The 46,325-nt window shown below is 65.9% G+C and carries 44 protein-coding genes (1 of these 44 cut by a window edge); 18 read left to right on the top strand and 26 right to left on the bottom strand.

Annotated features, from left to right (window positions below):
- Positions 1-344: hypothetical protein (locus ABIB42_RS21150; protein WP_429248952.1), on the top strand; the 344-nt coding region annotated here is incomplete at its 5' end.
- 182 nt (positions 345-526) lie between these two features.
- Here the strand turns inward: ABIB42_RS21150 and ABIB42_RS21145 are convergent.
- Positions 527-2,485, bottom strand: coding sequence for an AAA family ATPase (locus ABIB42_RS21145; RefSeq protein ID WP_312486428.1), 1,959 nt, complete (start codon positions 2,483-2,485; stop codon positions 527-529).
- Positions 2,486-3,058: 573 nt separating this feature from the next.
- Between ABIB42_RS21145 and ABIB42_RS21140 the strand changes: the two genes are divergently transcribed.
- Entirely contained in the window at positions 3,059-3,331 is a 273-nt protein-coding gene (locus tag ABIB42_RS21140; RefSeq protein WP_005665352.1) for a hypothetical protein, read from the top strand.
- A 37-nt stretch (positions 3,332-3,368) separates the two neighbouring features.
- Here the strand turns inward: ABIB42_RS21140 and ABIB42_RS21135 are convergent, their stop codons facing one another.
- Complete coding sequence (locus ABIB42_RS21135; RefSeq protein ID WP_184236965.1) at positions 3,369-3,920, bottom strand: DUF1697 domain-containing protein; 552 nt, start codon at positions 3,918-3,920, stop codon at positions 3,369-3,371.
- Between the two features lie 141 nt (positions 3,921-4,061).
- On the opposite strand from ABIB42_RS21135, the gene ABIB42_RS21130 reads away from it, so the two are divergent.
- Positions 4,062-4,391: a hypothetical protein gene (locus tag ABIB42_RS21130; protein ID WP_429248951.1), complete on the top strand. Its 330-nt coding sequence runs from the start codon at positions 4,062-4,064 to the stop codon at positions 4,389-4,391.
- Entirely contained in the window at positions 4,388-5,239 is an 852-nt protein-coding gene (locus ABIB42_RS21125) for an HDOD domain-containing protein (protein ID WP_005665348.1), read from the top strand. Before ABIB42_RS21130 ends, ABIB42_RS21125 begins: the two co-directional genes overlap by 4 nt.
- 126 nt (positions 5,240-5,365) lie before the next feature.
- Here the strand turns inward: ABIB42_RS21125 and ABIB42_RS21120 are convergent, their stop codons facing one another.
- Positions 5,366-5,776 carry a hypothetical protein gene (locus tag ABIB42_RS21120; protein ID WP_005665347.1) on the bottom strand — a complete coding sequence of 137 codons (411 nt, stop codon included), beginning with the start codon at positions 5,774-5,776 and terminating at the stop codon, positions 5,366-5,368.
- 607 nt (positions 5,777-6,383) lie between these two features.
- Here ABIB42_RS21120 and miaB point away from each other — a divergent pair.
- The 10 genes from miaB (at position 6,384) to ABIB42_RS21070 (ending at position 17,321) form a co-directional block, all read left to right on the top strand.
- A complete protein-coding gene (miaB, locus tag ABIB42_RS21115; protein WP_184236959.1) occupies positions 6,384-7,745 on the top strand; it encodes a tRNA (N6-isopentenyl adenosine(37)-C2)-methylthiotransferase MiaB in 1,362 nt (453 codons plus the stop codon).
- Positions 7,742-8,836, top strand: a complete 1,095-nt coding sequence (locus tag ABIB42_RS21110) for a PhoH family protein (protein WP_429248950.1) — start codon at positions 7,742-7,744, stop codon at positions 8,834-8,836. Before miaB ends, ABIB42_RS21110 begins: the two co-directional genes overlap by 4 nt.
- Entirely contained in the window at positions 8,811-9,278 is a 468-nt protein-coding gene (ybeY, locus tag ABIB42_RS21105; RefSeq protein ID WP_005665343.1) for an rRNA maturation RNase YbeY, read from the top strand. Before ABIB42_RS21110 ends, ybeY begins: the two co-directional genes overlap by 26 nt.
- Before the next feature lie 93 nt (positions 9,279-9,371).
- Entirely contained in the window at positions 9,372-10,250 is an 879-nt protein-coding gene (locus ABIB42_RS21100) for an HlyC/CorC family transporter (RefSeq protein ID WP_005665342.1), read from the top strand.
- Entirely contained in the window at positions 10,250-11,827 is a 1,578-nt protein-coding gene (gene lnt, locus ABIB42_RS21095) for an apolipoprotein N-acyltransferase (protein ID WP_429248949.1), read from the top strand. Before ABIB42_RS21100 ends, lnt begins: the two co-directional genes overlap by 1 nt.
- Positions 11,828-11,924: 97 nt before the next feature.
- Positions 11,925-12,839 carry a glycine--tRNA ligase subunit alpha gene (glyQ, locus tag ABIB42_RS21090; protein WP_429248948.1) on the top strand — a complete coding sequence of 305 codons (915 nt, stop codon included), beginning with the start codon at positions 11,925-11,927 and terminating at the stop codon, positions 12,837-12,839.
- 17 nt (positions 12,840-12,856) lie between these two features.
- A complete protein-coding gene (glyS, locus tag ABIB42_RS21085; protein ID WP_429248947.1) occupies positions 12,857-14,965 on the top strand; it encodes a glycine--tRNA ligase subunit beta in 2,109 nt (702 codons plus the stop codon).
- 34 nt (positions 14,966-14,999) lie between these two features.
- Complete coding sequence (gmhB, locus tag ABIB42_RS21080) at positions 15,000-15,584, top strand: D-glycero-beta-D-manno-heptose 1,7-bisphosphate 7-phosphatase (protein ID WP_040775833.1); 585 nt, start codon at positions 15,000-15,002, stop codon at positions 15,582-15,584.
- Between the two features lie 55 nt (positions 15,585-15,639).
- Positions 15,640-16,380 (top strand): lysophospholipid acyltransferase family protein, encoded by a 741-nt coding sequence (locus tag ABIB42_RS21075; protein WP_005665337.1) that lies wholly within the window; start codon positions 15,640-15,642, stop codon positions 16,378-16,380.
- Between the two features lie 41 nt (positions 16,381-16,421).
- Positions 16,422-17,321: a M48 family metallopeptidase gene (locus ABIB42_RS21070; protein WP_429248946.1), complete on the top strand. Its 900-nt coding sequence runs from the start codon at positions 16,422-16,424 to the stop codon at positions 17,319-17,321.
- Positions 17,322-17,375: 54 nt separating this feature from the next.
- On the opposite strand, the gene ABIB42_RS21065 is transcribed toward ABIB42_RS21070, so the two are convergent.
- The 6 genes from ABIB42_RS21065 to ABIB42_RS21040 all read right to left on the bottom strand — a co-directional run bounded on the left by ABIB42_RS21065 (position 17,376) and on the right by ABIB42_RS21040 (position 23,387).
- Complete coding sequence (locus ABIB42_RS21065; protein ID WP_273035521.1) at positions 17,376-17,891, bottom strand: YcxB family protein; 516 nt, start codon at positions 17,889-17,891, stop codon at positions 17,376-17,378.
- Positions 17,892-17,992: 101 nt separating this feature from the next.
- Positions 17,993-19,279 (bottom strand): lipid IV(A) 3-deoxy-D-manno-octulosonic acid transferase, encoded by a 1,287-nt coding sequence (gene waaA / locus ABIB42_RS21060; protein WP_429248945.1) that lies wholly within the window; start codon positions 19,277-19,279, stop codon positions 17,993-17,995.
- On the bottom strand, positions 19,276-20,256 hold the full coding sequence (gene waaC, locus ABIB42_RS21055) for a lipopolysaccharide heptosyltransferase I (RefSeq protein WP_429248944.1): 981 nt from the start codon (positions 20,254-20,256) through the stop codon (positions 19,276-19,278). Before waaC ends, waaA begins: the two co-directional genes overlap by 4 nt.
- Positions 20,257-20,265: 9 nt before the next feature.
- The gene (locus ABIB42_RS21050; RefSeq protein WP_429248943.1) at positions 20,266-21,648 is read right to left on the bottom strand and encodes a phosphomannomutase/phosphoglucomutase; all 1,383 of its coding nucleotides are present in this window, start codon (positions 21,646-21,648) and stop codon (positions 20,266-20,268) included.
- Positions 21,649-21,879: 231 nt separating this feature from the next.
- The gene (locus tag ABIB42_RS21045) at positions 21,880-22,191 is read right to left on the bottom strand and encodes an H-NS family nucleoid-associated regulatory protein (protein WP_005665331.1); all 312 of its coding nucleotides are present in this window, start codon (positions 22,189-22,191) and stop codon (positions 21,880-21,882) included.
- Positions 22,192-22,292: 101 nt separating this feature from the next.
- The gene (locus ABIB42_RS21040; RefSeq protein ID WP_005665330.1) at positions 22,293-23,387 is read right to left on the bottom strand and encodes an MraY family glycosyltransferase; all 1,095 of its coding nucleotides are present in this window, start codon (positions 23,385-23,387) and stop codon (positions 22,293-22,295) included.
- Between the two features lie 313 nt (positions 23,388-23,700).
- Here ABIB42_RS21040 and ABIB42_RS21035 point away from each other — a divergent pair, with 313 nt between their 5' ends.
- Complete coding sequence (locus ABIB42_RS21035; protein ID WP_273161902.1) at positions 23,701-24,549, top strand: symmetrical bis(5'-nucleosyl)-tetraphosphatase; 849 nt, start codon at positions 23,701-23,703, stop codon at positions 24,547-24,549.
- Here ABIB42_RS21035 and ABIB42_RS21030 read toward each other — a convergent pair.
- From ABIB42_RS21030 to ABIB42_RS21005, 6 genes are read right to left on the bottom strand one after another with little or no spacing between them, the layout of a single operon-like run.
- Positions 24,546-25,277, bottom strand: a complete 732-nt coding sequence (locus tag ABIB42_RS21030) for a lysophospholipid acyltransferase family protein (protein ID WP_273161903.1) — start codon at positions 25,275-25,277, stop codon at positions 24,546-24,548. The two genes, ABIB42_RS21035 and ABIB42_RS21030, sit on opposite strands and share 4 nt — an antisense overlap.
- A 55-nt stretch (positions 25,278-25,332) precedes the next feature.
- Positions 25,333-26,625: a dihydroorotase gene (locus ABIB42_RS21025; protein ID WP_273161904.1), complete on the bottom strand. Its 1,293-nt coding sequence runs from the start codon at positions 26,623-26,625 to the stop codon at positions 25,333-25,335.
- Entirely contained in the window at positions 26,622-27,596 is a 975-nt protein-coding gene (locus ABIB42_RS21020) for an aspartate carbamoyltransferase catalytic subunit (RefSeq protein ID WP_005665326.1), read from the bottom strand. Before ABIB42_RS21020 ends, ABIB42_RS21025 begins: the two co-directional genes overlap by 4 nt.
- Complete coding sequence (pyrR, locus tag ABIB42_RS21015; RefSeq protein WP_005665324.1) at positions 27,577-28,107, bottom strand: bifunctional pyr operon transcriptional regulator/uracil phosphoribosyltransferase PyrR; 531 nt, start codon at positions 28,105-28,107, stop codon at positions 27,577-27,579. The genes ABIB42_RS21020 and pyrR overlap by 20 nt, the downstream gene beginning before the upstream one ends.
- Before the next feature lie 17 nt (positions 28,108-28,124).
- Positions 28,125-28,514, bottom strand: coding sequence for a Holliday junction resolvase RuvX (gene ruvX, locus ABIB42_RS21010; protein WP_005665321.1), 390 nt, complete (start codon positions 28,512-28,514; stop codon positions 28,125-28,127).
- A 24-nt stretch (positions 28,515-28,538) separates the two neighbouring features.
- A complete protein-coding gene (locus ABIB42_RS21005) occupies positions 28,539-29,153 on the bottom strand; it encodes a YqgE/AlgH family protein (protein ID WP_085986709.1) in 615 nt (204 codons plus the stop codon).
- A 231-nt stretch (positions 29,154-29,384) separates the two neighbouring features.
- Here ABIB42_RS21005 and ABIB42_RS21000 point away from each other — a divergent pair, with 231 nt between their 5' ends.
- The gene (locus ABIB42_RS21000; RefSeq protein ID WP_273161907.1) at positions 29,385-30,839 is read left to right on the top strand and encodes a cryptochrome/photolyase family protein; all 1,455 of its coding nucleotides are present in this window, start codon (positions 29,385-29,387) and stop codon (positions 30,837-30,839) included.
- Here ABIB42_RS21000 and ABIB42_RS20995 read toward each other — a convergent pair.
- The 6 genes from ABIB42_RS20995 to ABIB42_RS20970 form a co-directional block, all read right to left on the bottom strand.
- On the bottom strand, positions 30,829-36,099 hold the full coding sequence (locus tag ABIB42_RS20995) for an Hpt domain-containing protein (protein WP_429248942.1): 5,271 nt from the start codon (positions 36,097-36,099) through the stop codon (positions 30,829-30,831). The two genes, ABIB42_RS21000 and ABIB42_RS20995, sit on opposite strands and share 11 nt — an antisense overlap.
- Before the next feature lie 7 nt (positions 36,100-36,106).
- Entirely contained in the window at positions 36,107-38,380 is a 2,274-nt protein-coding gene (locus ABIB42_RS20990) for a methyl-accepting chemotaxis protein (RefSeq protein ID WP_429248941.1), read from the bottom strand.
- Between the two features lie 60 nt (positions 38,381-38,440).
- Complete coding sequence (locus ABIB42_RS20985; protein WP_273161912.1) at positions 38,441-38,986, bottom strand: chemotaxis protein CheW; 546 nt, start codon at positions 38,984-38,986, stop codon at positions 38,441-38,443.
- Entirely contained in the window at positions 38,983-39,369 is a 387-nt protein-coding gene (locus ABIB42_RS20980; RefSeq protein WP_273027882.1) for a response regulator, read from the bottom strand. Before ABIB42_RS20980 ends, ABIB42_RS20985 begins: the two co-directional genes overlap by 4 nt.
- A 24-nt stretch (positions 39,370-39,393) precedes the next feature.
- Positions 39,394-39,789: a response regulator gene (locus ABIB42_RS20975; RefSeq protein ID WP_005665305.1), complete on the bottom strand. Its 396-nt coding sequence runs from the start codon at positions 39,787-39,789 to the stop codon at positions 39,394-39,396.
- Between the two features lie 163 nt (positions 39,790-39,952).
- A complete protein-coding gene (locus ABIB42_RS20970) occupies positions 39,953-40,105 on the bottom strand; it encodes a rubredoxin (RefSeq protein WP_040775196.1) in 153 nt (50 codons plus the stop codon).
- Positions 40,106-40,203: 98 nt separating this feature from the next.
- Between ABIB42_RS20970 and thiD the strand changes: the two genes are divergently transcribed.
- Positions 40,204-41,013, top strand: coding sequence for a bifunctional hydroxymethylpyrimidine kinase/phosphomethylpyrimidine kinase (gene thiD / locus ABIB42_RS20965; RefSeq protein ID WP_219861325.1), 810 nt, complete (start codon positions 40,204-40,206; stop codon positions 41,011-41,013).
- Positions 41,014-41,057: 44 nt separating this feature from the next.
- Positions 41,058-42,356 carry a glutamate-1-semialdehyde 2,1-aminomutase gene (gene hemL, locus ABIB42_RS20960; RefSeq protein ID WP_005665299.1) on the top strand — a complete coding sequence of 433 codons (1,299 nt, stop codon included), beginning with the start codon at positions 41,058-41,060 and terminating at the stop codon, positions 42,354-42,356.
- 57 nt (positions 42,357-42,413) lie between these two features.
- Here the strand turns inward: hemL and corA are convergent, their stop codons facing one another.
- From corA to ABIB42_RS20935, 5 genes are all read right to left on the bottom strand, one after another.
- Positions 42,414-43,379, bottom strand: a complete 966-nt coding sequence (gene corA / locus ABIB42_RS20955; protein WP_005665296.1) for a magnesium/cobalt transporter CorA — start codon at positions 43,377-43,379, stop codon at positions 42,414-42,416.
- A gap of 102 nt (positions 43,380-43,481) precedes the next feature.
- The gene (mtgA, locus tag ABIB42_RS20950; RefSeq protein WP_005665294.1) at positions 43,482-44,198 is read right to left on the bottom strand and encodes a monofunctional biosynthetic peptidoglycan transglycosylase; all 717 of its coding nucleotides are present in this window, start codon (positions 44,196-44,198) and stop codon (positions 43,482-43,484) included.
- A gap of 2 nt (positions 44,199-44,200) precedes the next feature.
- Positions 44,201-45,028: a shikimate dehydrogenase gene (gene aroE, locus ABIB42_RS20945; RefSeq protein ID WP_184236912.1), complete on the bottom strand. Its 828-nt coding sequence runs from the start codon at positions 45,026-45,028 to the stop codon at positions 44,201-44,203.
- Complete coding sequence (locus ABIB42_RS20940) at positions 45,025-45,882, bottom strand: TonB C-terminal domain-containing protein (RefSeq protein WP_071361387.1); 858 nt, start codon at positions 45,880-45,882, stop codon at positions 45,025-45,027. Before ABIB42_RS20940 ends, aroE begins: the two co-directional genes overlap by 4 nt.
- 202 nt (positions 45,883-46,084) lie before the next feature.
- Positions 46,085-46,325: the final stretch of a ribonuclease catalytic domain-containing protein gene (locus ABIB42_RS20935; RefSeq protein ID WP_429248940.1), read on the bottom strand. It continues 1,802 nt past the right edge of the window; 241 of the gene's 2,043 nt are visible here — the last part of the coding sequence; the start codon falls outside the window, past its right edge; the stop codon is at positions 46,085-46,087.

The raw sequence follows: 46,325 nt of genomic DNA, 5'->3' as shown, positions 1-46,325 counted from the left end.
TTTTGGGCTTCTTGGTGGTCATCACTTCGGTCATGGAACAGTCCTTTCGGGATTATTTCATGACCCCGTTCCACACAGAAATTCTGACAGGCTCCTGCGAACGCAAGCTGCGTGACACTATCAACTGGCAGCATCCGCCCAACGATACGTCAAAACTGTCGCGCATTCTGTCCGCGGCCGAGAAGAACATCGTATTTCTGACTCCCACTCTGGCGTTCGGCCTTTATCCGGACGATCGTGGACGTACTTGGATACTGCCACTTGCACGCTATGTAATGCCCCCCAAGGTTAGCGCCCAGGGGAAAACGGCCGCTGCTACCGCACCCATATTTCGCGGTGTATGAACGCATGCCACTATTACCAATGGGATCAGGCGGTCCGACGGTCGCTTGCACGGTAGCGGATCAGAGTATCCTCAGCTACTTACTGCCGCTCGTGGTTGAGAATGAACCAACCAAACGGTCACTTTTAAGATAAGAACCCGTTCAGCCTTCGCGAAACGGGTTCTGTAAGATGTTATTGTCACCTATGCCGCGACTTCTTCCTCACACAAAGTCAGCTTGGCTGTCCGATGCCCATGCAACTGCGGCATCAAGAGTTCACTCCGCTCTTCCAGCAGCGCAAACACCTCGTCCTTCGACAACACATACTGTTCCAGCAACGTATCCTTGAGCGACTCCATCACCAGCTTGTAATCGCGGATCGAGTCGAGGGTGTAGCTGTACAGCGCATCCGCCTTTTCTTCCACCAGGCGCACGGTGTGCTCGCCGCTGGCTTCCTGCCCCAGCTGGCTGTAATCGATCTTCGAGCGCGAATACATCGACAGGCGGCTCACCATCAGGTTCAGCATCTTGGTGATCTTCTCGATGTCGTTCTGGCTGCCGACCGAAATGCCGCGCGCGCCATAGAACATCTCTTCGGCCGCCACGCCGCCATACAGGCCGACCACGTCACGCTCCAGCTCTTCCAGCGTGCGCAGCGACATGTCTTCGCCCGACTGCAGCACGTAACCCAGCGCGCCGATCTTCGACACCGCCTCGGTGCTGATCTTGAGCAGGTGCGACTTTTCCTTCACTTCGGCCAGGCTGAGGCCGGCACGCAGGTAGGGATCGATCTGCATGAAGAAGTGCCCCAGCTCGTGCAGGGCGATGCGCTCGCGCTGCTTGTGCTTCTCGGCCGTCGTCGCGCGGTCGGTCAGGCCGATGGTGGCGCGCTCGTAGGCACGGAACATCAGGTTGGTGTTGATGATGGTCTTTTCCTGGATCGACAGCATGCTGGCGCGCTCGACCACGGTTTCCAGCAGCGCCGGGCTCAGGTTCTGGGTGATCTCGGCCACCTGGTCCAGGTTCAGGTCTTCCCAATCGACCAGGCCATCTTTTTTACGCGCCAGGAAGCTGCGCAGCAGTTCGCGGCGCTCGGCCTTGTTCGGCAGGCGGAAGTTGATCTTCACCGAGAAGCGGCGCAGCATCGCTTCGTCCATCTCGGTCGTGTTGTCGTCGAAGTTCGAGGCGACGATCCAGATCACGCCCTGGCCCTTGTCGCTCTTCACGCCGTCCAGCAGGCCCAGCATGGTGTTGGCGGTATCGTCTTCCCACTTCTTTTCGCTGCGGCCGCGCGGCATGAACAGGCTTTGCGCTTCATCCAGGAAGATGATGCACTTGCCCTTGGCGCAAGCCTTGCGATACAAGGCGTTCAGGGCCTTCGAGCCGCCGCCGACGTAGCCCGACTCCAGCGCCGAACCCGAGGCCGAGATCATCGGCATGTCGAGGCGCTTGGCCAGGTAGCCCACCAGCTTGGTCTTGCCGGTACCGGCGGGCCCGGTCAGCATCACGTTGAACGGCTTGTCGATATTGTGCGACTGGTATTCCGCGCGGTTGCGGATCATGTCTTCCAGGTGCAGCACTTCCTGCTTGATGTCGTCCATGCCGATCAGGTCGTCCAGGCTGCCTTTCAGCTTGTCCGGGGTGATCATCGACGCGCTCGTGCCCATGCCCGGGATGCCGAATTTCATCACGTACAGGATCATCAGCACCAGGATGATCGGGAATGCATTGCGCTTGAGGAAGTCGCCGGCCTGGTCGAGCATGCTCACGCCCTCGTCCATCACCGCCTTGTGGCTGGCCAGGAAATCATCCTTGGCGATCGAATACGGGATGGCGTTCTTGAGCAGCACCTCGCGCTCGAGCGACAGGTGGGAGGTGCTCGGCACCTTCACCACGTGCAGGTTCGCCGCATCCTTGAATTTGTAGATGTAGCGCGGCGCCTCCGACAGCGGGTTGGCGATCAGGAGGTAATCCAGGCGCGCCTTCTGACCGGCCAGCGACGTGATCTCGGCGATGTTCTGCGAGTGGATCACCGGGCTCGGATCTTGCGGCACATCGGACTTGAAGATCGCCAGCGCCACCAGCATGCCCAGCAGGATGGCGGACAGGATACGGACGTAGACGTTCTTGAAGGCAATCTGAAGTCGGGCGAAGTTGGGCATCTGGTTACTCGTCGAAAGGTGCGTCGTGCAAAAAGTGGGACTGCTGGTGCCGTGTCGCAAAGGCGGCGAGCGCGGCGTCGGCCAGGGCCGAGGGTTTCAGACGTGTTGGTTGGGACGTTGCTGTGATGCCCGAAGGCAAGGGGATAAGGAGACTATACCTTCAAAAAAAACCGCGGTGAATACCCTGCGAACAAAAAAATGCGGAATTTGATGATGATGAAAAAGCTGCTAACGTTTTTGATTATCCAAGTGACAGCAATCATGATGAATATGCCAATCAAACAGCGATTTCTTGCGAAATTCGCATTATCAAACCACCCAATCCAGGCATTATATTGACACCTGAGTTACTGCTGAGCGCAGCTTATTTACCACAGTCAACTTTTGCATTGAGTGAACGCAACATGTTTGCATCTTTCAGCAAAAACATGACTTCTTTCTACAACTCATCGGCTCAATTGCGCGCAGTGAGGCCAGCGGATTTGCTATCCTGATTTGGCAAGATGGCGACCGCGGATGAAGTTTCAACCCATCCAAAGCTTGGTGGCATTTAGCTTGTAAAGAGGAATGGCTATGAAAAGATATGCTTTGACGGCGGCGCTTGCGGTCTTCCTCGGCAATGTAGCCCAAGCCGCCGTGATCGATCTTGTTCCTGGCAATGGCATTCAAGCCATTCCAGCGCCACAACCGGTGCACGACCTGGCAGTCACGGGCCATACGCACATCGTCACCCCACCGTCGCACCTGCCCGAACTGCCCGAGCCGGAGGTGTTCGCGATGATGCTGGTCGGTCTGATCCTGATCGGCTACCGCGCCGGCCGCGACAGCAGCGACAAGTTCAAGTAGGCGGCCAGCAGCGCCGCCGGCGCCGCGCCACTGCCGGTCAGCACCCGGCCGGATGGCTGCACAAGCCGTGCAGCTTGGTGATCGTGCGCCAGTTGCGCGAGGTCGTGCCGTCGCCCAGCCCCTTGCCGAGGGCCGCCGCGGCGGCGCTGTCGAGCACGCCTTCCGGGCACCAGACATAGGCGGCGCGGCGACCGATCGCCAGCGCCTCGGGCTGCCAGTCCTGGCCGCACAGGCAGGCCGCCATCTCGCGCTGCGGCTCGCCGGTCAGCAGGAAGGCGAACAGGCGCGCATGGTCGTCGGCCAGGTCCAGCAGCGGATTGTCGTCGATGATGTCGGCCAGCTCCTGGCGCTCGAGCACGAACACGCGCGCCGCGACGCCAAGGCGCAGCACCATCGCTTCCTCGATCGCCTCCGCCGCCTGGGCGGAGGCCACGTCGGCGTCGAAGATCACATTGCCGCTATTGAGCAGGCTGCGCACGCCGGTATAGCCGAGGCTTTCGACCAGCTTGCGCAGGTCGGCCATGGCAATCCGTTTGGCGCGGCCGACATTTACGCCGCGCAACAAGGCAATGTAACGTTGGCTGGTCATGGGGGCATGGTAACGTGGCGCGGGCAATCGGTGCGCGCGTCTTGACGCATATCGCGGCCGGGACAGAGAAACAATTGCCAATGCTTACAGATATTCATCCGCGCCGGTGATAACATCGGCGCAGAATTGAATGGAGGGAATATGAGCGATGACCACACGATGGTCCCCGTGACCCAGGTAACGCCGGGCATGGTGCTCTCGGACGAGCTGCTGGACAATCAAGGCCTGGTATTGCTGGCCAAGGGCGTCGTCCTCGGCGAGGCGACCATCGCTTCGCTGCAGCGTCACCATATCGAGGCGGTGCCAGTGGCGCGCGTCGAGGCGCACCGCGCGCCGGACGAGGGGGCGGTCGTTGCCCGGCTCGACCACCTGTTTCGCAAGCACGATCTCGAGGGCGATGACGACTGGGCCGGCAAGCTGCTGCGCCGTTACGTCGAGGATTACCGCCTGGAACGGCAGGTGGCGCCATGACGGCCACCCCGGCAATCACCTCTGAACAGCTGGTCCAGGGCCTGGAAGACCTGCCCTCGTTGCCCGCCGTCGTGATGGAACTGCTCGGCAGCATCGACCAGGAGGATGTCGACATCTCGGTGCTGGCCAGGAAAGTGTCGGCCGACCAGGCGCTGACGGCGAAGACGCTGCGCCTGGCCAACTCGTCGGCCTTCGGCTTGCAGGTCAAGGCCACCACGATCCAGCAAGCCATGACGTATCTGGGCTTCCAGGCCACGCGCAACCTGATCATGGCGGCGGCGATGACCGGATGTTTCCCGAGCGGACGCTGCCCCAGCTTCGACGACAAGGCCTTCTGGCGCCTGTCGATCGCCACCGCCGCCTGCGCGCGGGTGCTGGCGCGCCATATGCGCTTCAACCAGGACGTGGCGTTCACGGCCGGCCTGCTGCACGGCATCGGGCGGCTGGTGCTGGTGACGCGCTATCCCGAGCAGTACGACGCCGTCCTGCGCGAACGCAAGCGCCGCGATGGCGACCTGCTCGACACCGAACGGGCCATGCTGGGGGTCGACCATTTGCTGGCCGGCGCGGCGCTGGCCGAGCACTGGCAGTTCTCGGGCACGATGCAGCAGGCGATCGCCTTTTATCATGCGCCCGAGACGCCGGGGGCCGGCTTCCTGGCCACCATCGTCCATGTGGCCCATGCGGTGGCCCATGCGCTCGACCTGGCCGGCGACGCGGACGAGCTGGTGCCCGCCGTGTCCAGCGTGGCCTGGACGGCGCTCGGTCTGCCTGAGGAAACGTGGCTGCACGTGTTCCGCGAGACGGAACTGCAGTTCGAGGAAATGACAGCCATCCTGATGGCCTAGGCCGCAGGACGGTGCACGATGAATCAATAGGAGCTAGTGCGGCGCCGCTGCTGCAAGATCAGCGTGGCGGCGCCGCAGCCCGCCAATACCGAAGGCATGACAGATGCGGCTGTCATGCCCACGGCATCAGTGCGCATAATTGCCGGAGGTCTTGTTCGACGCTTCGTTGGTTTGCGCGCCCTGGCCTTGTGCCGGCTGGGCCTGTTGCTGGGCGGCAGCGGCCGCGGCTTGTGCAGCTTTCTCTTCTGGCTTCGGGCGGCCCTGGGCATCCGACAGGCGGTATTTGGTGCGGCGGTCGCCCATCAGGTCGCGCAGGTCGCGGATGCTCATGCCGGTCACTTCGTGCATGCGGATCAGCAGCGAGGCGCCGACCGGCAGGCGGTGGTGGCGGATCTTGCTGATGACGGGCGGCGCCACTTCCAGCATGCGCGACAGGGCGGCGTCGTTTTTCAGCTGCATCTTACCGAGCAGGATGTCCAACAAGTGGTTCGGGTTGTAACTTTCCTGCGAAGATAGAGCGTGATGTTGTTGTGCCATGATAATTACCTCACGAGTTTGGTTAAAATAGTTCCCTTACGAACTTTTGTTAAAGACTACCTTTCGTCAACATAAGTTCCCGGAACTTGTTCAGGGATTAAACAGCGCTAATCTGAACATTCCCTTAAGAATTCCGGCCCACAGTGCTCCATGTTTCTTTCCACATACGCACTTGTCTTTCAAACAAATTATCTGTCGCGTACGCCAGTGCGATGACGAACCTGCGCATGTGACTCCTTGTCGGAAATCAAGCTATCGTGTGGAAAGCTTGTCACGTTTGCATTTCAGCACATGGGGCTCAATTGTGGCGCACGCAAGAGATTTCTTGGATAAATTTTGTGAATCGGAATCCACTCAGAAGTCGTTGATTTACATAGGGAAACACTTCATAACATCTAAGCTATGTATCATGAATAACAAAGTATGTTCGCTAGCAGACATTTAACAATCTGAGCATAAATACAATTACTTTAGGTAAAGAAATTAACCATTCCGAGCAGCATTAAAACAGCCGCACTGGTGGCCGACGGGGTCCATGCCGAATTACGGTAAACTGGCTCCCGTCCACGCCTTGTCGATGCCGCGCTCGCCCCCAACTAGCAATTCCATGCAAAAAAAAGTATTTATCAAAACCTTCGGCTGCCAGATGAACGAGTACGACTCGGACAAGATGGTCGACGTCCTTGGCGCCTCCGACGGACTGGTGCGCACCGACACGCCGGAAGACGCGGATGTGATCCTGTTTAATACCTGCTCGATCCGCGAAAAATCGCAAGAAAAAGTGTTCTCCGACTTGGGCCGTATCAAGGAACTCAAGCGCAAGAATCCCGAGCTGGTCATCGGCGTGGGCGGTTGCGTCGCGTCGCAAGAAGGCGACGCCATCGTCAAGCGCGCCCCCTATGTCGATGTGGTGTTCGGCCCGCAGACCTTGCACCGCCTGCCCCAGCTGATCCAGGACCGGCGCCAGTCGGGCAAGTCCCAGGTCGACATCAGCTTCCCCGAGATCGAGAAGTTCGACTTCTTGCCACCAGCCAAGGTCGAAGGTCCGGTCGCTTATGTCTCGATCATGGAAGGCTGCAGCAAGTATTGCAGCTACTGCGTCGTGCCTTACACCCGCGGCGAGGAAGTCTCGCGCCGCTTCGAGGACGTGCTGACCGAAGTCGCCGGCCTCGCGGCCCAGGGTGTGAAGGAAATCATGCTGCTGGGCCAGAACGTGAACGCCTTCCGCGGCGCCATGGAAAGTGGCGACACCGCCGACTTCGCCCTGCTGCTGGAATACATCGCCGAGATTCCCGGCATCGAGCGCCTGCGCTTCGTCACCAGCCACCCGAAGGAATTCAGCCAGCGCCTGATCGACGCCTATGCCAGGATCCCGCAACTGGTGAGCCACCTGTACCTGCCGGTGCAGCATGGCTCCGACCGCGTGCTCAATGCCATGAAGCGCGGCTATACCGGCCTCGAATACAAGTCGATCATCCGCCGCCTGCGCGCGGTGCGCCCGAACATGACGTTCTCGTCCGACTTCATCGTCGGTTTCCCGGGCGAGACCGAGGCCGACTTCGAGGCCATGATGAAGCTGGTCGAAGACGTGAATTTCGACAATAGCTTCAGCTTTATCTTCAGCAAGCGTCCCGGCACGCCGGCCGCCAACCTCGAAGACGACACCCCGCACGAGGTCAAGCTGGCGCGCCTGCAGCGCCTGCAAGCCCTGATCGACCTGAACACCCGCAAGCACAGCGCCGCCATGGTCGGCACCGTGCAGCGGGTGCTGGTCGAAGGCGTCGCCAAGAAGGACGCCACCCAATTGCAGGGCCGCGCCGAGAACAACCGCGTGGTCCTGTTCCCGCTGGACGAGACGAATGCCTCGCTGATCGGCCAGTTGGCCGACGTGCGCATCGTCGCCAGCCACGATTACTATTTGCGCGGCGAACTCGTCGCCAACCTCGATACGATAGCCAAAGCCAGTTGAAAACACAGCCAACCCTGCCCTCGTACTTCACTCCCGAGCCGCTCGACAATACGCGGCTCGCCCACCTGTGCGGCCCGCTCGACGAGAACCTGCGCCAGATCTCGGCCGCGCTCGACGTCACGATCTTCCGCCGCGGCGAGAAATTCATCGTCAGCGGCGCCAATGCCGAGCGCGCCGTCGAATTGCTGGAACGCTTCTATTCGGTCGCCAACAAGGTCGTGCCGATCGAAGAGGTGCAACTGGCCCTGGTCGAGCAGCGCGCCGGCCTGAAGCCGCGCGCCACCGATCCCGATGCCGCCCCGGCCGCCAGGGCCGACGCCCCTGAAGAAACCGACGTCGACGCCGAAGCGGCGCCGGAAAGCCTCGAAAGCCCGCTCCTCAAGACCCGCCGCAGCGACCTGCGCGGCCGTACGCCGCACCAGATCCAGTACCTGAACGCGGTGCTGAACCACGACATCAGTTTCGGCATCGGTCCGGCCGGCACCGGCAAGACCTACCTGGCCGTGGCCTGCGCCGTCGACGCCCTCGAGCGCGACGCCGTCAAGCGCATCATCCTGACCCGTCCCGCCGTCGAGGCCGGCGAGCGCCTGGGCTTCCTGCCGGGCGACCTGGCGCAGAAGGTCGATCCCTACCTGCGCCCGCTGTACGACGCGCTGTACGACCTGCTGGGCTTCGACCGCACCCAGAAGCTGTTCGAGAAACAGGTGATCGAGATCGCGCCGCTGGCCTATATGCGCGGGCGCACCCTGAACCACGCGTTCGTGATCCTGGACGAAGCCCAGAACACGACCGTCGAGCAGATGAAGATGTTCCTGACCCGGATCGGCTTCGGCAGCAAGGCCGTCGTCACCGGCGACGTGACGCAGGTCGACCTGCACAAGACCCAGCGCAGCGGCCTGGTGGACGCCATGCACGTGCTGAAGGATGTGCGCGGCATCGCCTTCACCCAGTTCTCGAGCGCCGACGTGGTGCGCCACCCGCTGGTGGCGCGCATTATCGATGCATATGAGAAAGATACTTCGGTCCAGGAACTGGCCGCCCTCCCCAAACCGACCCCGGCGAAAAATGCAAGAAAAAAAACATCCACTTGAACTGGAAGTCCAGTTCGCCGATACCCGCCTCGAAGGCGAGATCACCGAAGCCAAGCTGCAGCGCTGGGTCGAGGCGGCCCTGCTCGGCCCGGCCGAGCTGACGATCCGCTTCGTCGATGCCGAGGAGGGGCAGGCGCTGAACAAGGCCTATCGCGGCAAGGACTACGCCACCAACGTCCTCACCTTCGCCTACAACGAAGAAGAGGAGCTGGGCGAAGACGACCCGACCCAGGCCGACATCGTGCTGTGCACCGACGTGCTGCAACGCGAGGCCGAGGAGCAAAAGAAAACGGTCGAGGAACACGCGGCCCACCTGGTCGTGCACGGCGTGCTGCACGCCCAGGGCTGGGACCACGAAAACGACGATGACGCCGAAGAAATGGAGCAGTTCGAGCGCGACATCATGGAGGTGCTGGGCTTCCCGGATCCCTACGCTGATTGAGGCAAGCCGTCGGGTGCGCACTCGTGTAAATACTGGGCGCACCCCTATTTGGTGTATCCTACACCCCATTGCAACAACGGCTTCCCGCCAACTATGCCCGAGTATCCCAGTGACGTCCGACCGGACGCCAAACCCCACAGGTCACTGCTGGAGCGGCTGACCGCCTTCATCTCCCCCGAGCCCGAAAATCGCGCAGAGCTCCTCGAAGTGCTGCACGATGCCCACGAACGCAACCTCCTCGACGCCGATGCGCTGTCGATGATCGAGGGCGTGTTCCAGGTGTCCGACCTGTCGGCGCGCGACATCATGGTTCCCCGTTCCCAGATGGACGTGATCGACATCACGAAACCGATCGAGGAATGGATGCCTTACGTGCTCGAAACCGCCCACTCGCGCTTCCCCGCCATCGAAGGCGAGCGCGACAAGGTGGTCGGCATCCTGCTGGCCAAGGATTTGCTGCGTTATTACGCTGAAGAATCTTTCGACGTGCGCACCAAATTGCGCCCGGCAGTCTTCATTCCCGAATCGAAGCGCCTGAACGTGCTGCTGCGCGATTTCCGCGCCAACCACAACCACATGGCGATCGTGGTCGACGAGTATTCCGGTGTGGCCGGCCTGATCACGATCGAGGATGTGCTCGAGCAGATCGTCGGCGACATCGAGGACGAATACGACTTCGACGAAGAAGAAGACAACATCATCTCGATCCGCGAAGGCCAGCACGGCCCGCGCTGGCGCATCAAGGCGCTGACCGAGATCGAGCAATTCAACGAGGAGCTCGGCACCGAGCTGCCGGACGACGAGGTCGACACCATCGGCGGCCTGATCGCCAGCCACCTGGGCCACATGCCGCACAAGGGCGAAGTGGTCGACCTGCACGGCCTGCGCTTCGAGGTGCTGCGCGCCGACGCACGCCAGATCCACGTCCTGCTGGTCGAACGGTTGCCATCGCTGGAAGACGAACGCGACTGATGCTGCGCCGCCGGACCCAGCCTTTGACCGCGGCGGAACTGGCCGAACGCGCGGCGCTGCGCGGCAGCAAGCCTTCGCTTCTGCTGCTACTCGCCGCCGCGCTGGCCGGCGGTTCATCCATCCTGTCTTTCCAGCCCTTCGGTTGGTGGCCGCTGCAATTCCTGTCGCTGGCCTGGCTGTTCTACCAGGTCGGCATGGGCAATTCGGTCAAGCGCGCGACCCTGATCGGCTGGGCCTTCGGCTTCGGCTGGTCGGTCGCCGGCATGCACTGGCTGTCCGTCCTCATGACCCGCTTCGCCCACCTGCCGGTGCTGCTGGCGGTGGTGGCCATCGTCCTGCTCGGCCTGTACATGGGCCTGTTCGCCGCCTTCACCGCCGGCGTGGCGAGCTGGCTGCGCAAGCGCTGGTCGCTGCCGGTGGCCGCCTTCCTGCTGCTGGTGCTGCCGACCTTGTGGGGCGTGTCCGAATGGCTGCGCGGCTGGGTGTTCACGGGTTTCCCCTGGGCCTCGTCGGGCTATGCCCACGACCTGGCGCCGCTGGCGGGCTTCGCGCCGCTGATCGGCGTGTACGGCCTCGGCATCCTGGTCGGCGTCGGCGCCGGCTGCATCGCGATGCTGACCCAGCGCGCGCGCTGGCCGGCAATCGGCCTGCTGGCCGGCCTGCTGCTGGCCGGCGCCGGCCTGCGCACGGTCGAATGGACGCAGGAGACCGGCCAGCCGATCAGCGTGCGCCTGCTGCAAGGCAATATCCCGCAAGACAGGAAATTCGATATGGAATTCCTGACCAGCATCGTGACGCGCTACCAGGCGATGATCACGGCGGCCCCGGCCGACCTGATCGCGACGCCAGAAACCGCCCTGCCCGTGTTCCCGCACAACTTGCCGGACGGCTACCTGGACGGCCTGCAGCGCTATGCCACGAGCACCGGCAGCACGCTGGCGATCGGCATGCCCTTGTTCGACGGCCCGGAAAAATACGGCAACAGCCTGATCGCGATGAGCCCCGAGCCACGGCCCTATCGCTACGACAAGGCGCACCTGGTGCCGTTCGGCGAATTCATCCCGCCGGGCTTCCGCTGGTTCACCGACATCCTGAACATCCCGCTGAGCGACGCCACCCGCGGCGCCGCGCTGCAGGCCCCGTTCCAGGTCAAGGACCAGTGGGTGCTGCCGAATATCTGCTATGAAGACGTGTTCGGCGAAGAGATCGCCTACCAGCTGCGCAACGCGCAGCACCCGGCGACCCTGCTGCTCAACGTGTCGAACCTGTCGTGGTACGGCCAGTCGGTGGCCATCCCGCAGCACCTGCAGATCTCGCGCATGCGCACCCTGGAAACGGGCCGTCCGATGCTGCGCTCGACCAACGACGGCGCCACCGCCGTGATCGACCACCGCGGCAACATCACGCAAGTGCTGCCCTTCTATACCGACGGCGTCCTGAGCGCGACCGTGCGCGGCGCGAGCGGCATGACGCCGTTCATCCGCTTCGGCAATGCGGCCTTCCTGACGCTGGGCGGCTTGATGCTGCTCGGCGCGTGGTTCGCGGGCCGCCGCTACCGTCTTAAATCGAATAGCTGAGTTGAAATCGCCCCCCAGAGGGGCGCAAAAATTCAGTAGAATTAGTCATTTGGCAAACATACCGTGTTCGCGGCCCATTAGCCCCGTCCCATTCGAGATGCTCACATTCCAACAAATCATCCTCACCCTGCAGTCCTACTGGGACAAGCAGGGCTGCGCACTGCTCCAGCCCTACGACATGGAAGTCGGCGCGGGCACCTTCCACACCGGCACTTTCTTGCGTGCGATCGGCCCGGAGCCGTGGCGCGCCGCCTATGTGCAGCCGTCGCGCCGCCCGAAGGATGGCCGCTATGGCGAGAATCCGAACCGCCTGCAGCATTACTACCAGTACCAGGTGGCCCTGAAGCCGGCGCCCGAGAATATCCTCGACCTGTACCTCGGTTCGCTCGAGGCGCTGGGCCTGGACCTGAAGAAGAATGACGTGCGCTTCGTCGAGGACGACTGGGAAAGCCCGACCCTGGGCGCCTGGGGCCTCGGCTGGGAAGTCTGGCTGAACGGCATGGAAGTCACCCAGTTCACCTATTTCCAGCAGGTCGGCGGCCTCGATTGCAAGCCGGTGCTGGGCGAGATCACCTATGGCATCGAGCGCCTGGCCATGTACCTGCAGGGCGTCGAGAACGTGTACGACCTGGTGTGGACCGAGTGGGAAGAAAACGGCGTCAAGAAGACCCTGAGCTACGGCGACGTGTTCCACCAGAACGAGGTCGAACAATCGACCTACAACTTCGAGCATTCGAACACCGAGATCCTGTTCCAGGCTTTCAATAACCACGAATCCGAAGCCAAGCGCCTGGTCGAGCTGCAACTGACCCTGCCGGCCTACGAGCAGATCATGAAGGCCTCGCACAGCTTCAACCTGCTGGACGCGCGCGGCGCGATCTCGGTGACCGAGCGCGCCGCCTACATCGGCCGCGTGCGCACCTTGTCGCGCCTGGTGGCGCAAGCCTATTACGATTCGCGCGAGAAGCTGGGCTTCCCGATGGCGCCTAAAAGCGAACAAGCCGCAGCCTGAAAAGAACAGAACAGACCATGAACCAAACACTCCTCGTCGAACTGCAGACCGAAGAACTGCCGCCGAAGGCGCTCGTCAAGCTGGGCGCGGCCTTTGCGACCGGCATCGCCAATGGCTTGAAGGCGCGCGACTTCCTGGAAGCCGACAGCACCATCACCACCCACGCCACTCCGCGCCGCCTGGCCGTGTCCATCACCAATGTGCGCGGCACCTCGCCCGACAAATCGATCCGCGAGAAGGTGCTGCCTGTCTCCGTGGCCCTCGACAAGGAAGGCAATCCAAGCGCGCCCCTTGGCAAGAAACTGGCCGCGCTGGGCTTCCCCGACCTCACCGTCGACCAGCTCGAACGCGCCCAGGACGGCAAGGCCGAGAGCTTCTTCTACACCTATACCGCCGCCGGCAGTGCCCTCGCGGGCGCCGTGCAGGACGTGCTGGCCGAGACGGTGGCCAAGCTGCCGATCCCGAAGGTCATGAGCTACCAGCGCCCAAGCGGCGACACCGTGCAGTTCGTGCGTCCGGTGCACCTCCTGACCGCGCTGCATGGCGACCAGGTGCTGCCGATCTCCCTGCTGGGCCTCGCCGCCGGCCGCACCACGATGGGCCACCGCTTCCTGTCGCACGGCGACCCGATCGCGATCGACCATGCCGACAACTACGCCCGAGTGCTGGAAGCCGAAGGCAAGGTGCTCTCGTCCGCCGAAGCGCGCAAGGAAAGCATCCGCGCCCAGCTGCTCGAGAAAGCCGGCGCCGACCAGGTCCTGATGCCCGAGTCGCTGCTGGACGAAGTGGCGGCCCTGGTCGAATGGCCGGTGGTCTATGAATGCCGCTTCGAGGAAGAATTCCTGGCCGTGCCGCAGGAATGCCTGATCCTCACCATGCAGACCAACCAGAAATACTTCGCGCTGACCGACGCCGAAGGCAAGCTGCGTTCGCGCTTCCTGATCGTGTCGAACATCGCGACCGACGACCCGACCGCCATCGTCGGCGGCAACGAGCGCGTGGTGCGCCCGCGCCTGTCGGACGCCAAGTTCTTCTTCGAGCAGGATAAAAAGAAGACCCTCGAGTCGCGCCTGCCGCAACTGGCCAGCGTGGTCTACCACAACAAGCTGGGCTCGCAGGCCGAGCGCAGCGAGCGCGTCACCAAGCTGGCGACCTATATCGCCACCCGCCTGGGCTTCGACGCGGCGCTGGCCGAGCGCGGCGCGCGCCTGTCCAAGGCCGACCTGCTCACCGACATGGTCGGCGAGTTCCCGGAGCTGCAGGGCATCATGGGCACGTACTACGCGCGCCACGATGGCGAGCATGACGACGTCGCGCGCGCGGCGTCCGAACACTATCAGCCGCGTTTCGCCGGCGACGCCCTGCCGGCGACCAATACCGGCCTCGCGGTGGCCCTGGCCGACAAGCTGGAAACCCTGGTCGGCATCTGGGCCATCGGCCTGCAGCCGACCGGCGAGAAGGATCCGTTCGCGCTGCGCCGCCACGCGCTGGGCATCATGCGCATGCTGGTCGAGAAGCGCCTGCCGCTGTCGATCGCCGACATGCTGGCCGACGCGATGACCACCTTCGCCGACGAGCCGGCGCGCTTCGAATCGCTGCGCGACCCGCGCGCGGAAGTCACCGTGTTCATGCTCGACCGCCTGCGCGGCATGCTGCGCGAGCGCGGCTTCTCGCCGAACGAGGTCGAGGCGGTGCTGGCCCAGGATCCGGACCGCGTCGACGACGTGGTGCAGCGCCTGGAAGCGGTGCAGGCCTTCGCGGCGCTGCCCGAGGCGGCCTCGCTGGCCGCCGCCAACAAGCGCATCACCAACATCCTCAAGAAGAACGAGGAAGCGATGCCGAAGGACGCCGCGGTCGACCCAGCCCTGCTGCAGGACCAGGCCGAGAAGGACCTGGCGGCCGCCGTCGCCCGCGTGCAGCCCGACGTCGACGCGGCCTTCGCCGCGGGCGATTTCGCCGGCACGCTCAAGACCCTGGCCCAGCTGCGCGACCAGGTCGACGCCTTCTTCAACGACGTGATGGTGATGGCCGACGACGTCAAGCTGCGCAACAACCGCCTGGCCCTGCTGGCGTCGCTGCACGGCATGATGAACCGCGTGGCCGACATCTCGAAGCTGGCGGCATAAGATGGGCAAGGAGCGCGACAAGGAAGAGCGGGCGATGAAGCTCATCATCCTCGACCGGGATGGCGTGATCAACCACGATTCGCCGGACTTCATCAAGTCGCCGGCCGAATGGATCCCGATTCCCGGCTCGCTCGAAGCGATCGCGCGCCTGAACCAGGCGGGCTACCGGGTGGTGGTCGCGACCAACCAGTCGGGCATCGCGCGCGGCCTGTTCGACATCGCGACCCTGAACGCCATCCACGCCAAGCTGCATGCGGCGGCCCAGCTGGTGGGCGCCGACATCGACGCCATCTTCTTCTGCCCGCACGCGGCGATCGACGGCTGCGACTGCCGCAAGCCCAAGTCGGGCATGTTCGAAGAGATCGGCAAGCGGTTCAAGGTCAATCTCAAGGGCGTGCCCACCGTGGGCGACTCGCTGCGCGACCTGCAGGCCGGCTTCAACCGCGGCTGCACGCCCTACCTGGTGCTGACCGGGAAGGGCGAGACGACCCAGGCCACCGGCGGCCTGCCGCCCGGCACCCAGGTGTTCCCGGACCTGGCGGCGATGGTGACCGCCTTCCTCAAGCCGGGATCTCCGTCGAGCGCCGCCTCTGGCACAACCGGCGCGCAGCCTGCATAATCAATAAAAAATTCGCAGTCCAGTCCAGAACCAGATCGATTTGTCCGGAGCCCCTTTGCGTAACTTCAGTTTGTTCCTGCGTTCCCTGCTGTTCACGATCGTCATGATCGTCGCCACCGTCATCTGGGCCTCCCTCTGCTTCCTGGCAGCGCCGCTGTCGTACAACAAGCGCTTCTGGTTCACCTCGCGCTGGAACGTCTTCATCATCTGGTGCGCGCGCGTCATCTGCGGCATCCGCTACCAATTCAAGGGCTACGAGAACCTGCCCGACGCGCCGGCCATCGTGCTCTCGAAGCACCAGTCGGCGTGGGAAACGATCTTCCTGCTGCCCAATCTCACGCGGCCGCTGGTCTACGTCTTCAAGAAGGAAATCCTGTACATCCCCTTCTTCGGCTGGGCCATGGGCTTGCTGCGCATGATCCCGATCGACCGCAAGCAGGGCAAGAATGCTTTCAGTTCGGTCGTGCGCCACGGGAAGCGCCGCCTGGCCGACGGCCAGTGGATCATCATGTTCCCCGAAGGCACCCGCATCCCGGTCGGCCAGAAGGGCAAGTACAAGAGCGGCGGCACACGCCTGGCTGTGGAAACCCAAGCGGTCGTGGTGCCGATCGCGCATAATTCGGGCGAGTGCTGGCCCAAGAATTCATTCATCAAACGGCCCGGATTGATCACGGTCTCGATCGGCAAGCCGATCTCGCCCGAAGGCCATACCCCCGACAGCCTGATGCAAGAGGTAGAAAATTGGATAGAATCCGAAATGCGCGTCATTTCGCCCCACGCCTACAAAGGTGGTTGAGCGACGTCAGCGCCCAGATTCGTGAGTCGAGGCCTCAGACCATGGCCTCGGCGAAGGTCGACGGGCATCAGCTGGAGTTGTTCGCGCAAGAATTCTTCGCGGCGCTGAAGCCTTCCGACAAGCCTGCGCCGCCCGCGCAGCCGCTGTTCAAGGCGCCGCCGGCGCCGCCCCGCATCAAGCTCCCCTCGCCGCCCGTCGGCCCGCAAGACCCTCCCCTGAAACGCATCGCCCTCGGCCACCACACCATCGAGTACGCCCTGCGCCGCTCGTCACGGCGCTCGATCGGCTTCACCATCGACGACGACGGCCTGCGCGTGACGGCGCCGCGCCGCGTGACGCTCGAAGAGATCGACAACGCGCTGCGCGCCAAGCAGCGCTGGATCGTCGCCAAGCTGCTCGAACGGGGAGAACGGCGCGACCAGCGCCAGCAGCGGCTGCCTGTCGAATGGAAGGATGGCGCGCGCCTGCCCTACCTGGGCGGCGACATCGTGCTGCGTCTCGAGGAAGCGGAGCGCAGCCACTGCCAGTTCGACGCCGTCAACAACGAGCTGTGGATCGGCGTGGTGCCGGGGCTGTCCGAATGGCAGCTCAAGGAAAGAGTGAAGATCTGGTTCCAGGCCGAGGCCAAGCGCCTGTTCCGCGAGCGCCTCGATCACTATGCGCCGCAGCTGGGCGTGAGCTACAGCAGCTTCACGCTGTCGTCGGCCGGCTCGCGCTGGGGCTCGTGCACGGTGGGCGGCAGCATTCGCCTGAACTGGCGCCTGATCCATTATCCGCCAGCGCTGATCGACTACGTGGTGGCGCACGAACTGGCCCACCTGCGCGAGATGAACCACAGCCCGGCGTTCTGGGCCACGGTGGGCGAGGTGTATCCGGATTACGACGGCGCGCGCCTGGCACTGCGCAAGCGCTCGCACGAGATGCCGGTGTTGTTCGAGTAGGGTGGACGGGTCCCCCGTCCACGCGTCCAACACTGCCCGCAGGCCGGGAAAAAATCAGCGCAAAGCCAGCTCGTGCCGCGCCGCCGCCAGCTCGCGCATGGCGGCCACCTGTCCCTCGGACAGGCAACGGAACGGAATCGGCAGGGTGCCGCGCTTGAGCACCATCATGAAGCCGCGCGAATAGGTGCGCACGGCGGCCACGTCTTCCCAGCCGATCAGGGTCACGCCGCCGCTGGTGCGTACGATGCCGTGTTCGTCGATGGTGAACTCATAGGTGCGGCGCCCGCGTCCGAGCAGGACGAAGTTCAGGGCCGCGCTGAAGGTGCTTCTCAGGCGCAGGAGCAGGCTGGCCGGCCAGCGCACGCGCCGGCGGCGGATCAGGAAGCCGCCATGCTGCCACATGAAACTGGTGTACTCGCGCAGCGAATAGCGCACGAAAAAGTGCAGCGCATCCAGCGGCGGGAGCGCAACGCCAGCGGGTGGCGATGCCGGGACTTCGGTCGGTGCTGCGGTCATGATCGCCTCCAGCGCCTCTGCCGCCTGTTCCTGGACCAGTACCGAAGTTGGCAAAACCGCGGGCTTTCCACTACCGACCGGCCTCGGGTGATTGAACGACAACATGGCGCATCCCCTTTTGTTTTGTACCGTGCAGTTTGGAATGGTAACAAAACCTACCGGATATGCCGTTGCACGAGTTCAACAGTGCGCAGGGTCGCCCCACGGTGGCGGCGCGCGAAGGCCAGCGCCTTCTCCCCCATCGCCACCCGCGCCGCGCCGTCGCGCAGCAGGCGCACGGCCGCCGTCACCAGCGCGTCGGCGTCAGGCAGCCGCAGCGCGGCGCCGTCGTCCACCGCCTCATTGGTGGCGTCGAGGAAGTTGAAGGTATGCTCGCCCACCAGCACCGGCTTGCCCAGCGCGCAGGCTTCGATCAGGTTCTGGCCGCCCAGCGGTAGCAGGCTGCCGCCGATATACGCGCAGTCGCAGGCCGCGTAATAGGCGAACATCTCGCCCATCGAATCGCCCAGCAGCACGTCGGCGCCGCCCACGCCATGGTGGAGGTCAAACTGCGAACGCCGCGCCAGCGTGAATCCGCGCGCCGAGGCCAGGGCAGCGACTTCGTCGAATCGCTGCGGATGGCGCGGCACGATCACCAGGAGCGCGCCGGCCGGCTTGTCGGGCATCCGCCGCCAGGCGTCGAGGATCAGCGCCTCTTCGCCTTCGCGCGTGCTGGCGCACAGGAACACGGGCCGCTCGGGGCCGCCGGAGCGGATGCGGCTGCGCAGCCAGTCGCCCTTTTCCAGCGCCGCCGGCGGCGGCGTCACGTCGAACTTGACGCTGCCGGTGACCTCCACGTTCGGCGCGCCGAGCGAGCGGATACGCTCGGCGTCAACCTCGGTCTGGGCCGCGACCAGGGTGAAGCCGCGCGCCGCCTCCCGCATCACGGCGCCCGCCTTGCGGCCACGCTTCAGGGATTTTTCGGACAGGCGGGCATTGGCCAACACCACCGGAATGTCCAATCGTGTGCAGGCGTGGATCAGGTTGGGCCAGACCTCGGTCTCCATCAGGATGCAGGCGCGCGGGCGATGGCGGCGCAGGAAGCGCCGCGTCATCAACCCGGTGTCGTACGGCAGGTAGCTTTGCACCACGCGCTCGCCATGGTGGGCGAACAGGGATTGTCCGGTGGCGCGGCCAGTCGGCGTCATATGGGTCAGCAGGATGCGGCAGTCGGGATAGGCCGCCAGGAGCGCGTCGACCACCGGTTCGGCGGCGCGCGTCTCGCCGACCGAGACGGCGTGCACCATGATGGTGGGACGTTCGCTCGGCGCCGGACCAATCAGGGCCAGGCGTTCGCCCCAGTGCGCGCGGTAGCCCGGCTCCTTGCGGCCACGCCACCACAGGCGGCCCAGCACGGCCGGCAGGGCCAGCCACCACAGGCTTGAATACAGCGTGCGGTTCATGCCGACGCCAGCAGGCGGCGCGCGGCCGCCACCACCTCGTCGCTTGATGGCGGCGCACCCAGCTCGCCCAGGTTGACGATGCGCTCGGACCAGTTGCCCTCGGTCTTCCACTTCGGCGAATCGCAATAGATCTCGATCGTCGGCCGCACGAAAGCGGCGGCGATATGGGTCAGGCCGGTGTCGACGCCGACCGCGAGCCGCGCATGCTGGGCCAGGGTCACGGCGTCCATCATCGACAGCCTGGGCAGCACGCGCGCGTTCGGGATGCCGGCGGCCAGCGCCTCGGCGTCCCGGCGTTCGGCCTCCGAACCCCAGGGCAGCAGCACCGGCATCGGCGCCAGCGCCTTGCCGAGCGCGATCCAGTTGGCGTCCGCCCACTTCTTGGCCGCGCGCGCCGTGCCGTGGAAGAACACGGCGTAGTCTTCGGCCGGCAGGAAGGCCGGACGCTGCGACGCATCCGGCGCCGGCAGGCCGAAATCGGGCGCCGTATCGACCGGATAGTCGAGCGCCGCGCCCGCCACCAGCCGTCCGCGCGCCACCGCGTGGGTGCGCGGGCTCAGGGGAATGCTGTCGGTATGGAAGATGCGCGAGACGCCTTCATAGCCCGAGCCTTCGCTGCCGTTGGCCAGGCCGACCTTCCTGCCGCCCTTGCGAACGCGCGCGGCGCCCATGATGATGCCGGTCTTGAGCAGGCCCTGGGTGTCGAACACATAGTCGTATTCTTCCTCGCGCAGGGTGCGCAAGAATGCGCGGATCTCGGCGCGCGTCCCGGATTTGCCCAGGCTCTTGCGCCAGCGCCGCAGCGCCCAGGGGATCACCTTGCGCACGTGCGGATTCAGGCGCACCAGGCTGACGTAGCCTTCCTCGACCACCCAGTCGATCGTGGCGCCCGGATGGCGGCGCAGCAGGTCGGCCACGATCGGCAGGTTGTGCAGCACGTCGCCCAGGGACGACACCCGCACAAGTAGAATCTTCAAGCGATCACCTCAGAACGGCAGATCGGCATCCGGCTTGGCGGCCAGGATCACGCTCTTGAACTCGGACTGGATCCGCGCCAGCGCTTCCGGATTCTCGCCCTCGAAGCGCAGCACCACGACCGGGGTCGTGTTCGACGAACGCGCCAGGCCGAAGCCGTCCGCGTACTCGACGCGCAGGCCGTCGATGTCGTTGATCTTTTCCGAGGTCGGGAACCTGGCGTCACGGCGCAGCTGGTCGATCAGGGCGAAGTTCTCGCCCTCCTGCAGGTGCAGGTGCAGTTCCGGGGTGCTGCTGGCGATCGGCAGGCCGTTGAGCAGCGCCGACGGATTCGGTCCCTTGGTCAGGATCTCGAGCATGCGCGCGCCGGCATACAGGCCGTCGTCGAAGCCGTACCAGCGGTCCTTGAAGAAGATGTGGCCGCTCATCTCGCCGCCCAGCGGGGCGCCGGTTTCCTTCAGCTTGGCCTTGACCAGCGAGTGGCCGGTCTTCCACATCAGCGGCTTGCCGCCATTCTTCTCGATGTAGGGCGCCAGGTGGCGCGTGCACTTGACGTCGTACAGGATCTCGGCGCCCGGGTTGCGCGACAGGACGTCGGCCGCGAACAGCATCATCTGGCGGTCCGGGAAGATGATCTGGCCATCCTTGGTGACCAGGCCCAGGCGGTCGCCGTCGCCGTCGAAGGCCAGGCCGATCTCGGCGTCGGTCTCTTGCAGCGCGCGAATCACGTCCTGCAGGTTTTCCGGGTGGGCCGGGTCCGGGTGGTGGTTCGGGAAGGTGCCGTCGACTTCGCAGAACAGCTCGACGACCTCGGCGCCCATGCGGGTAAACAGCTCGGGCGCGAAGGCGCCAGCGACGCCGTTGCCGCAGTCGACCACGATCTTGATCGGACGCGCCAGCTTGACGTCGCCCACGATGCGCTCGATGTAGGCGGCGCGGATGTCGTGGGTGCTGTAGCCGCCGCGCTGGTCGGCGATCGCGCCGTCGTAGGCAGCGATGCTGTCGTGCAGGCCGGTGATGGCGTCGCCATAGATCGCCTCGCCCGCCATCACCATCTTGAAGCCGTTGTAGTCGGGCGGGTTGTGGCTGCCGGTGACCATGATGCCCGAGCGCGTTTCCAGCACGTTGGTGCCGAAATACACCATCGGGGTGGCGACCATGCCCAGATCGATCACGTCGACGCCGGCGTCGCGCAGGCCTTCGCTGAGGGCGGCGCTGAGTTCCGGGCCCGACAGGCGGCCGTCGCGGCCGATCACGACCTTGCGCTCTCCCTTGGCCAGCGCGGCGGCGCCGAAGGCACGGCCGATGTGGCGCGCGATCCCCGCATCCAGGGTCTTGCCGATGATGCCGCGAATGTCATAGGCCTTGAAAATCGTTTTCGAGAGAGCAACCATGTTCTTCCTTGGAATTCTTGAGAGGCATGCGCCGGTCGCTGGATCGACCGTGGTCATCGCCGGATGTTGGAGGAATGATAAAAAATCGCTTGCTATTGTACCGGCAAGCGCTGGCGCCGTGGGATTGGCGCGCGGAGATCGGGCGGCGTGGAAAGCGCCCGGTGCCTGGCGGAATGCTACTTTCCGCCTGCGCTGCGGAAGTGAGGTTCCTCAGCGCAGGGGAAATTGGAATCAGACGCGCAGATCGTCGATCGACTTGCCGCCTTCGACCCATTCCTTGACCCACTTCGGCTGGCGGCCGCGGCCGGTCCACTGCAGGTTGGAATCGTCCGGGTGACGATAGCGCACGGCGACGGTGGCGCCTTTCGAACCGCGGCCGGTGGCGGCCATCAGGTCTTTCAGCGGCATGCCGACGCTTTGGGCGATGGCCAGGATTTGCTCGCGTGCTTTTTGCACTTCCTGGACTTCACGCTTCTTCATCTCCTGCTTGATTTGCTCCTGCAGGTTGCGCAAATCGCCTACGGACATATTCGACAGATCCATCATCATTCCTCGTTCGTTAAAGATTAAATGCAGATTCAGCAATTACCGAATCTAGTGAATTCTCACTAAATGTCGCAATATAATACAACAATAAACCGGGACTAGTCCTTCTTGCTTAAAAAAAGCCAACGTGGGGACTTGAATCGAACAATACGGCCATACAACCAGAGGTAACTGATTATGAACAACAAACAGAAGAACATCAGGGCCGTCGTGTTTTTCCAGAACACCGTTGCCGGTATCACGGCCAGCAGTGAAAACAGCCATAAATAAGGAGAAGTCCGCGCATTGCGCTTCATCAATGCGCGTGCTTCGCGCGGCCCTACCGTCCATTGCACGATACGGCGAAATATCAAGCTGTGCAGGTGAATACCATCCGGCATCGCCGGCGACTTTCCGCGCACAAACATGCGGCGATAAGCGGAGAATATCGTTTCGAAAGCCGGATAAATCAGTAACAGCGCCGCATACCAGGTCGACACGCCGGGATTGCGCATCACCAGCAGCAGCGCCAGCTCGCCCAGCAGGAAACCGATGAAATAGGCGCCGCCGTCGCCCAGGAAGATCAGCCCCACCGGATAGTTCCAGATCAGGAAGCCGGCGGTGGCGCCGGCCACGATCAGGGCCGCCACCAGCACGAACATATCGCCCACCTGCAGCGCCACGTAGGACAGCGACAGCAGCATGAAGATGCTGATCACGCCCGCCAGGCCATTGAAGCCGTCGATGATATTGATGGCGTTGGCGATGCCCGCCACCGCCAGCATCGTCAGCGGCAGCACGATCCACAGCGTCTCGATCGGCAGCACGGCCCACGGCAGGTCGAGCCGGCCGACGCGCGCGTCGAGCAGCCAGTAGCCGAGGGCCGCCGCGACCATCGTCAGCGCCAGCCGGCGCAGCGGCGAAACGCGGCCGGTGTAATCCTCGGCGATGCCGCCGGCGAGCGCGATCGTGGCGCAGGCAATCAGGGTCGCGAGCCACGCCATCATTTGCGGCTCGCGCAGGATCGAAATCCCGGACGCCACCACCACCGCGAGGAAAATTGGAATGCCGCCGATACGCGCGACCGCATGCGAGTGCACTTTCTGCACGCCGCCAAAATCGCCATCGAGCCCCAGCCCATGTTTTCGCGCGGTCTTGATAACCAGCAGCGTCAGCAATGCGCAGGAAAGGAAGCTCACGAAAAACGAGAACATTATTGTTTTCTTTCGATGCCTGTATGTGGAGCCTCGGGCAGCGGCGGTTGGCAAATGGAATGGCCAGTGCACGCTATTCACGGGAGGAAAGCCGGATTCATTGTACCGGAATGGACCGGTATTTCCGGGCGCACGTATTTAACGCGCACGCAGTGTTGGAAGCGAGTCAAAAAATGCCGATGCGCGCGCATTTCGGGCACGAGACAGGCGCAGGGAACCACAAGCGCGGTGCCGGGCGACAGCGCCGGCGGGTAAAATCATTTAGTATCCGCAAAAGCAACAACGACAGCTTCACGGGCCAATCTCGAAAAATATGAAAACCTATGCCATTGGCGACCTCCAGGGTTGCGCGCACGAAGCGCAACTGCTCCTCGACCGGATCTTCGAGACGGCGGGCCTTGACGCGCGTATCCTGTTCGTGGGAGACCTGATCAATCGCGGTCCCGATTCGCTCACCGCGCTGCGGCGCATGAAGGCCTTGTCGGAATCGAGCGGCGGGCGCATCGAAGCCCTGCTCGGCAACCACGACCTGCACCTGATCGCGGTGGCGGCCGGCGCCCAGCGCCTGAGCCGCTCCGACACCCTCGACGAGATCCTGGCCGCGCCCGACCGCGACGAATTGATCGCCTGGCTGCGCCAGCGTCCGCTGGCGATGTTCGTCGACGCCCACCTGCTGGTGCACGCCGGCGTGGCGCCGCAATGGGACGCGCGCCAGACCATGGCGCTGGCCGCCGAAGTGGAGGCCGCGCTGCGCGGCGAGGGCTGGATCGATTTCCTGGGCGCGATGTACGGCAACCTGCCGGATCGCTGGGACGATGGCCTGGTGGGCATCGACCGCCTGCGCTGCATCGTCAACGCCCTCACCCGCATGCGCCTGTGCGCGCCGGACGGCACGATGGACTTCAAGCACAAGGAAAGCGACGCCGGCCCGGCCGGCAGCGGCCTCCTGCCCTGGTTCGACCTGCCGCAGCGCGGCACCCAGGATGTGACGGTGGTGTTCGGCCACTGGTCGGCGCTGGGCCTGGTGCAGCGGCCGAACCTGATCGGCCTCGATAGCGGCTGCGTGTGGGGCGGCAAGCTGACGGCGGTCTGCCTGGACGACCGCACGCTGCTGCAGGTGGATTGTCCCGAGTACCGGGAACACGGCGGCAAGAAGCGCTAGACGCGCACGGCGGCTTCCACCGCCTCCTGCGCCGCCAGCGCCAGCTCGCGCCGGTGCGCGCCAACGCTGTCCAGCGGCGCCAGGCAGGCCAGGCGCGCCTTCACGGGCGGGCCCTGCAGGATGCGCAGCAGGCTGTCGACGAAGGTGGTGTCGCCCACGTACTCGATCGACGGGTGCGGGCCGCCATCGGCATCGACATAGGCCAGCGCATACGGCTGGACCGGCACACCGGCATCGATCGCGGCCTCGAACAGGTTGGCGTGGAAGGGCAGCACCCCGCCCTGCAGGCCGGTCGTCCCTTCCGGGAACAGGGCGACCCGTTCCCCTTGTTGCAGCACCTCGACCAGTCCCTTGAACACGTGGCGCAGCTCGCGCCGGTTGCCGCGCGCGATGAACACGGTGCCGGCGCCGGCCGCCAGCCAGCCCATCACCGGCCAGGATCGGATCTCGGCCTTGGCCACGAAGCGGCAGGGATCGAGGGCGTTGATGACGAAGATGTCGAGCCAGGACACGTGGTTGGCGACGACCAGCGCGTGCTCCAGCGCGGGGACGCCGCCGCCATGCTCGACCTCGACCCGGCACAGGCGCAGCAGGCGGCGCGACCAGCCGCGCGTCAGGCGCATGCGCAAGCGGGGAGAAGCGAAGGGAAACACCAGCGCGCAGGTCGCCAGGCCCTCGCACAGGTGGACGACGACGCGCGCGAGGCGCCAGGCTAGGCGGATCTTCAAGATAGCAAACACGGTGAGGACGGCGGCTTCATGACCAGCCGCCGTCCCGGGTGGATCAGCGCTGCCAGGCCACGCGGCCGCGCACGATGGTGGCCTTGACCTGTCCGGCCAGCTCGTAGCCGAGGAAAGGCGTGTGCTTGCCCTGGCTGGCCAGGGTCTTGCCCTCCACCTTCCAGCGCGCGTCTGGATCGAACAGCACCACGTCGGCCGCGGCGCCGACGCCCAGGGTGCCGGCCGGCAGGCCGGCGATGCGGGCCGCGTCATGCGTGATGCGGCTGAGCGCCACGGCCAGCACCTTGTCGCCATCCACGCCATGCTGCTGGTCTTCGGCCCACTTGAGCGTGAGGCTGAGCAGCAGTTCCAGGCCGGTGGCGCCGGGCGAGGCTTCGCCGAACGGCAGCAGCTTCTCGTCGTCGTCGACCGGGGTGTGGTCGGAGCAGACCGCGTCCACGGTGCCGTCCAGCACGGCCGCACGGATCGCGTCGCGGTCGCGCTGCGAGCGCAGCGGCGGGGTCAGGCGCGCGTTGGAATCGAAGAAGCCGATGTCGGCGTCGGTCATGTGCAGGTGGTGCACGCCGACGTCGACGCTGAGGTCCAGGCCTTCCTGCTTGGCGGCGCGGATCAGCTCCAGGCCGGCGCTTGATGAGATGCGGCACAGGTGCACGCGCGCGCCGGTGGCGCGCATCAGTTCGAAGATCGTGTGCAGCGCGATGGTCTCGGACATCACCGGCACGCCCGACAGGCCCAGGCGCGACGCCAGCGGACCGCTGTGGGCCACGCCGCCGCGGCCGATGTGGGCGTCCTGCGGACGCAGCCACACGGTATAGCCAAAGGTTTTCGCATACTGCATGGCGCGCAGCAGCACGGTGGTATCGAGGATCGGTTCCTCGGCCTGGGCGAAGCCGATGCAGCCGGCTTCGGTCAGTTCGGCCATCTCGGTCAGCGCCTGGCCCTTCAGGCCCACGGTCAGCGCGCCCAGCGGGTGCACATTGGCCTGGTCGAGCATGCGCGCGCGGTGCTTGAGCATCTCGACCAGGCCCGGCTCGTCGAGCACCGGATCGGTGTCGGGCGGGCACACGAGCGTGGTCACGCCGCCCTGCATCGCGGCCTGCAGCTCGGATTCGAGCGTGGCCTTGTATTCGTAGCCCGGCTCGCGCAGGCGCGCCGACAGGTCGACCAGGCCGGGGGCGACCACCAGGCCGGCGGCGTCGATGGTCTGGTCGGCGTTGAAGCCCGCTGGCGCGGCGCCGAGCGCCGCGATCCTGCCGTCGGCGATGAACAGGTCTTGCGCTGCGTCGATGCCGTTCGCCGGGTCGATCACTCGCCCGTTCTTGATATGAAGTTTCATGCGTGGGTTCCTGCCAAAATGCTCATCACCGCCATCCGTACCGCGATCCCGAAAGTTACCTGCGGCAGGATCACCGCCTGGGCGCCGTCCGCCACCGCCGAGTCGATCTCGACGCCGCGGTTCATCGGGCCCGGATGCATCACGATCGCGTCCGGCTTGGCCAGCGCCAGGCGTTCCGGCGTCAGGCCATAGCTCTTGAAGTATTCCTGCGCCGAAGGCAGCAGCGCGCCGCTCATGCGCTCGTTCTGCAGGCGCAGCATGATGATGACGTCGACGTCCTTCAGGCCTTCATCCATGTTGGTGAAGGTGCGCACGCCCATCTGCTCCAGGCCGCCCGGCAGCAGCGTGTGCGGGCCGATCGCGCGCACTTCAGGCACGCCGAGCGTGGTCAGCGCGTGGATATCCGAGCGCGCCACGCGGCTGTGCAGGATGTCGCCGACGATGGCCACGCGCAGGTTGGTGAAGTCCTTCTTGTAGTGCCGGATCGTGTACATGTCCAGCAGGCCCTGGGTCGGGTGGGCGTGGCGGCCGTCGCCGGCGTTGACCACGTGCACGTCGGAGCGGGTGCGGTTCAGGTGCTGGGCGATCATGTAGGGCGCGCCCGATTGCGCGTGGCGCACCACGAACATATCGGCGTGCATCGCGGCCAGGTTGTCGATGGTGTCGAGCAGCGACTCGCCCTTGGTGGTCGACGAGGCCTGGATGTTCAGGTTGATGACGTCGGCCGACAGGCGCTTCGAGGCGATCTCGAAGGTGGTGCGGGTGCGCGTCGAGTTTTCGAAGAACAGGTTGAACACGCTCTTGCCGCGCATGAGCGGGACTTTCTTGACTTCGCGGTCGGAGATGCCGACGAAGCTCGATGCGGTGTCGAGGATGTGGTCGATGTGCGACTTCTTGAGTCCCTCGATGGTGAGCAGGTGTTGCAGCTCGCCGTTCTTGTTCAGTTGCGGATTATTGTGCAGGGTCGGCATTGTCTTCTTCGATGGTCAGCGAGAGTTGGCCTGTTTCGTCGCGCTGCAGGCACAGCGACTGGTTTGCCGCGAGCGACACGCGCGCGCCGGCGAAATCGGCCGCCACCGGCAGCTCGCGCCCGCCGCGGTCGGCCAGCGCGGCCAGCTTGATGCAGCTTGGCCGGCCATAGTCGAACAGCACGTTGATCGCGGCGCGCGTGGTGCGGCCGGTCTGCAGCACGTCGTCGACCAGCACCACCGTGGCGCCGTCGACCGGGAAGCGGATATGGGTCGGCTTCACGTCAGGATGCAGGCCCTTGCGCGCATAGTCGTCGCGGTAGAACGACACGTCGATCGAACCCAGGCGGGCAGTGAGGTCGAGGTCGCGCGCCAGGCGCTCGGCCAGCCAGGCGCCGCCGGAATGGATGCCGACGATGGCGGCGTCGGGCACGCCGTCCAGGCCCGCGCGGACCTGGCCCAGCAGCTCGCGGTAGAGCGCCTCGGCGTCGAGGTTGAGATTGGTTGTTGGCATAGGGTGAGAAGATGCGGCTAAGGAGATGCGTCGAAATATTGCTGCAGAATGATGGCGGCCGCCTTGTCGTCGATGACGTCGCCGCGCTTCGATGCGATCACGGCCGACGAATAGCGCTCGTCGACCAGCTCGACAGGCAGGTTGAAGCGGCCATGCAGCTGGTTGGCGAAGCGGCGGCTGCGCAGGGTCATGTCGTGTTCGGCGCCGTCGGGATGGCGCGGCTCGCCCACCACCAGGCGCGCCGGGCGCCACTCGGCGATCAGCTCGCCGATGATCTTGAAGCGGGTGGCGTTGTCGATGGCGGCAATGACGCGCAGCGGCTGCGCCTGCCCGGTCAGGGTGTTGCCCATGGCGATGCCGATCCGCTTGACGCCGAAGTCGAAGCCGAAAACGATATCGACCATCATGCGCAACCACGCAGGTACAGCAAATCACGCATGGCCGGCTTCGGTGGCGAGCATGAAGGGATCGATCCCCAGCAGTTTGATGGCGGCGTTGTAGCGTTCCTCGATCGGCAGGTCGAACAGCACGCGCGCGTCGGCGCCCACCGTCAGCCAGCCGTTGCGCGAGATTTCTTCTTCGAGCTGGCCCGGGCTCCAGCCGGCGTAGCCGATCGAGACCAGCATGCGCGCGGGACCGCCGCCGCTGGCGACGGCTTCGAGCACGTCGATCGAGGTCGTGAAGGCGACGTCGTCGGTGACGCTGAGCGACGAGGAATAACGGCCGCCGGGCGAATGCAGCACGAAGCCGCGGTCGTCCTGGACCGGCCCGCCGAACATGATCGGTTCGTCCACCACGGTCGCGCGCAGGCCTTCGGCCAGCTTCAGGTCGACGCGGTCGAACAGGGTTTCCATCGTCATGTCGGTCGGCTTGTTGATGACCACGCCCAGCACGCCCTTGTCGTTGTGCTCGCAGACATAGACGACGGTGCCGCCGAAGATCGGATCCTGGATCGATGGCATGGCGATCAGGAAATGGTTCGCAAGGTTGAGCCCGGATGCTGCCGGACCGGCCTTGGCGAGCGCTTCATCCTGCTCCCGGGGCATGCCCGGCATCGGTAGAGTTTTGCCAACTTTGCTTTTTTTCATACGGATACTCTCAAAAGGCGCACTCTTGCGTTAAACATGATCGACTGCCAACGTTCTGCAGCACAACGTTACGCTTTTCCCTAGTTTACACCCATTTGGCCGGAGGACCCTCGGAAGCATCACGACACGCACACCATGGTCCGATCCTAGACAGTAAAATCTGCTCCCGCCTTGACCTCGCACACAGTGATGAATTTGAGCAAGTCTTTAGTCTGGTTCCGGCGCGACCTGCGCGCATTCGACCACGCCGCCCTGCACCACGCCTTGCGCTGTTCGCAACAGGTGTACTGCGTCTTCGTGTATGACACCGATATTCTCGACGGCTTGCCGCGCGACGATCGCCGCCTGCGTTTCATTCACGCCAGCCTGGCCAGCCTGGATGAGGAATTGCGTCGTCTTGGAGGCTACCTCATCGTGCGCCACGGCAGCGCCCGGGATGAGGTGGTGGCGCTGGCGAAGGCACTCGATGTTGATGCAGTGCATGCCTGTACCGATTATGAACCGCTCGCGATCGCGCGCGATGACGAGGTCGCGCGGCTGCTGGCGGCGCAAGGCCGCGCCTTCCATACGTACAAGGACCAGGTCATCTTCGAGAAGGATGAAGTGCTGACGCTCGCGGGACAGCCGTACTCGGTGTTCACGCCCTACAAGAACGCCTGGCTCAAGCGGCTGGCGGCCCATCCCGAGACGCTGGCGGCGTATCCGGTCGACGCGTTCGCGCATGCGTTCGCGCCGCCAGTCGCGACCTCGGCCCTGCCCGCGCTGGAAGACATCGGTTTCGAGTCCGGCGAAGCGCCGCTGCCGGCCGGGATGGACGGGGCCGAAGCGCTGTTCGAGGCCTTCGTGGAAGACATCGCCGACTACGGCCGCGCACGCGATTTCCCGGCCGAGGACGGCACGTCGAGGTTATCGACGCATTTGCGTTTCGGCACCACCTCGATCCGCCACCTGGTGCGCACGGCGCAGCAACTGACGCTGTCGGGCGCGGGCGGCGCCGGCGCCTCGGTATGGCTGTCCGAACTCATCTGGCGCGATTTCTATGCGATGGTGCTGGCCCGGCACCCGCACGTGGTCGAGCGGTCGTTCAAGCCGGCCTTCGACGCGGTGCAGTGGGACGACGGTCCTGACGCCGACGAGTTGTTCGCCGCCTGGTGCGAGGGCCGCACCGGCTATCCGCTGGTCGACGCGGCCATGGTGCAGCTGAACACGACCGGCTTCATGCACAACCGGCTGCGCATGGTGACGGCCAGCTTTCTCACCAAGGACCTCGGCATCGACTGGCGCCGCGGCGAAGCGTATTTCGCCTTGCAGCTGAACGACTACGAGATGGCGTCGAACAACGGCGGCTGGCAGTGGGCGGCGTCGACCGGCTGCGATGCCCAGCCCTGGTTCAGGATCTTCAATCCGGTGACGCAGTCGACGCGTTTCGACGCCCGCGGCGAATTCATCCGGCGCTACCTGCCGCAATTGCGCAAACTGGATGCGAAGCAGATCCACGCGCCGTGGCAGGTCAAGCCCGAGGCGCTGGCCGAGCGCGGCGTGGTGCTGGGCGAGGATTATCCGGCGCCGGTCGTGGACCACGACGCGGCGCGCAGGCGCACGCTGGAGCGGTTTGCGGTGGTCAGGAAAAGCGTCAGCGTTTGAGCAGCTCTTCGATCGCCGCCAGCAGCACCGGCTCCTGGTACGGCTTGCCGTAATAGGCGTTCACGCCCAGCCCCAGCGCCACGTTGCGGTGCTTGTCCGCCGTGCGCGAGGTGATCATGATGATCGGGATGTCTTTGGTGGCCTCATTGCCGCGCACATTGCGCGTCAGGTCGAAACCATCCATGCGCGGCATCTCGATGTCGACCAGCATCAGGTCGGGCGCGCCCTGCCCAATGAGTTCGAGCGCCTCGACGCCGTCCTTGGCCAACTGCACGCGATAGCCTTCGCGTTCCAGCAGGCGCTGGGTCACGCGGCGCACCGTCAGCGAGTCGTCGACCACCATCACGGTCGGGCGCCGCACCTGGCGCGCCACTTCCTTCTTCACCTGCGCGGCGGCCTGCGGCTGCTGCGCCAGTGCCAGCGGATCGAGGATCAGGACGATCTCGCCCGAGCCCAGCACCGTCGCGCCGGCGATGCCCGGCACCCGCGACAATTGCGGGCCGATGTGCTTGACCACCACCTCGCGGTTGCCCAGCACCTCGTCCACGCGCAGCGCGATGCGGCCGGCGCCGCCGCCCAGCACCAGCACCGGCGTCGAACGCTGGCGCGCCGTCCGCTCTTCGTCATCCTCGCCCAGCAGGGCAGGCAGCGCATGCAACGCCAGCGCGGCGCCGGCCAGCGAGATACTGCCGGCCTCGATCGCCGCCGCCAGGTCCAGCTCACGCACCTGCTCTACCCGCTCGACCAGGGTCGAGGGCACCGCATGCGTGCGCCCGCCGGCCGTCACCAGCACCACCTGGGCGACGGCAAGCGTCAGCGGCAGCGTGATCGTGAAGCGCGCGCCCTGCCCCGGCTCGGACACGACCGCCACCCGTCCGCCCAGCGCCTGGGCTTCGGAACGCACCACGTCCATGCCGACGCCGCGGCCGGCCAGCTCGGTCAGCGTGTCCGCCGTCGAAAAGCCCGGCTCGAAGATCAGTTCGGTCACGTCCTGGTCGGACACGGCGTCTTCCTCGGCCAGCAGGCCGTTCTCGAGCGCCTTGGCGCGGATGCGTTCCAGGTCCAGGCCGGCGCCGTCGTCGCCGAACACGATCAGCACTTCGTTGCCGTGCTGGCTGACCTGCACCAGCAATTCTCCCGTCTCCGCCTTGCCCGCATCCTGGCGCGCCGCGCGCGGCTCGATGCCGTGCACGATCGCATTCCTCAGCAGGTGCTCGAACGGCGCGGCCATCTGTTCCAGCACGCCGCGGTCGATCTCCACGGCGCCGCCGCGGATGTCGAGGTTGACGCGCTTGTCGGTTTCCTTGGCGGTCTGGCGGGCGACGCGGAACAGGCGTTCCGACAGGCTGGCGAACGGCACCATCCGCACCCGCATCAGGTCGCGCTGCAGGTCGCGCGTCATGCGCGCCTGGCTGGCCAGTTCCTCGTTGGCGCCGTCGACCGTGCGCGCCAGGCTTTCCTGGAACGAGGCGACGTCGTCGACGCTCTCGGCCAGCATGCGCGTGAGTTCCTGCAGGCGCGTGAAGCGGTCGAATTCGAGCGGATCGAATTCGCGTTCGCCCGAGATCGACAGCTTCGATGCGATCTGCGATTCGGCCTGCATCTCGATCTCGCGCAGCTGGCGCCGCAGGCGCGCCACGTTGTCCGAGAAGTCGCCCAGCGAACCCTTGAGCGCGCCCATCTGGTTTTCCAGGCGCGAGCGCGTGATCGACACCTCGCCGGCCTGGTTCATCACGCGGTCGAGGATGTCGGCGCGCACCCGCACCAGCGGCGCGCGGGCCGGTTCAAGGGCCGGCGGCGTGTGCGCCCGCGCCCGCTTCTGCTCCTGTGTCTGCGCCGGTGCGGCGTCCGCTGGCGCCGGTTGCTGCAAGCCCTCGAACAGCAGCAGCGCCGCGTCGTAGTTGGCCAGCAGCTCGTCGAAGGCGGTGGCCGGCAAGGTCGAGGTGCCGGCGTGGACCATGTTCTCGATCTGGGTTTCCAGCTCGTGCGCGTGCTGGCCCAGGCGCATCGCGCCGGCCATGCGCGCGCTGCCCTTGACCGTATGCAGGTCGCGCTGCATGCCCTGCGCGATCGCGGTATTGCCTGGCTCTTGCTGCCACTGGCGCAGGTCGTGGCCGATGCGCGGCAACAGGTCCGCCGCCTCTTCCAGGAACACCGGCAGCAGGTCCGGGTCGATCTCGTCGGCATAGCTGGCGCCGACCAGTTCGGGTTCGGGCTCAGGCTCGGGTTCGGCCAGCACCGCTTCGTCCGGGGTCACGGCCACGAAATCGGCGTCCGGCGCGGCGTCCGGCGCGGCATCCTGGGCCTGCGGCGCCGCCTGATCGAGTTCCGGCGCGGCGAAGGTGTCGTCGAGGAAGGAATCGAACAGGTCGTCGACGTCGTCCGTCGCGGCCGGCTTTGGCGCGGCCGGCGGCGCCGGGCGCGCTTCGAAGGCAGGCGGCGCGGCCAGCAACTGCTCGTAGGCGGCCGCGAACAGCGCGTCGAGCTGGCTGGCCAGGGCCGGATCGGCCTCGCCATACAAGGCCGCTGCCTGCTGGCTGGCCAGGCGCTCGCGCAGCGCCGCCAGCTGTTCCGCCAGGTCGGGCTGGCTTGGGGCCAGCTCGCCCAGGGTGAACACCTGCAGCATGGTGCGCATGCGCGACAGGGTCGAATCGAACAGGTCGAACTGGCCGTCCTCGAGCTGCGTGCCCGGCGCCGCCAGCTTCTCGAGCGTCGTCTCCAGCTCGTGCGCGAGGTCGCGCAGCGAGGTATAGCCGACCGTGGCCGAGGTGCCGGACAAGGTATGCGCCGCCGTCACCGCGTCGTGCACCACCTGTTTGTCCAGGCCGCAGCGCAGCGCGTCGAAGCCCTGTTCGAGGGTGGCGCACAGGGTCTCGGTCTCGCCCAGATAGACGTCGTGCAGCGCCTGCGGGATGGCCAGGTCGCCGACGCGCTTCACGCCATCGTCGCCCGGCATGGCCAGCGGCTCGTCGAGCAGCGGAATGTCGTCGAGCGCCGGCGTGTCGATGATGTCGTCCAGCACCAACGGCTCGTCGCTCGGTGGCTCGAACTTCAGTGGCTCGAACTTCAGCGGCTCGAACGGCCCGCCCTCCTGCACCCGCGCGGCGGCGGCGATCAGCGCCGCGCCATCGCGTTCCGGCAGGAGGCCGGCGGCCAGCTCGGCCACCCAGGCATCGAGTTCGGCATAGGCATGGGCCAGCAGGGCCAGCAGGTCGGCGGTGGCCGAACGGCCGTCGGCCAGCCACACGTTCATCACGCGTTCGATGGCGGCGGCGGTGGCGCCAAAGGCCTCCAGGTCCACCATGCGGCTGCTGCCCTTGAGCGTATGGAAGCCGCGGCGCAGCTGGGTCAGGATTTCCTGGTTGGCCGGCTCGTCGGCCGCGCGCGGCAGGGTCTCGACCACGAAGGCCAGCACTTCCTGCGCCTCGGCGATGAAGATGCCGAGCAGTTCGGCGTCGACGCCGTCCGCGGCCTGCGCCGTCTGCGCCGGCATATCCACAGGCGCGGCCTCGGCCGGCGCCGCGACGAACTCGAACGGCAGCTCGCGCAGCAGGAGCTTATCAAGGTCGAAGGTGAAGCGGCCGCGCGCGGCCTCGCTGTCCTGGGCCAGCAGGTCGGCGAAGAAACCGAGCGCGCCGATGTTCTGGGCGATGTTGTGCAGCGACGCGTGCTGGTCGGTCACGTCGGCCTCGCTGGCGGACAGCAGCCGCACCGCTTCCTCGACGTGGCGCACGGCCAGCACCGCCTGGTCCTGGTCGAGGATGGCGAACGCCCCCTGCAGCTGGTGCAGGATCGGCGTCGCCTGCCCGAGCACCTGGCGTTTCGAGGGGTCGTCGTAGTAGTCGTCGAGCAGCTTCTCGATCTGGCGCAGGCCCGCCTTGACCTCGTTCGCCAGCACGGCCACGGTCTGGCCCTGCTGGATCTGGCGCGCCAGCTCGCCCTGCCAGTGCGGGGCGTCGGGCGGCGTCTCGCCGGCGGCCAGCGCCAGCAGGCGCGCGCCGACGGCTTCGGCATTTTCCGAGAAATCGTCGGGCAGCTGGCGCAGCTGGTCCAGGCCGTTCTCGACGAACAGCATGGCGGCCGCCATCTCGAGCCCGAACTGGTCGTCGCGGCCCGACTGCACCGAATCGCTGGCCGCGCGGCCCAGCTCGCGCAGCAGCTGGGCCAGCGCCGGGGCGCCCAGCTTTTCGCTGGCGCCGGCCAGGCGCGCCAATGCGTCGTTGAAGTCGTGTTCGACGTCAAGGTCAGGCTCGCCCTCGCCGGCGATGCGGTCCCAGTCCAACTTGGTGCGGGCCAGCGCTTCGCGCGCCTCTTGCAGGGCTTGCGGGTCGAGCTTGCCATAGCGGCGCTCGGCATAGTCGGGCGGCACGGCGCCGTCCAGGCCCAGGGCCTGGCGCAGCGCGCGCGCCTGCGGCCCCGGTTCGCGCGCGGCGGCGATGAAGAACAGCGCGTCGCGCAGCATCGCTTCGGGCGCATCCATCTCGCCCTTGGCCAGGCGCCGCAATTGCAGGTTGATTTGACCGAACAGCTGCTTGATGTACAGATCGCTCTCGACCTGGCCGTCGGCCACCACGGTGGCGAAGGCATGCATCGCCTGCCAGAACAGGCGCGCGCGAACATCCTCTTGCGCGGCGCCGATCGGCGCGATGGCCGCCACCAGGTCGGCGGCATGAATCTGGCGCCCGGCGTCGTCCTCGGCCTTCAGGTAGGGCAGCAGGGCTTTTTCGAAACGGCTTCGGCAGGCCGCGACATCGACCTGGCCGTCACCTTCCAGCGCGGGCAGCTCGGGCGGCGTCGACAGGTCGAGCGGCATCAGGTCGGATGGATGCACCTTGCGCTCGCCCTGGCGCTCGACCATGTCGCGGTAATACGGGAACAGGCGCGCGGGCTGTTGCGGCATGCCGGCCAGCAGTTCGTCGAGGTATTCGCCGAGCGCCCCGAAGGCGTCCAGCACCACCTGCACGCTATCCACGGTGCATGGCAGGCTCCCATCTTTGAACCCGTCCAGCACCGCCTCGGCCGCGCCGGTGTACACCCCGACGCCTTCGACGTCGACCAGTTGCAGGGCGCCGTGCGCCTGGTGCAGGTGGGTCTTGGCGTGCAGCAGCAGGGTCGGCTGGGCTTCTGGCGAACGCCCGGCGGCCTCGCGCAATGCGGTCGACGCGCGCGCCAGGGCATCGCGGATTTCGCCGATGACCCAGGACAGCGGGCCGGTGTCGAAGTTGCTGGAGCGTTGCAAGGTCGGGCTCAGGGTTGCCATGGGCCGCTCAGGATACCACGCGGAAGCGCGACACCGAATCCTTGAGCTCCTGGGCCAGGGTGGCCAGTTCATGAATCGACTGTGCGGTCTGGCGCGTGCCCTGCTGGGTATGCTCGGTCACCGACAGGATCTCCTGCATCTTGTCGGCCACGCCGGTTGCCTTGCTGGCCTGGCGCTCGGTGGCGTGCGACATGTCCCCGATCAGTTCACCGAGGCGGTTCGACACGCGCGAGATGTCCGACAGCGCGGCGCCGGCGGCGTCCGACAGGCGCGCGCCCTCGACCACGCCCTGGGTCGATTTTTCCATGGCCGCCACCGCGTCGTGGGTGTCGGTCTGGATGGTGCGCACCAGCGCGCCGATCTGCTTGGCCGCCTCGCCCGAGCGTTCCGCCAGGCGCTGCACCTCTTCCGCCACCACCGAGAAGCCGCGACCGGCCTCGCCGGCCGATGCGGCCTGGATCGCGGCGTTCAGCGCCAGCACGTTGGTCTGCTCGGTAATGTCCGAGATCAGCTCGGTGATCTCGCCGATCTCCTGCGACGATTCGCCCAGGCGCTTGATGCGCTTCGAGGTTTCCTGGATCTGCTCGCGGATCTCCTGCATGCCGCGAATCGCGTTCTGCACCGCGGTCGCGCCCTGCTCCGCCGCCGCCACCGACTGGCGCGCCACGTCGGCCGATTCCAGGGCCGAGCGCGACACGTCGGTGATCAGGCCGGCCAGGCGCATGGTGGTGCTGGACGCGTCCTGGATCTCGCGCGACTGCCGCTCGGCCGCGCCCAGGAGCTCGGTCGAGACCTGCTGCGCGCCGTTCGAGGCGCGCGCCACCTGTTCCGAGGTCTTGATGACGCGCACCACCAGCTCGCGCAATTCCTCGACCGTGTAGTTGACCGAGTCGGCGATCGCGCCGGTGATGTCTTCCGACACCGTGGCCTGCACCGTCAGGTCGCCGTCCGCCACCTCTTGCAGCTCGTTCATCAGGCGCAGGATCGCGGCCTGGTTCTGGTCGTTGGTGGCCTTGGCTTCTTCTTCCTTGGCCTGGGCCAGCTGGCGCATCGTTTCCGCTTCGCGGCGGCGTTCCTCGGCGGCGCGCGCACGGGCGGCGGCGTCCTGCAGCATGGTGCGCGAGATGCCCAGCGCCGCGACCAGGGTGAACAGGGCGGCGGCGACCGTCAGCCAGAACCAGCCGCTGGCGCCGGCCTGGTCGCGCTGGTAGTCGTGGTGCAGCTCCGCCAGCATGACGCGCAGCTGTTCGCTGTCGCGCGAGATCACGCGCTCGGCGGCGCGCGCGCTGGCGTAGTTGGTCAGGTTGCCCAGCAGCGGGGTGATGGTCTTGACGTACTCGTCGAAGCTGTCGCGGGTGCGCGCCAGGCGCATGCGCTGTTCGAGATCGGTCAGCGGCGCCAGCCCCAGCTTGCCGCCGCCATCGAGCAGGCCGTCGATGATCGCGCTCAGCGACTCGATGTCGCCCATGATGTAGGTCACCGCGTTCTGGGCCGAGCCCGGGGTGGTGAAGGTCTGGGTGCCGGCCGACAGGCGCTGGGCCAGCGACTGCATGCTCAGCGCCGCCACCTGGCGCCGGGCGTCGCTCGACGCGTCCTTTTGCAGGCGCTCGGCGATCGCGGTCAGCTCCGGCCCCACTTCTTCATACTGGCGCAGGCTGACGCCGAAGGCCAGCAGGTTGCGCTTGTTGGCGATGATGCTGGCGGCCGCCCTGGACGAGGCGTTCCACAGCACGATCGCCTTTTGCAGCTCTTGCGCGCGCGCTCCGCTGGCGGCCGGGATGCGCCCGGTCGGCGACTGGCCGCCGCGCGCCAGCAGGTCCAGTTCGCGGCCCAGCTGGGCGCGGCTGTCTTCGAGCTGGTCGAAGGCGGCGGCGTCGCCGCGCAGCGCGATCGGCGCGGCCTTGGCGAAACGCTGGGAGTGCATCACGGCGTCGCCGGTCACCTGGCTCTGGCCGGCCAGGCGGGCGTCAAACGCCGAATTCTGCCAGGCCGCCAGCATGGTCAGCAGCACGCCGCCCACGAAGGCGCCGAGCAGCAGGTTCAGGCGGCTGGGCTGGAACTGCGCGCCGATCGGGACGGCGCGCAGGTCGTCGGCGCTTTCCGCCGCCATCGCCTCGCTCGCGCTGCGGCTGCGAAAGCCCCCGAGCCGGCGCGCGGCCGCGGCGGCCGAACCGCCCGCATCCGGATGCGGCGCCGAAGGGGATTCGCCGGCCGGCGCCGGCGCCAGGGCGGCGTCGCCCTTCGCGAAGAAGTTCGTGGTCAGTTTCGAAGCGAATCCCATTGCTGCTCCCTGTTCCTGCTGTAAGTGTGGTTGTTGTTAGCGTGCGAGTTAGGCTGCGAGTTAGCCTGCAACCCGCAGGAAACGCTCTTCCCGCACCAGCGCCGCCAGCGACAGCGGCGTCCATGTGTTGCCGTCGGCGTCGCGCAGGACGTCGCCCACGCGCTCCATCGCGCCGGCCTGGCGCAGTCCGTGGACGTTCGAGGCCAGCAAGGCGCAGTTGAAGCCGAGATGCGGTGCGAACACCACCAGGCGCGGCGTCGCGGGGCCATCGGGCGATGCTTCCTCGCCCAGGTAGCGCGCCAGGTCGATCACGCCCAGCAGGCTGCCGCGCACATTGGCCAGGCCCAGGTACCAGGGCTGGGTCAGCGGAACGACGGTCAGGGGCGCGGGGGAGACGATCTCGCCGACCTCGAGCAGGTCGACCAGGTAGCGCGTGGCCCCGATCGCCAGGCCCAGCTGGCCGGCATTGCCGCCGGCGCCGGTGCGGGCCGCCTGCATCTTTTCCAGCAGCTGCTCCTGGTACAGGCGCAGGCGGGTACGGCGCGCCGCGGGATCGCGCCGGCCGCTCTCTTCACGCTCCTTGCCGTCGCCCGCCGCGCTGGTCATGCGCTCACGCCGCCGGCGGTCGCCACGGCCGCGATGCTGGCCAGCAGGCGCTCGGGATCGACCGGTTTGACCAGGTAGTCCCTGGCGCCCTGGCGCAGGCCCCAGATGCGGTCGGTTTCCTGGTTCTTGCTGCTGCAGATGATGACCGGCAGCGCCGCCAGCTCCGGATCGCGCGCGATGGCGCGCGTCACCTGGAAGCCGTTACTGCCCGGCATGACCACGTCCATGAGGATCAGTTCGGGGCGCTCGGCGCGGATGCGCTCGATCGCTTCGTCGCCATTCACGGCGGTGCTGACGGCAAAGCCGTTCTTCACCAGGATGTCGGTCAGGTACAGGCGTTCGGTCGGGGAATCGTCGACGATGAGGATCTTGTTGATGGCCACTTACGGCTCCGGCTCGTATGGATGTCAGTCCTGGGGCATGGCGTGCTCGCGCACGGCCGCCAGCAGGCTGTCTTTGGTAAAGGGTTTGGTGAGATAGGCGCTGGCGCCGACCATCGCGCCGCGCGCGCGGTCGAACAGGCCATCCTTGGACGACAGCATCAGCACCGGCGTCGCGCGAAAGCGCGCGCTCTTCTTGATCAGGGCGCAGGTCTGGTAACCGTCCAGGCGCGGCATCAGAATGTCGCAGAACACCAGCGCCGGATGATGGTCGTTGATCTTGGCCAGGGCGTCGAAGCCGTCATCGGCCAACACCACCTGGTAACCGGCCTGGTTCAGGAAAATCTCGGCGGAGCGGCGGATCGTGCTGCTGTCGTCGATCACCATGATGGTCAGGGCCGTGGATTGCGGCGATGTCGTCATTTTCGTTTCACTTCGGCTTGAAGCGCCACGATAGCACAGCGCATCTTTCTTGTGCGCAAAGTGTTGCAGGGAGTCAACTACTCCCTGATATGGCATCCCGGGAGTGGACGAGATGCCATTAGCAAGCTGATCACATTGTGATCTTTATTGCATGATTATTGCTTCAGATTGCCGTCATCTCGAAGTCGTCCTTGCGCGCGCCGCACTCCGGGCAAGTCCAGTTCATCGGTACGTCGGCCCAGCGCGTGCCGGGAGCGATGCCATCGTCGGGTGCACCGACAGCCTCGTCATAGACCCAGCCACAAATCAGGCACATCCAGGTCTGGAAAGGCGCGGTGGATTCGGTACTCACAGTATTGGTCCTTGTATCTAGTAAAATGTGGAATCGGAATCCGGCATCTTAATCTACCCGACGTGCAAAACCAAACGTTCCCCCTCATCCTGAGCTTCGGCGTCTGCGATCCCGTCGGCGCCATCGGCGTGCAGGCGGATTGCGCCGCGTTCGCCGCCCTCGGATGCCACGGGCTATCGGCCATCGCCGGCCTGCTGGTCGCGGACAGTGCCCGCATCGAGAATATGTACGAGCTCGACAGCGACTGGATGGCCGAGCAGGCGCGCACCTTGCTGGAAGACATGCCGATCGCCGCCTTCAAGGTCGGCGCCGTCGGCTCGGCCCTGCACCTGGCCGCGATCGCCGAGATCGTGTCCGACTACCCGGACGCGCCGCTGGTCCTCGACCCCTTCCTGTCGGCCCTGCCCGACGCCGGCCTGGGCGACGAGGAAATGCTGTCCGCGCTGCGCTCGATCCTGGCGCCGCAGGCCACCGCCCTGATCCTGTCCCAGTCCGAACTGGGCCGCATGGCCGAGCTGTGGCGCGATGGCGCCGAGCGCAAGGACGGCGACCTCGAAGAAGACGTGGCCGAGCTTACCTCGAGCGGCCTGCACTACGTGCTGGTGACCGGCAGCCGCGACGAACACGGCGGCTGCTCGAACCGCCTGTACGACGCCGGCGGCGAAGTCGCGCGGGTCGACTGGCAGCACCTGCCCGGCCCCTTCCTGGGCGCCGGCAACACCTATTCGGCGGCCTTCACCGCCTGCCTGGCGCGCGGCATGGACGCGCCGCAGGCGCTGGCCCTGGCTCAGGAATACACCACCGGCGCGCTCGAGCATGCGCAGCGCTTCGGCATGGGCAAGTTCATTCCCAGTAAATTCTTCCGTCCCTAGCCCCGCTGCGCGGACGGGTTCTTTTCAATCACGAAGCAGCCATCATGACCACTGAACAATCCACCTCGCGCAACGACATCCTGTTCGCCCGCGCCCAGCAATCGACCCCTGGCGGCGTCAATTCTCCGGTGCGCGCCTTCCGCTCGGTGGGCGGCACCCCGCGCTTCATCGAGCGCGCCCAGGGCCCGTATTTCTGGGACGCCGACGGCAAGCGCTACATCGACTACATCGGCTCCTGGGGCCCGGCCATCCTCGGCCACGCCAGGTCCGAAGTGGTCAAGGCGGTGCAGGCCGCTGCTGCTAACGGTCTATCTTTCGGCGCGCCGACAGAAGGCGAGATCGAGATCGCCGAGGAAATCTGCCGCCTGCTGCCGTCGATCGAACAGGTGCGCCTGGTCTCGTCCGGCACCGAGGCCACCATGAGCGCACTGCGCCTGGCGCGCGGCGCCACCGGCCGCGACAAGATCGTCAAGTTCGAAGGCTGCTACCACGGCCACGCCGATTCGCTGCTGGTGAAGGCCGGCAGCGGCCTGCTGACCTTCGGCAACCCGACCTCGGCCGGCGTGCCGGAAGACTTCGTCAAGCACACCCTGGTGCTCGACTACAACAATGTCCCGCAACTGGAAGACGCCTTCGCCTCGATGGGCGACACCATCGCCTGCGTGATCGTGGAGCCGGTGGCCGGCAATATGAACCTGATCCGCGCCACCCCGGAATTCCTGCAGCGCATGCGCGAACTGTGCACCGAGCATGGCGCGGTGCTGATCTTCGACGAGGTGATGTGCGGCTTCCGCGTGGGCCTCGAAGGCGCCCAGGGCATGTACGGCATCACCCCCGACCTGACCGCGCTGGGCAAGGTGATCGGCGGCGGCATGCCGGTGGCGGCCTTCGGCGGGCGCGCGGACCTGATGCAGAAGATGGCCCCGATCGGTCCGGTGTACCAGGCCGGCACGCTGTCGGGCAACCCGGTGGCGGTGGCGGCCGGCATGACCACCCTGAAGCTGATCCAGGAAGAAGGCTTCTACGAGCAGCTGACGGCGACGGCCGACCGCCTGGTGACGGGCCTGACGGCGGCCGCGCAGGAAGCCGGCATCGATTTCTGCGGCGACTCGGTGGGCGGCATGTTCGGCTTCTACTTCTCGAAGGACGTCCCGTCCAGCTACAGCGAGATGATGGCGGGCGACAAGGAGCGCTTCAACCGCTTCTTCCACGGCATGCTCGAAGAAGGCGTGTACTTCGCGCCGGCCATGTTCGAAGCGGGCTTCGTGTCGATCCAGCACGACGACGCCGTGATCGACGCCACGATCGAGGCTGCGCGGCGCGTGTTCAAGCGCATCGGCTAAGCACGCTCGACGCAAAACAACACGGCGCACCGAGGTGCGCCGTTTTTCATTGCCGGATTACTTCAACCAGCCGCGCCGGCGGAAGTACAGCAGCGGCGCCACCGCGCTGGCCGCCATCAGGGCGATCGCGAACGGATAGCCGAAGCGCCAGTTCAGTTCCGGCATCAGGGCGAAGTTCATGCCGTACAGGCTGGCGATCAGGGTCGGCGGCAGGAAGGCGACCGAGGCCACCGAGAAGATCTTGATGATCTTGTTCTGGTTGATGTTGATGAAGCCGACGGTGGCGTCCATCAGGAAGTTCACCTTGTCGAACAGGAAGGACGTGTGGCCGTCGAGCGACTCGATGTCGCGCAGGATCTGGCGCGCTTCCTCGAACTGGTCGGAGTTGAGCAGCCGGCCGCGCATCAGGAAGCTGACCGCGCGCCGGGTATCCATCATGTTGCGGCGGATGCGGCCGTTCAAGTCTTCCTCGTGGGCGATGGCGTTCAGCGCGGCGGCCGCGTCCTGGTCGGTGAATTCCTTCTGCAGCACGCGGGTCGAGACTTCTTCGAGGCTTTCGTAGATGCCTTCCAGCGCGTCGGCCGAATATTCGGCGTCGGTCGCGTACAGGTCGAGCAGCACGTCCATATAGTCTTCGATCGAGCCGGGCCGCGAACGCGCGCGCATGCGCACCAGGCGGAACACGGGCAGGTCGTCGTTATGGACCGAGAACAGGATTTTGCCGGACAGGATGAAGGCCACCGTCACCACCCGCGACGGGCCGTCTTCTTCCTCGAGCAGGAAGTCGGTGCGCAGGTGCAGGTCGCCGTTTTCGGCCTCGTAGTAGCGCGCCGAGGCTTCGATGTCCTGGACTTCGTCCTCGCCCGGCAGGGTCACGCCATACCTGGCCTTGACCCAGGTGCGCTCTTCCTCGTCCGGGTCGGTCAGGTCGACCCACACCGGCGCGACGTTCTCCAGGTCTTCCCGGGAAGCGATCGTTGCCTGGTTCAGGCGGCCATTCTGTAGGACAAATACGTTGATCATGCGCTGGGGTCTCGTTCGCTATTTTCTGGCCGGGGGGAGAAAAATTAGCGCAAGTGTAACCGCTCGCCGTGCACTGAGCCAACTCAGTAACGACATTTCGCGTCAAGGCACCTCGGCGAAGCGCATCTGGCGCAGGATGGCGTTGGTGCGCCGCTGCAGGTAACTGGTCGAGCGGTGCTTGTCGTAATAGCGCGGATTGGGCAGCATCACCGCCAGCCGGGCGGCCTGGGCCGGGCTCAGATTGGCAGCCGACGTCTTGTAGTAGTAGCGCGCCGCCGCCTCGGCGCCGAACACGCCGCGCCCGAATTCGACCACGTTCAGGTAGAGCTCGAGGATGCGCTCCTTGCTCATCACCGTTTCCAGCATATAGGCAATCACCAGCTCCTGGCCCTTGCGGAACATGCTGCGCGAGCCGGACAGGAACAGGTTCTTGGCCAGTTGCTGGGTGATGGTCGAGCCGCCGCCGACCACCTTGCTGCGCCGCTGGTTGCGCTCGTAGGCGCGTTCGATCGCTTCCCAGTCCACGCCGCCATGCACGCTGAAGTTGGCGTCTTCCGAGGCCACCACCGCGCGCTTCAGGTTGCGCGAGATGCGTTCGTACGGCACCCACTGGTGCTTGAGGGTCGCGTCCGGATTCTTTTCGCGCAGCTGGGACAGCTGTTCACGCATGAAGCTGGTCGAGCCGGGATTGAACTGGGAATACCAGCACACCATGGCGAAGAAATACAGCTGGACCAGCAGCACCAGCAGCAACGGGGCCAGGAAGATCCACTTGATCCAGCGGCGCCCGGTCGGCGCGGCCTTGCGCGACTTGGCCATGGTCAGCCTGCCTGGCGCATCGCGGCCAGCACGGCGTTCGTCTCCGGCCGCACGCCGCGCCACAGCAGGAAGGCCTCGGCCGCCTGCTCGACCAGCATGCCCAGGCCGTCACGCACGGTCGCGCCATGGCGCGCGGCGAATGCCATGAACACGGTCGGCTCCTTCCCGTACATCATGTCCAGCGCCAGCACGCCGGGGCCAAATACCGATGGCGGCACCGGCGGCACGTCGGCCGCCAGGCTGGCCGAGGTGGCGTTGATGACGACATCGAAGCCGCCTTCCACGTCGGCGAAGCCGCTCACGGCCAGTTGCTGCGCGTGCGCCGCGAAATCGGCCGCCAGCCGTTCGGCGGTCGCCAGCGTGCGGTTGGCGATGACGATCTGGCGCGGGTTTTCCGTCAGGAGCGGCAGCAGCGCGCCGCGCGCGGCGCCGCCGGCGCCCAGTAGCAGGATGCGTTTATCGGCCAGCGACACGCCGGCATTGCGCACGATGTCGGCCACCAGGCCGGGGCCGTCGGTGTTGTCGCCGACGATCTCGCCGTGTTCGAAGATCAGGGTGTTCACGGCGCCCGCCGCCTGGGCGCGCGGCGCCAGCCGGGTCGCCAGCCGCGCCGCGTCGAGCTTGAACGGCACGGTGACGTTGGCGCCCCGATAACCTTCGGCGACCAGGCGCCGCACGGTGGCCTCGAAGCCGTCCAGCGGCGCCAGGCAGCGCTCATACGTCAGTTCCTGGCCGGTCTGCTGCGCGTAGGCGGCGTGGATCTGCGGGGATTTGCTGTGGGCGATCGGATTGCCGATGACGCAATATTTATCGGTCACAGGGCGGCTCATTTGGCGGCTTCTCCAAGGGTTGCCTGCATCTTGTCCTCACGGGTGAAACGGAAACGGGTGAACACTTCCCACAGGTCGTCCTTGCCCTGGGTGCGCATATTGGCCGGGAAGGCGCCGAACGGGGCCGAGCGGCGCACGATCTCGAGCGCCGCCTTGTCGAGGGCCGGATTGCCCGAGCTGCGTTCGACGCGCGGGCCGCCATCGCCCAGGTACAGGGTGCCGTCCTGGAACACGGGGATGTAGACCACCAGATCGCCATACAGCTTGCGGCCGGCCTGCTGCGGGAAATTCAGCGTGCCGACTTCCTCGATGCGCTTTTGCATCGCCTTGTAGTACAGCGCGTAGCCGACCTGGCGCGTGCTGGGCGTGATTTGCGTGCGCTTGGGGCGGCGGTTTTCTTCTTCGATGCGCTCGAAGATCTCGGCGCTGGTGCGCGAAATGGCGCGCGCGGTGTCGATGTTGTCGCTACCCGTGCGGGTCGGATCGGGCTTGTCGCGCTCGGTCACCGGCGGGGCGGTGAAATTGCCGCCGCTGCGCGCGCGCGTCAGCACGTTCTGCTGCAGGCGCTCGAGTTCGGCGATGCGGCGCTGCAGGGCCTTGATGCTGTCGCCGTCCTCGACCTTGCGCAGGTCGGGCAGCGGCGACTTGGCGCGGCCCGCCTCCGCCGTCCCGCCACCGTCCAGGTTGGCCTGGGCCAGCGCGTCGGCCTTGGCTGGCGCCCGGTCGTGCCTGGCATTGACCAGCACCACTTCCAGTCCCGGATCGGCCGGCTGGTGGCGAAACGCCTCTGGCGCGGCGAAGCGCAGCGCCAGCAGGCCCGCGTGGGCTGCCACCGATACGGCCAGGGCGATCATCAGGGGACGGTGTTGGAGAAAGGACTTCACGCGCTACGGGTGGCCTGGTGGGGCAATTGAATCAGAGAATTGATCCATTCTAACCCGGCGCGAACGGATGAGGGAGGCCGAACAATGCGGAGGATGCGGAACGTGGTTGCTTCGATAACAGGTGTGGTGAACGGTGCAACCGTCCACCACGGTCCGCATATCATTCCACCTATTATTGCGCCGACGCCGGCGCCGGCTGCGGCGCATCGCCGGTATCGACCGCCGCCACCGCGCCTTCGGCCTCGACCACTTCGGCCACCGCCGCTTCGCCGGTGTCCGCTTCTTCCTCGTAGTCGAGCGACGCGTCCGGTTCGGCCGACGCCACCTCGAGCAGGCGCGCTTCGAGCTGCAGGTCGATCTCGTCCCAGCGCACGATGTCGAGTTTCACCTGGGCGCCGCGCGCCACCTGGGGC

It is taken from the genome of Massilia sp. UYP32, assembly GCF_050434365.1.
Lineage (GTDB): Bacteria > Pseudomonadota > Gammaproteobacteria > Burkholderiales > Burkholderiaceae_D > Telluria > Telluria timonae.
Note: the sequence above shows the minus strand (reverse complement) of the source record. Positions and strands in the feature narration are given on the sequence as shown.

Excerpts from the sequence above, each read along its gene's own strand:
- glyS (WP_429248947.1), top strand. The coding sequence starts at position 12,857 with ATGAACCAAACACTCCTCGTCGAACTGCAGACCGAAGAACTGCCGCCG.
- lnt (WP_429248949.1), top strand. The coding sequence starts at position 10,250 with ATGCTGCGCCGCCGGACCCAGCCTTTGACCGCGGCGGAACTGGCCGAA.
- pyrR (WP_005665324.1), bottom strand. The coding sequence starts at position 28,107 with ATGCCAACAACCAATCTCAACCTCGACGCCGAGGCGCTCTACCGCGAG.
- ABIB42_RS20990 (WP_429248941.1), bottom strand. The coding sequence starts at position 38,380 with ATGGGATTCGCTTCGAAACTGACCACGAACTTCTTCGCGAAGGGCGAC.
- ABIB42_RS21025 (WP_273161904.1), bottom strand. The coding sequence starts at position 26,625 with ATGAAACTTCATATCAAGAACGGGCGAGTGATCGACCCGGCGAACGGC.
- ABIB42_RS20970 (WP_040775196.1), bottom strand. The coding sequence starts at position 40,105 with ATGTGCCTGATTTGTGGCTGGGTCTATGACGAGGCTGTCGGTGCACCC.
- ABIB42_RS21040 (WP_005665330.1), bottom strand. The coding sequence starts at position 23,387 with ATGTTCTCGTTTTTCGTGAGCTTCCTTTCCTGCGCATTGCTGACGCTG.
- aroE (WP_184236912.1), bottom strand. The coding sequence starts at position 45,028 with ATGAGCCGCCCTGTGACCGATAAATATTGCGTCATCGGCAATCCGATC.
- ABIB42_RS21050 (WP_429248943.1), bottom strand. The coding sequence starts at position 21,648 with ATGGTTGCTCTCTCGAAAACGATTTTCAAGGCCTATGACATTCGCGGC.
- miaB (WP_184236959.1), top strand. The coding sequence starts at position 6,384 with ATGCAAAAAAAAGTATTTATCAAAACCTTCGGCTGCCAGATGAACGAG.
- ABIB42_RS21135 (WP_184236965.1), bottom strand. The coding sequence starts at position 3,920 with ATGACCAGCCAACGTTACATTGCCTTGTTGCGCGGCGTAAATGTCGGC.
- corA (WP_005665296.1), bottom strand. The coding sequence starts at position 43,379 with ATGATCAACGTATTTGTCCTACAGAATGGCCGCCTGAACCAGGCAACG.
- ABIB42_RS21100 (WP_005665342.1), top strand. The coding sequence starts at position 9,372 with ATGCCCGAGTATCCCAGTGACGTCCGACCGGACGCCAAACCCCACAGG.
- ABIB42_RS21045 (WP_005665331.1), bottom strand. The coding sequence starts at position 22,191 with ATGGATCTGTCGAATATGTCCGTAGGCGATTTGCGCAACCTGCAGGAG.
- ABIB42_RS20995 (WP_429248942.1), bottom strand. The coding sequence starts at position 36,099 with ATGGCAACCCTGAGCCCGACCTTGCAACGCTCCAGCAACTTCGACACC.
- ABIB42_RS20940 (WP_071361387.1), bottom strand. The coding sequence starts at position 45,882 with ATGATCGCCCTGGCCGTATCGGTGGCAGCCCACGCGGGCCTGCTGGCG.
- glyQ (WP_429248948.1), top strand. The coding sequence starts at position 11,925 with ATGCTCACATTCCAACAAATCATCCTCACCCTGCAGTCCTACTGGGAC.
- ABIB42_RS21070 (WP_429248946.1), top strand. The coding sequence starts at position 16,422 with ATGGCCTCGGCGAAGGTCGACGGGCATCAGCTGGAGTTGTTCGCGCAA.
- ruvX (WP_005665321.1), bottom strand. The coding sequence starts at position 28,514 with ATGATGGTCGATATCGTTTTCGGCTTCGACTTCGGCGTCAAGCGGATC.
- gmhB (WP_040775833.1), top strand. The coding sequence starts at position 15,000 with ATGAAGCTCATCATCCTCGACCGGGATGGCGTGATCAACCACGATTCG.
- ABIB42_RS21125 (WP_005665348.1), top strand. The coding sequence starts at position 4,388 with ATGACGGCCACCCCGGCAATCACCTCTGAACAGCTGGTCCAGGGCCTG.
- hemL (WP_005665299.1), top strand. The coding sequence starts at position 41,058 with ATGACCACTGAACAATCCACCTCGCGCAACGACATCCTGTTCGCCCGC.
- ABIB42_RS20975 (WP_005665305.1), bottom strand. The coding sequence starts at position 39,789 with ATGACGACATCGCCGCAATCCACGGCCCTGACCATCATGGTGATCGAC.
- ybeY (WP_005665343.1), top strand. The coding sequence starts at position 8,811 with ATGCAAGAAAAAAAACATCCACTTGAACTGGAAGTCCAGTTCGCCGAT.
- ABIB42_RS21140 (WP_005665352.1), top strand. The coding sequence starts at position 3,059 with ATGAAAAGATATGCTTTGACGGCGGCGCTTGCGGTCTTCCTCGGCAAT.
- waaA (WP_429248945.1), bottom strand. The coding sequence starts at position 19,279 with ATGAACCGCACGCTGTATTCAAGCCTGTGGTGGCTGGCCCTGCCGGCC.
- ABIB42_RS21035 (WP_273161902.1), top strand. The coding sequence starts at position 23,701 with ATGAAAACCTATGCCATTGGCGACCTCCAGGGTTGCGCGCACGAAGCG.
- mtgA (WP_005665294.1), bottom strand. The coding sequence starts at position 44,198 with ATGGCCAAGTCGCGCAAGGCCGCGCCGACCGGGCGCCGCTGGATCAAG.
- ABIB42_RS21000 (WP_273161907.1), top strand. The coding sequence starts at position 29,385 with ATGAATTTGAGCAAGTCTTTAGTCTGGTTCCGGCGCGACCTGCGCGCA.
- ABIB42_RS21120 (WP_005665347.1), bottom strand. The coding sequence starts at position 5,776 with ATGGCACAACAACATCACGCTCTATCTTCGCAGGAAAGTTACAACCCG.
- ABIB42_RS21005 (WP_085986709.1), bottom strand. The coding sequence starts at position 29,153 with ATGCCCCGGGAGCAGGATGAAGCGCTCGCCAAGGCCGGTCCGGCAGCA.
- ABIB42_RS20985 (WP_273161912.1), bottom strand. The coding sequence starts at position 38,986 with ATGACCAGCGCGGCGGGCGACGGCAAGGAGCGTGAAGAGAGCGGCCGG.
- ABIB42_RS21145 (WP_312486428.1), bottom strand. The coding sequence starts at position 2,485 with ATGCCCAACTTCGCCCGACTTCAGATTGCCTTCAAGAACGTCTACGTC.
- ABIB42_RS21130 (WP_429248951.1), top strand. The coding sequence starts at position 4,062 with ATGAGCGATGACCACACGATGGTCCCCGTGACCCAGGTAACGCCGGGC.
- ABIB42_RS21020 (WP_005665326.1), bottom strand. The coding sequence starts at position 27,596 with ATGCCGACCCTGCACAATAATCCGCAACTGAACAAGAACGGCGAGCTG.